Genomic DNA, 53310 nt, shown 5'->3' with positions numbered 1-53310 from the left:
CCCCCCCCCCCCCCCCCCCCCCCCCCCCCCCCCCCCCCCCCCCCCCCCCCCCCCCCCCCCGTTTGTGTCGCGCGTTATTTAGTCAAGCGGCGCGGAACGCAGGTCGCTCACCTGTTGCGGCGAGATCGGCGTACCGTTGTTGCCCCACGACATCCGGATATACGTGACGACTGCCGCGACTTCCTGGTTCGACAGCGACTGTGCGAACGGCGGCATCCCGTACGGACGCGGATTCTTGAACGTGCTCGGCGGATAGCCACCGTTCAGCACCATGCGGATCGGGTTGACTGCCGATTCCATCACGATCGAATGGTTGCCCGCGAGCGGCGGATACGCCGGCGGCTTGCCCGAGCCCGTTGCGGCGTGGCAGGTCGCGCAGTTGTCCGCGTAAATCTTCTTGCCTTGGTCGAACAGCGTGTTGCCGAACTGCTTCGACGGCTCGTACTGCATGTTCTTCGGCGCTTCAGCCTTCTGCGGGATCGACTTCAGGTACGTCGACATCGCGCGCGTATCTTCGTCGCTCATGTACTGGAGGCTGTTGTGCACGACGTCGGCCATCGGGCCGAATACCGCGCCCTGGTTCGACACCCCGGCCTGCAGCAGGTTGGACAGTTCCTCCACGTGCCAGTCGCCGAGGCCGAGTTCCTTGTCGTTCGTCAGCGACGGCGCATACCAGTTCTGCAGCGGGATCAGGCCGCCCGCGAAGGCTGCCGAGCTCACCGGGCCGCCCATCATGTTGATCGACGTGTGGCACATCGAGCAGTGGCCGAGGCCCTCGACGAGATACGCGCCGCGATTCCATTCGACCGACTTGGTCGGATCCGGCTTGTACTCGCCTTCCTTGAAGAACAGCGTGCGCCAGCCGATCAGCAGGTTGCGGTTGTTGAACGGGAACTTCAGTTCGTGCGGACGGCTCGGCACCGACACCGGCGCGACCGAACGCAGGTATGCGTAGATCGCGTCCGAGTCGCTGCGCGTGACCTTCGTGTAGCTCGCGAACGGGAAGCCCGGGTAGAGCAGGCTGCCGTCCTTCGAACGGCCGGTGTGCATCGCGCGGTAGAAGTCGTCCGACGTCCACTTGCCGATGCCATCCTTGTCGTCCGGCGTGATGTTCGGCGTGTACATCGTGCCGAACGGCGTCGCCATCGGCAGGCCGCCCGCGAACGACTTGCCGCCGCGCACGGTGTGGCACGCGATACAGTCGCCGACGCGCGCGAGGTACTCGCCCTTCTTGATCAGCGCGGCCTGGTCGGCCGGCGTGGCCGCGACGGCGGAAGCGCCGTGCAGCGTGTCGTTGCCCGGCCACAGGACCGGCACGAGAGCGGCGGCCGCGACGATCGCGACAGCCGAGAGTGCAAACAGGGACTTGCGTTTCATTGTGTCTGTCTCCCTTGCCTTATTGCGGTTCGCTGCCGCAGGCGAGCGGAGTCTTCATCGAACGCGCCGGTGCCGGCACGGGGTTGGCGGGCGCCGGTTGCGCGGCGAGCCACGCGGTCACGGCCGTCACGTCTTCATCCGACAGCTTCGACGCGATCTCGTGCATGCAGTCAGGTGCCTTCGCGTGGCGGTTGCCCGAGCGCCATGCGCCGAGCTGCGCGCTCAGGTAATCGGCGTGCAGGCCGACGAGGCCCGGGATCGCCGGCTGCATGCCGGTCAGCCCTGCGCCGTGGCAGGCCACGCAGGCCGGCAGCTTGCGGGACGGATCGCCTTGCGTGACGAGCTGCTTGCCGCGCGCGAGCGTCGAGCTCGGCAGCGTCGGCTTGGCCGGCGTCGGGTACGGCGGACGCTCGGCCGAGAAGTGCTCGGCGATTTCCTTCAGGTAATCGTCGTTCAGGTACGTCAGCAGATAGTTCATCGGCGGGTACTTGCGCCGGCCGTCACGGAAGTTGACGAGCTGGTTGTACAGGTACTCCGCCGGCTTGCCGGCAAGCCGCGGGAAATAGTCGTTGTCCGTGCCCTGGCCGTGAACGCCGTGACAGGCGGTACAGCCGCGCACACGCTCGGCCATGGTATCGGGTGCCTTGAGCGGCGCCTGCTGGGCGTGCGCTTGCTCCGTGGGCTTGGTCTGCGCTTGGGCAGCGCTCATAAGGCCCGCGCCACCGAACAACAGAACGGCGAGCAACGGACGGAAGAGGCGTCTTGAAGACACACGAGACTCCATGTTTATTCGTCGGGGACCTTGTCCGGGCTACGATCGGCTCGGCGCATGGACGGCAGGACAGCCGGGCTGCTGCGACGCGGCATTCTATCATCGATGGGTAATGACGGCTATTTGACGAAAGGGCATCGGTTCCTGTCTGTTTGCGACTTGCGACAATTTGACGCGCTTCGTCCCATCGTCGTGTGAACCGGCGTGCGCTTTGACCATCGAAGACCTACACTCGCGGGTCGCGCGGCGCCGCCTCCGCCGCAGATCCAGTCATTTCTCCCGTTTCCGGATTCATCGATGACGTTCCTTACCGTGCCATTGCCGTCTTCCCGCTGCCGTTCCACTTGCCGTCGCGCCGCTGGCCGGCCGTTCCCGGGAGGGCGCGCGCGATGAGGATCGACAGCTTGTGGATCGGGCAGGTCGCGCTCGCGGCGCTGATGGACGCGACCTTCGCGATGGCGGTCGGCTCGGCGCTCCTCAAGGCGTGGCTCGGCAAGGACGGCGCACGGCCGGTCGTCGCGCCGTCGCACCCCGCATGGCTGCGTGCGCAACATTCGCTGGTCGCGGCGGCGCTGGCGCTCGTGCTCGCCGACCTCGGCTGGCTGCTGTACGAAGCCGCCTCGATGAGCGGCACGGGGCTCGGCGGCGCGTTCGCCGCGATGCCGACGGTGCTGATGCAGACGCACACGGGCTTTGCGTGGGGCGTCGCGTTCGCCGGCGCCGTGGTGCTTGCGCTCGTCGCGCTGGCGAAGCCCGACGGCCCGCTCGCGCACGCGGTGCTGTGGCTTGCGGTGATCGTGGTCGCGGCCGGCAAGGCATCGCTCGGCCATGCGGCCGACACGGGCCCGCTGTCCGCGGCGGTCGGCGTGCAGACGCTGCACCTGCTTGCCACCGCGGTGTGGGGCGGCCTCGTGCTCGCGGGTGGGCTCGCGGTGCTGCCGGTGCTCGGCTCGTCGGTCGCGCGCGGCGCGCTGATCCGGATCGGCCAGCAACTGTCGCGTACGTCGATGATCGCGGTCGTCTTCGTGCTCGGCACCGGCGTGCTCAATGCGCTGCGCGGGCTCGGCGGCTCGCTCGCGCCGCTCGACGGCAGCACGTGGGGGCGCGTGCTGTTGCTCAAGCTGCTGCTCGTCGCACTCGCGCTCGTGCTGGGCGGGCTGAACCGCTTCTCGGCGCTGCCGCGCCTGGGCCGTACCGCGTCGACCGAGGATGCGCACACGTTCCGCAACATCCTGCATCTCGAGGCGCTGCTGATGATCGGCGTGTTCGTCGCGGCGGCCGTGCTGTCGTTCAGCGTGCCGGGGTTCGCGGCGCTCGGCTGACGGCCGGGGCGGCGCGAGTGCCCGCGCGCCACGCCACGCACCGCAGATGCAAGAACGGCCGCCTGTCCGGGCGGCCGTATCGACGCCGATGCGCGGCACACGCGCCGCGCGGCCCGGCTCATCTCATCTCGCTTCAGTTCACCCCTCGATCACCACTCGGCGACGCTGCCGTCCTCGTGGCGCCACACCGGATTGCGCCAGCGGTGGCCCGTCTTCGCCATCTCGCGCACCTTCTCCTCGTTGACGTCGATGCCGAGCCCCGGGCCCTGCGGGATCGCGACGAAGCCGTCTTCGTAGCGGAACACCTCGGGGTTGCGCAGGTAGTCGAGCAGATCGTTGCCCTGGTTGTAGTGGATGCCGAGGCTCTGTTCCTGGATGAACGCGTTGTAGCTGACCGCATCGAGCTGCAGGCACGCGGCCAGCGCGATGGGCCCAAGCGGGCAGTGCAGCGCGAGCGCGACGTCGTAGCTTTCCGCGAGCGTCGCGATCTTGCGGCACTCGGTGATGCCGCCCGCGTGCGACGCGTCCGGCTGGATGATGTCGACGTAGCCGCCCGCCAGGATGTGCTTGAAGTCCCAGCGCGAGTAGAGCCGCTCGCCGAGCGCGATCGGCGTGTTGGTCTGGTTGACGATGTCGCGCAGCGCCTCGGCATTCTCCGACAGCACCGGTTCCTCGATGAACATCAGCTTGTACGGATCGAGCTCCTTCGCGAGCACCTTCGCCATCGGCTTGTGCACACGGCCGTGGAAGTCGACGCCGATCCCGACGTGCGGGCCGACCGCATCGCGCACCGCCGCGACGTTCGCGATCACCTGCTCGACCTTGTCGTAGGTGTCGACGATCTGCAGCTCCTCGGAACCGTTCATCTTCACGGCCTTGAAGCCGCGCTCGACCACCGCGCGCGCGTTGTTCGCGACGTCGCTCGGCCGGTCGCCGCCGATCCACGAATACACCTTGATGCGCTCGCGCACCTGGCCGCCGAGCAGCGCGTGCACCGGCACACCGTGATGCTTGCCCTTGATGTCCCACAACGCCTGGTCGACGCCCGCGATCGCGCTCATCATGATCGGGCCGCCGCGGTAGAAGCCCGCGCGATACATCACCTGCCAGTGATCCTCGATCAGCAGCGGGTCGCGGCCGACCAGGTAGTCGGCGAGCTCCTGCACCGCGGCCTCGACCGTGTGCGCGCGGCCTTCGACGATCGGCTCGCCCCAGCCGACGATCCCTTCGTCGGTTTCGATCTTGAGGAACAGCCAGCGCGGCGGGACGACGAAGGTTTCGAGGCGGGTGATTTTCATGGGGCGTGTCTCCAGAATGGACCGGTGCGGACGTGCGGGTGCGGCGCCGGTCGAGTACGTGACGGTTATCCTAGCGTAGCCCGCTAAAAAATAGTATTAATAGCACTATTGTGCAGATAGTGGGCAGCCGCGGCGTGCCTGCTCAACGGAGAACGATCATTCAACGCGACCTGCATGGACAGACGGCCTTCCAGCTTGCGACCGCGATCCTGCGCGGCGACTATCCGCCCGAATCGCTGCTGCCGCGGGAGCCGGACCTCATGGCGATGTTCGGCGTGAGCCGCACGGTGCTGCGCGAGGCGCTGCGCACGCTGACGTCGAAAGGGCTCGTCGAATCGCGGCCGAAGGTCGGCACGCGCGTGCGGCCGCGCCGCGCGTGGAACCTGCTCGACGCCGACCTGCTCGACTGGTACGCGCGGGTCGCGCCGCCGCTCGCGTTCGCGCTGAAGCTGCAGGAGATGCGCGAGATGATCGAGCCGCACGCCGCCGCGCTGGCGGCGCGCGCACACGGGCCGGGCGCGTTCGATGCGATCGAGGACGCGGTGCGCGCGATGGCTGCCGCGCGCAACGTCGACGAATGGGTGCGCGCGGACCTGCGTTTTCACCTGAGCGTGCTGGAGGCCGGCGGCAACGAGCTGCTGGTGCCGCTCGGCGCGCTGATCGACCGCACGCTCGAAGCGCAGTTGCACCTGAACGCGCGGCGTGCGCACGTGTTCAACGCGTCCCTTGCCGAGCATGCGGCCGTGAGCGACGCGATCCGCGTGCGCGACGAGGACGGCGCGCGCCGCGCGATGGCATCGTTGCTCGCGGTGACGCGCGCGCGGATCGAGATGTCGTGATGGTCGTGATGGTTGTGACGGAAAGGGCCGCGTCACCCGGTCAGTGATTCGCGCCGCCGCCCGGCTTCAGCACGCGTTGCGTCGACGCCGGATACTTCGCGAGCAGGCTCGCCGGCCGGCGCGGCCGCACGACGAGATCGCCGCCGCAGTTCGGGCATTGCCCTTTCAGCACGTCGTCCGCGCAGCTCGCGCAGAAAGGCTCGCCGCCCGCGTACATTCAAATGTACAAATGCGTGCGTCCGCCGAATCGGGCGGCAGGTCCTTGTCGCAGCATTCGCAGCCGGGGCGCAGTTCGAGCATGACGGTGTTCCTCGTGATCGGGGTGGGGCGGGAAGGGCGCGGCCGGACATTGCGTGCGGCGCGCGTGCGCGCTACTGTACGCGCTTGAGCCGGCCCGGCCAACGGTGTCCCGCCGGGATGCCGTCGACGCGCACGGGCCGCCCCGGGAGACGACCATGCTCTATCGCGGAAGCTGTCACTGCGGCGACGTGAAGTTCGAGGCGGAAGGGGACCTGCAGGGCGTGACGGCCTGCAACTGTTCGATCTGCCGGCGCAAGGGGGCGCTGATGTGGTTCGTGCCGCGCGACCACATGACGCTCGTCACCTCCGACGACAATCTCGCCACCTACCTGTTCAACAAGCACGTGATCCGCCATCGCTTCTGCAAGCGCTGCGGCATTCACACGTTCGGCGAGGGCACGCATCCGAACGGCACCGAGATGGCCGCGATCAACGTGCGATGCCTCGAGGATGTCGATATCGATGCGCTGCCCGTCACGCACTTCGACGGCCGCTCGCTCTGAGCGGCGCATCGTCGCGCAAGCGCACGAGCCGCCGTCAGGACGGCTCGACCGGCGCGGCCTGCGGCGTCGGCGTTTCCGCCTGCGGCGCGGGGCCCGTCGTGCGCGTGCCGGCCGCGGCCGGGCGCTCGATCAGCGGCGCGAGCGCCGGGGCCATCGACTTGAGCAACTGCACGGCCATCGCGCTCGTGAAGTCGTAGCGCGCCGCGTACGGCTCGTGCGCGGTCGCCGTCAGCACGCCGAAGAAGCGGTCGCCGAGCACGAACACGAACGTCCCGCTGCGGTTGACCTTGCGCGACTCGATCAGCCGTGCGCCGCGTGCATAGACATTGAAGCGCTGGTCGCCCGTCCCGGTCTTGCCGTACACCTCGAGCGTCTTGCCGTCGGGCAGCGTGAAGCCGCCTGCGAGACGCCGCGCGGTGCCGTTCAGCACGACGTCGCGCAGCAGCGTGCGCGACACGTTGACGATCTCCGGCGACAGCGTCGGCTGCGGCTGCGCGGCCGCGCGCACGAAGCGTGTTTCGTACGGCGTGCCCTTCGCGAAGTCGAGGCGCGTGATCGTCTCGGTCGGTGCCTTCTGGCCGCCGGTCGCGATCAGGCCGATCAGTTTCGCGAGCGCGTCGGGCTGGTCGCCCGAGGCGCCGATCGCGGCCGCATACGACGGCGTGACTTCCGCGAACGGATAGCCGAGCGCACGCCACGCCTTCGTGATCTCCCCGTACGCGCGCAGCTCGACCATGCGGCGAATGCGGCGGTCCTGGGTCGCGTGATAGCGCGTCTTGTACAGCCACGAGTACGTGTAGAAGCGCGCGTCATGGCTGTCGCGCTGCACGTCGGCGAGCGACGCGTTCGGGTGGGCGCGCAGGTAGTTCAGCGTCCACAGCGCCAGCGGATGGACGCTCGCGATATAGCCGCGATCGTTGAGGTTGAAGCGGTCGATCGCGTACTTCGCGTAGAGCGCGGCGAGATCGTCGTCCGACAGCGTCGCGGCCGGCGTGCCCTTCAGCTGCGCGCGCATCTGCGCGCTGAACCACGCGAACGATTCGTTCGGCGCGACGCTGCGCAGCACCGTCGCGATCTTCGGCGGCGACTTGCGCACGTCCTGCAGCATCAGCGCGAGCGCATCGTCGGGCGCCTTGCCCGCATAGCGCGTGTAGTAGCGCTTCACGTAGACCTTGCTTTCGCCGTCGACGAACTGCTCGAGATAATGCTTGCGCTGCTCGGGATCGCCGAGCCACGACGACGACGGCCCGGCCGCCTTCAGCATTTCGTAATGGACGATGTCGCGCATCAGCCGCACGAACACGAGGTTCACCGAATGCTCGAACGCCGCGTGCAGCGTCATGATCCGGCCGTTGTCCGACTTGTCGAAGTTCGAGAACACCTGCGCGCCGCCGCCCGTGTAGAACACGTCGGGGCTCGCCGAGTACTTGCGTTCGACCGCCGCGTCGAGCATCGCCTGCAGCGAGCGGTCGCGCGTGTGCGACAGGTAGTCCAGCGCCCAGTGCGTGAGACCGTCGAGCGGATCGGGCTTCACCTGCGCGAGCTGGGCGTTCGACAGGCTGCCGTACCGCGCGTGCAGGTCGGACACGATCTGCAGGTAGGTGATCAGCGTGCGCAGCTTCGCGGTCGAGCCGAGGTTGATGCGGCCGCCGCGGTTCACGTCGAACGGCTCGTTCACGCTGTCGGTCTGCACGCGCAGCAGGTTTGCCCCGTTGCGATGCTCGTACAGCGTGAAGCTGTAGGTGAGGTGCGACGGGTCGTCCTTTGGCGCGAGCATCTCGAAGCCGTACAGGCCGGCGGTTTGCGCGCCGTTGCGGGTCGACGCCTGCGCGAGCCGTTCGGCGACCGCCTGCTGCACGCCGTTGTCGAGCGTGCTGGTGGCCTCCAGGTCGAGCTGATCGAGCTGGTACAGGTCGGTCATGCCGAGCGCCGCCAGCAGCGACGCGCGCGCCGACGTCACGGCCTTGCGCGACACGAACGACTGCACGCGCGTGGCGGCCGGCGGCGCGCTGCGCTCGATCTGCGCGGCCAGCGCCGCATCGCGCAGCGCCGGCGAAATCACGCCGCCGTTCGACAGCAGTCGAAGATAGCTGTCGGTCAGCTTCTGCAGCGCCGGATAGCCGCGATTCAGGAAGTACGACGGCGCGCGCTGCGCAATGATCAGCGACAGCACCTCGCGGAACGCCTTGCCCTGTTCGTCGACGTCGTCGCCGGTCGTCGGCGCCGACAGGATCCGGTTCACGTCGTTGAAGTCGCGGCCGTACCACGCGGCGAGACCGTCGCCGATGCCGGTGATTTCACCGACGTGCGGCCGTGCGGCGAGCGGCACCGAGTTCAGGTAGCGCACCAGGATCGAGCGGCGCGCGAGCATCGTCTGCGGGCCGTTCAGGTACGCGAGGACCGACGCGGACGCGATCTGCCGCAACTTTTCCGGCGGTGTCGCGGTGCGCCCGCCGGGTGAATGGCGGAACTTCTCGATCTGCGTCGCGAGCGTGCTGCCGCCCGGGCGGGCCTGGTGATGATTGACGACGTGCAGCGCCTGGTCGGCGAGCGCGCGGCTGAAGCGTCCCCAGTCGATCGCCGGATTGCGGTTCGGCTGGCTCGGGTCGAGCAGGTAGCGATCCTCGATGAACATCAGCGAATTGGCGACCACGGGCGGCACGGCGTCGAAGTCGGCGTAGACGCGCTGCGGGAAGACGGTCGCGAACAGCGGCGAGCCGGTCGAATCGAACAGCATCAGCCCGGTCTGGTCTTTCTCTTCGTAAGGCAGGAACAGGCCGCGATCGGCCAGCGACAGCATCCGCTCGGAGTCGCGCGCCTGCTTGCCGACGACGAAGCCGCGCGCGAGCAGGCGCTGCTGGAACGCGGGAATCATCGAATAGCCGAGGCGCTGGTCGTACGGCCCGTTGGCGGGGAAGCGGATGTGATCGCTCGCGCCAGACTCGACGGTGTAGCCGACGTCGCGCGTCAGCTCCGACAGATAGTGCGCCTGCAGGCGCGATGTCGCGAACTCGGTCATCACGAGTCGCGCAATGATCGCGATCGCGATCACCAGCGCGGCCAGCAAGGACCACTTGATCCACGTCCAGACCGAGGCACTACCGGTCACGCGCGGCAGGATGCGATTCAGCGGCCGATTCATGGCGGCGTCTCCCTGAAGGCACGGGCTCCGGCCGCGCCTCATTAAGGATTAGTGTAGTCCTCAAGCGCGCGCTGCCAAGAGCGGTTCACTACTGAGATGCACCGACGCAACAGCCGTGCCCATACCGTGTGCGGCGCCGCGGCGCGACTGCCCGAGCCGCGCATGGCGCGGCTTCCCGGCTGCTGGCGGGCTCGGCGGGGAGTTGGTCGCCGACGCCGGGAAAATGGTGCGCGATTGTTGCCTTCATTTACCTGACGAAATGATCGATCAGGTGATCGACGAAAAGTCGGGCCTTGCGTGGAAAATGGCGCCGGCTCGGGTACGCGACATTCATCTCGAGTTCCTCCAGCCGAAAGTCGGGGAGCAGTGTGCGCAGCCGGCCGCCGGCGAGATCGGCTTCGACGAGGAAGTCGGGCAGCACCGCGATGCCCATGCCCGCCAGCGCCCAGTTGCGGATCAGCCCGATGTTGTTCGACGACGCGGACTTGTTCGGGCGCACGGTGACGCGTGCCGCGCCCTGTTCGAACGTCAGGTGTTCGCCCGCGAAGTCGGCATGAAACGCAAGGCATGCGAGGGACGCGAGGTCGTGCGGATGGGTTGGCGCGCCATGCCGGTCGACATACGACGGTGCCGCACAGACGATCCGCTTGATACGCGTGAGCGGGCGTTTCACCAGGGTGTTGCTGCCGATGTGCTGCGACAGCAGCAATCCGATGTCGAAGCCTTCCGACACGAGATCGACGTGGCGGTCCACGATCGTGACTTCCGGCACGATGGCCGGATGCAGCGTCTTGAACGCATCGATCGCCGGGGCGAGCATGTGCATGCCGAACATCACGGGCGCGGCGATCTTCAGCGACCCGATCGGCTCGTGGTGCATCGACGCGATCGTTTCCTCGACGCGGTCGATTTCCTCGATCACATGACGGATCTGCGCGAGATAGAGATGACCGGCATCGGTCAGCGACAGGCTGCGCGTCGTGCGGTTCAGCAGGCGCGCGCCGAGCCGGTCCTCGATACCCATGACGAGGCGCGTGGCCGACGAATTGGAGATGTTCAGCTCGGTCGCCGCGCGTGCGAAGCTGCGCAGTTCGGCCACCTTCACAAATAACCGCATCGGGAGAAGTTCGTCCATTTTTTATCGATAAATAAAAATTGTTTATTGAATTATATCTATCGATTTATCCGGTTTTGAAGGCTTGTTCCGGTGAATGATTATTATGGAATCGCCTGTTGATCAGGATGGTGAACGGTTCCAGAATAACCGGCTGGACGGGCTTTGGGCTGGCCTTTTCGCGATCCGATCTTTCCCGGATATAAACCTGAGCGAGCGATTTGTATTTAGTAATTGTACGAAAATATTGGTGAATTTAATCATCAAGATATTTAATAACCGGCACGCAATTCGATTCGGGCGGGACGCGTCTCTATCGCCACGATCGGGATCGCTTCGTTCACGTCGATCATGACCTCGGCGGCGCGGTGATATCCTCGCGAAACGCCCGCGACCGACGGGCGGATACCGATTGCCCGTGCGCGGCCCGACGCCGTGCCGCGCGGCGTTTCCGAGGGAGAGCCGAACCATGAGCCGTAAATTCATTCTGAAGGGCGACACGACCGACCACGGCGGCGTCGTGCTCGAAGGGATCGCCAATTCGTCGTTCGACGGCCGCGAGCTTGCCTATCTCGGCGCGCCGGTTTTCTGCGCCGCGTGCAAGACCCAGGGCGTGATCGTGTCGGACGGCGGCGAGCGAACGATGACCGTGATGGGCAAGGTCGTCGCGCTCGAACACGACCTGTGCCAGTGCCTGTGCACGCCGCAGCCGAAGCTGATCCCGTCGCAGGGGACGGGGACCCTCTCGGGCTGACGTCCGTCGCATCCGGGCGATGCATGCGGCGGCCCGTCCACCGTCAGACGCTGCCTTCGGTCTCGATCACGAGAATGCGTGCTTCGCCGAGCGGATGCGCGACGTGCTCGGTACCGATCGTTGCGTGGAATACGTCTCCCGTTTCGAGCACCGTCGCGTGCTCGATGCCGGCTTCCCGGTAACGCATTTCGACCCGACCGTCGAGCACCGCGAACACTTCCTCGCCGTCGTTCACATGCCAGCGGTATGGCTGATCGGTCCAGTGCAGGCGGACCGTGATGCCGTTCAGTTTCGCGATGTCGAGCGCGCCCCACGGGCGCGGCGCGGTGAACCCGGTGCTGCGGATGATGTTCATCGATGATCCGTGAGTGCGAATGCCGCCGAGGGCGGCTGACCGCGTGCGGCTGCGCGGCGCGCAGCCTGTCTGCCTGCCGGATGCCTTCCGAGCGAAGTCAGCGCGAAGTCAGCGCGACATCGTGCGCAATGCTGCGTCGACGATCTGCGTGCGCTTCGCCAGCCCGGCCGCCGAACGCTCGGTCACGCGCTTCAGGACCGACGCCGGCGCGGTATCCGGCGAACCTGCGTCGAACGGCGGCGCGGGTGCGTACTCGAGTGCCAGCTGGATCGACTGCGCCTCTTCGTTGCCAGCCAGTTCGGCGGCGATCGTCAACGCGAAATCGATGCCGGCCGTCACGCCGCCGCCGGTGATCAGGTTGCCGTCGCGTACCACGCGCTCGCGCACGGGCACCGCGCCGAGCGGCTCGAGCAGCGCATGAAACGCCCAGTGCGTCGTCGCGCGGCGGCCGCGCAGCAGGCCGGCCACGCCGAGCAGCAGCGCGCCCGTGCAGACCGACGTCACGTAGCGCGCGGCGGCCGCACGCTGCCGCACGAACGCGATCGTTTCGGCATCGAGCAGCAGGTCGTTGATCCCGATTCCGCCGGGCACGCAGATCACGTCGAGCGGCGGACAGTCGTCGAACGTGCAGGTCGGCGCGAGCGCGAGGCCGCTGCTCGACGCGACGGGCTCGCGCGATTTCCAGACCAGATGAACCGCCGCGTCGGGCAGCGACGCGAGCACGTCGTGCGGGCCGGTGAGATCGAGTTGCTGAACGCCCGGAAACACGAGAAGGCCGATATGCAGGGTCATGCGAACACTCCGAAGGGAAGGGGCGGCGCCGCGGCCGGCGCACGATGGACAGATCGATTCTAGGCGCGTAGTGTTTGGCGAAATTGCCATATCGCCCACGTTTTCAGCCAATCGCCATGTTCGCCGCGCCGCGCTCGATCGTCATCCTCGCGTTCCCCCGTGCGCAGTTGCTCGACGTGACCGGGCCGCTGCAGGTGTTCGCCTCCGTCAACGAGCTCGCGCAGGCGCGCGGGCAGCCGGCGCCGTATGCGCCGCGCGTCGTGGCGCCCGAGGCCGGGCCGATCGAGACGTCGTCCGGTCTCGTCGTGATGGCCGATGCGCTGCGCTCGGCCGTGCGGCCGGATACGGTGATCGTCGCCGGCGGCAAGGGCGTGCACGCCGCGTCGCAGGATGCGCGGATGGTGCGCTGGGTCCGGCAGCAGGCGCGGCGCGCGCGACGTGTCGCGTCGGTCTGCACCGGGGCATTCCTGCTCGCCGAGGCCGGCCTGCTCGACGGGCGGCGCGCGGTCACGCACTGGGCACGCTGCGACGAATTCGCGGCGCGCTATCCGAACGTGCGCGTCGAACCCGATCCGATCTTCATCCGCGAAGGTGCGCTATGGACGTCGGCCGGCGTGACCGCCGGCATCGATCTCGCGCTCGCGCTCGTCGAGGAAGATCTCGGGCGGGCGATCGCGCTCGACGCCGCGCGCGAGCTCGTCGTGTTCCTGAAGCGGCCGGGCGGCCAGGCGCAGTTCAGCGCGATGCTGTCGATGCAGCGCACCGACGACCGCTTCGGCGAACTGCATGCATGGATCGCCGAGCACCTGAGCGCCGACCTGTCGGTGCCCGCGCTCGCCGAGCGCGTCAGCATGAGCGAGCGCAGCTTCGTGCGTCACTACCGCGCGGGAACCGGCCGCACGCCCGCGCGCGCGGTCGAACAGATGCGTGTGGAGGCCGCGCAGCGCCTGCTCGGCGAAACCGCGTGGCCCGTCAAGCGGATCGCCACGCGCTGCGGCTTCGGTTCGGAAGAAACGCTGCGGCGCAGTTTCGTGCGGGTGCTCGGCGTGTCGCCGCAGGGCTATCGCGAGCGGTTCGTGCGGTAACGCGTCGTTGGACGGCGGAGCCGCCCGCACGCGGCGATCGGGGGCGGAGCGATCGTCGTCCGGAACTGCACGAAAGCCGATCACTTTCGAGTCCGAAACGCCGTGACTATTCAGAAGCGGAGAACAATAGACAGGGGCTTGTGTCGTGCCCGTTGCGGGCTCTATTCTGTTTCGTTGGCGATTCGAAGGGGGGCAACATGGACCGCATTCAGGCAATGGAAGTTTTCACCCGCGTCGTCGACGCGAACAGCTTCACGCGCGCGGCCGACACGCTCGCGATGCCGCGCGCGTCGGTGACCACCATCATCCAGAATCTCGAGGCGCTGCTCGGCGTGCGCCTGATGCACCGGACGACGCGCCGGCTGTCGCTGACGCCCGAGGGCGCCGCGTACTACGAGCACTGCATGAAGATCATCTCGGAGATCGCGGAAGCCGACGCGAGCTTCCAGACCGGCAACCGCAAGCCGAGCGGCGTGCTGCGCGTCCACATGCCGAGCTCGCTCGGGCGCCGCATCGTGTTGCCGGCGCTGTCGCTCTTCCGGCAGCGCTATCCGGACATCACGCTCGATCTCGGCTTGTCGGACCGCTACGTGGATCCGGTCGAGGAGGGCATCGACTGCATGATCCGGGTCGGGCCGCTGGAGGATTCGTCGATGGTCGCGCGGCGGATCGGGATGCTCAAGCGCGTGACCTGCGCGTCGCCCGACTATCTGGCGCGTCACGGCGAGCCGCAGGAGATCGCCGACCTGGCCGATCATCATGCGGTGAATTTCCGCGCGAGCCACGGTGCGCGGGCGATTCCGTGGGTGTTCATGATCGAGGGCAAGCCGGTCGAGGTGCGGATGAACGGCAGCGTGACCGTCAACGATTCGGATGCGTACGTCACGTGCGGGCTCGAAGGGTTCGGGATGATCCAGCCGACGCTGTTCATGGTGCTGCCGAACCTGCGCGACGGTTCGCTGGTCGAGGTGTTGCCCGACTGCAATCCGAAGCCCAAGCCGATCTCGATCGTGTATCCGCACAACCGGCATCTGTCGCAGAAGGTGCGCGTGTTCGCGGACTGGATCGCGGAGCTGTTCGAGTCGACGCCGGCGCTGGAGGGTGGTGAGAACTGGCGGGGGAAGGTGCGAGCCGAGGTGCCCGACGCGCAGCGCGGGGCGGTGGTGGCGTAGCTGCGGGCAGCGCGTAGCCCGAAGGGTGGGCGACGCGCGCATCGCGTGCGCCGGATGAAGCAATGAAAAAAGCCGCTGATCCTTGCGGAACAGCGGCTTTTCGCATTTGGTGGCGAATCAGGGATTCGCGATTGGTACTCGGAACCGCCCGTCCAGCTTGCGTCCGCGGCTGCTACACGTTCCAAGGATAGCAGCCCGGGGTAGCAGTTTCCAGGCATGCAGGAGCTGCTCCGACCAGCTCAAAATTTCTCATTGCAACCTCGACAGTCAGAACTGGCGGCCGAATTGCCCGGTAACCGGCTTCCGTCAGCCGCTCAACTAGCTGTGACACCGCGAAGATGGACTTCATATTTTGCGAAAGCATCGTCCTGTCTCAGGTGCGCGTATTCGGCGAGCACTGTCTCCAATTTGTCATGCAGTAGTTGGCTAACGGTAAGGAAATCGTTCGAATGTTTCCTCAGGTAGTCGGTTGCAACAAGATGTCGCAAAGCGTGCGGTCCAAATCCCGGTGTCTGAGGAATAAGCCGTCGTGTCAGCCTGAAGAAGTGCTTATTCAAACTGGTCCACTTGCCCGAATCTTCGTTCGGGAAAAGCCAGTCTGCCTTGGGATTGGCGCGGAGAAGGCGGGGCCGGAACTCGTCAAGGTACTCCTCAATTCGGGCTGCGAGGGCTCGTGGTAACGGCGCGTCGTACGTTCCCTTGATTGCTTTGCGGTCGTTTTTGAAGTCTTGCGGACCGAAGCGAATTCGCCACTGGCCGTCTTCACGGCGATACAGAGAGCCCGTGTTGTTCGGGCGCCAGGTCATGGTTACCAAATTTCGAAGGCGAAGCGGGTTTGCAATCACAATCGACAACAGCAGCGCGTCGCGCTTGCGAGTCGCTTCTAGCCTGCTGCCTGGAGCTGCAAACGCTGCTTGTTGGTCAAGCAACTCGACAGCTCGGAGCAGGGGGGCCAATGGCTCTGACATATCGAGCAGTGCCTGGATAGGCTCTTCTGGCCGTCTCGACACATCGGTTGCGTCGTTCGACCATTCTTTGACGAGTTGTAAAGTTTCTCGGCACGCGTTTGCCCAGTTCAGGTTCAATGTCCCGGGCGGCAGGCGCTCAATGAGTTTAGGCTGCTGCGCGACGAAGCCCGTCTCGGAATTGACGAGACTCGCCGCGAGCGCCGCGAATGCCGCATGACCTCCATGAACCAAACCGCCGGCCTGTCCTCGCAGGAATTCAAGGTAAGCGTTGACGGCATCGCGAGAAGCAAACCATGCGAGGCTTTGCGCCGCGCCAGCAGAAACGCCGTACCCACCATTTTCCCGCGGGCGAACAAGAAAGCCGAAGAAGGAGCGGAACTTGTCTAACGTCTTCTGGGCAGTTGTGCAGTACAGGCCATTTCGCCAGGCGTGCGCCGCCGTTAATTTGGCCAGCTTGTCGCCGGGGAATAGTCGCCATGTTCCGCGGGGAGTTCGCGCTAGACTCGTCCGTTTGTCGGTTTTGTATGCGAAAAAGGCATTCCATTCCGCGAGGAAGTCAGTGGACAGCGCGTTCGGCTGAATGTAGTAAGTATCCTTGATATTACGCATTAGCCGGGCGCGATAGTCGATTTGAGCCGAAACTGTAGACAATGCAGCATCGTCGAGCGACTTCTTAACAGCCGGAATCAGAGACTCCAAGGCGCCCGCCTCTAGCTTCAGTTCTCGCTCAATCCGCCTAACAGATGGAAACGCCCGACGGTTCGGAAACGCGCCCTTCATCCATCTCTGGAGGGCAGTAGTCGATGCGCCTGCCCGCCTGGCGATGGTTTTAGGAGCTTCACCCGTCGATGCCAAGGCGGAACGTAGGGCGACGTGGAACGGCGACACTTCCGGACTCATTTTGCGCACCGGCTTGATGCGTCGGTGTTCATCGAGTAACGAGTCCGCTAACCTGCGCCATGCACGCAGATGACTCCTTCGGTCGCTCTTCGAGTGTGACCCTACACCAAGCGAGCACGAGTAATTATTCAAGCTGTCGTCGAATCCCGACAATAGTTCTTTGCCGACCGCGGATTCGACGGTTTTACCGTGAAACGCCAAGAAAGAGTGCAGGGTTGTCGGTTGGGTTCTGATGGCGAGAGATGTTGCGACGATTGGTTACGAAACAGTGCTTAAGTACAACCGGATTGCTCGACCTGAAGACAGGGTGTTGTGATGCAACGATACACTCGGGATGAGTTGGTGGCATTTATCCGGGAGGAGGCTTGCCTATCTCCCAAGAAGCCCGTCACCGATGACATGGATGTCGTCTATTCGCTAGGGCAACATGGCGATGACGCCGATGAATTCATGGAGAAGTACTTCGACACGTTCAAAGTGGACCGGGGGGACTATGACTTTTGTCGCTACTTTTTCATGGAGGGAGAGGGTTTTATCTCACATTTATTTCAAAAATTCATAATGAGAAGGCCCCATTCCCTAAAGAGAGAAACAATGACCGTGGGAATGCTATATAAAGCAATCCTCCACGGCAAATGGGTGGGATTGCGAAGCTCTGTCGGAGGGGAAGTACTACTAGCAAGCGACTCGCGACGAGGAGTGCAAGAGAGCCGCCAGGACCCTCATCCATGTCGGCGGCAACATTCATCCTCTCGGGCGTCGCAACAAATACCTATGGTCTTCGGGGCCGCAATGAATTCCACATCTTGCGAGTTCACGTAGGAGCCTTAGAACCGGCGCGGCGCCATACGGCAAAGTGACGAACCGTCACTTGGTCAGCTTTTCGTTGCGTTTCTCCTTGCGGCTTTGCCGAGCCTTCGCCGACGCTCGTGCCCGAGACTTCCCGAACGCGACAGCCGCTCGTACGTCCATTTCAAGCGTACCCTGGTCCCTTTTCTGGAGACGCCACAGTCCGGCGAGAGCGCCATCACGTCTTGTGAGCCATAAAGCCGTCGCGTAGAGGCCGATACCAACGCCCGGTTCGCCAGCCTCTATGCGCATCAGCGTCGGGACGGTTAGCTACTCCCGCGTTTCCTCTCAAGATATCGTTCGTATTTGTCGGCCAGCGTGTAAACGTACTCGAAGATTGCGACGGTGAAGTCAATGATGTCTTGCGCATCTTCGCGAGTCGTTTGGACATCTGATGCATGCGCGCCGATGTTCCTCTCTACGCGAAGAGCGTCGGCCCAGGTAGATACTCCACGCTCGACCTTGGGACATAGACATGGTAGTCCCGGACACGGCGGCGTTCCCAGGCGTCGTGTGGCAGGTCCCGTGATAGCATCCGAAAGTTTGATTTCACGCACCAGCCGCGTGCAAAATCAGTCCCCAAAGTCAGGAAAACGTCAGCATGCTTACCGGCGAAATTCGCAGTCAAATCAACGCCATCTGGGACTCGTTCTGGTCCGGCGGTATCTCCAATCCGCTTGAGGTGATGGAGCAAATCACCTACCTCCTCTTCATCCGTCGACTGGACGAGATGCATACGCTCGAGGAGCAGAAGGCCGTTATCACGGGTAAGCCTCAGGTTACCCGCATCTTCGCGATTGGGGCGGACGACAAGGGACGCGATTACAATGACCTGCGCTGGTCACGGTTCAAGAATTTCGCGCCGGCTGAGATGTTCACGGTGGTTGGCGAGCACGTCTTCCCGTTCCTGCGCGTTCTGGGTGGTCAGGACACGACCTATGCGCATCACATGAAGGATGCGCGCTTTACCATTCCGACGCCCGGCTTGCTGGCCAAGGTCGTCGACATGCTCGACCACGTCCCGATGGACGACCTGGATACCAAGGGCGATGTCTATGAGTACATGCTGGGCAAGATTGCGAGTGCCGGCCAGAACGGCCAGTTCCGTACGCCCCGCCACATCATCAAGCTGATGGTCGCGATGACGGAGCCGAATGCGGACGACGTCATCTGCGACCCGGCCAGCGGCACGTGCGGCTTCCTCGTAGCCGCCAGCGAGTACCTGCGCGAGACCTACCCGAAGCTTCTCAACCATGCCGCTCGGCGTGAGCATTTCCATAACGGGATGTTCCACGGATATGACTTCGACAACACCATGCTCCGCATTGGCAACATGAACATGGTGCTGCACGGCGTTGAGAATCCAGACATCCGTTATAAGGACTCATTGGCGCAGGACCACGCCGGCGACGAAGAAAAATACTCCCTCATCCTGGCCAATCCACCGTTCGCAGGCTCGCTCGACTACGAGAACACGGCCAAGGACCTGCTTTCCATCGTCAAGACGAAGAAAACTGAACTCCTGTTCCTTGCGCTTTTTCTTCGGTTGCTGAAGCCAGGTGGCCGAGCAGCGGTTATTGTGCCCGACGGTGTCCTGTTCGGTTCGTCGAATGCTCACAAGGAACTGCGTCGAACCATCGTCGAAGACCATAAACTCGACGGCGTGATTTCTCTGCCCACTGGAGCATTCAAGCCATACGCCGGCGTGTCGACGGCCATTCTCGTGTTCACCAAGACCAATTCGGGCGGGACGGACCATGTCTGGTTCTACGATATGGAAGCTGATGGCTGGAGCCTTGATGACAAGCGCCAGCCACAACTCGATGAAGAGAGGCTGGGTGTGACGCCGGCACAACCGCTCACCGACTCCGAACACGTCAAGAACAATCTGCCGGATGCGCTGGCTCGGTGGAAGCAACGGGGAGGGGCTGAACGCGACCGTCCTCGTACTGCACAAAGCTTCTGTGTTCCCAGGGCAGAAATTGCTGCGCAGGGTTACGACCTTTCTATCAATCGGTACAAGGAGGTTCTGCATGAGGAGGTCGAGCATCTGCCGCCAAAGGACATTCTCACGAAGCTCCGAGACCTTGACGCTGAAATTCAGGCCGGCATGGCTGAGCTTGAGGAGCTGTTGCCGCTATGAACAGTCGGAATCAATTTACACTCGGTGAACTATGCGAAATTCAACGCGGCGGGTCACCACGGCCCATTGACCAATACATCACAGATTCCGAAAACGGTGTCAACTGGATAAAAATTGGCGATGTTGCGGAGGGCGAAAAATATATCTATACGACGAAGGAAAAAATAAAACCGGAGGGAGCTAACCGCTCGCGCCACGTCGCCGCAGGAGACTTTTTGCTCACGAATTCAATGAGCTTTGGTCGCCCATATATTCTTCGAACATCTGGCTGCATTCACGACGGTTGGTTGGTTTTACGATATGACAAAGCGCGTTTGGACGAGGACTACCTTTATCGCGTCCTGTCATCAGACTTGGTGTACGCTCAGTTCGTGAAACTTGCGGCCGGAGCGGTCGTTAAAAACCTCAACAGCGATGTTGTTAAGCAGGTAACGATACCTGTTCCCTCAATCGAAGAGCAACGTCGCATTGCTGCCATTCTCGATAAAGCAGACGCGTTGCGCGCGAAGCGGAGAGAGGCACTGGCGTTGCTTGGTGGCATGGCACAGGCGATTTTTGTCGACATGTTTGGGTCCCCTGTTAGAAATCCGAAGAACTGGCCGACGGCCAAGCTAGGTGAGGTCGGTACTTTAGACAGGGGTGTGTCAAAGCACCGGCCGCGTAATGCCCCGAAGCTTCTTGGTGGTCCGTATCCGCTAGTACAGACTGGTGATGTCGCGAATTCTGGCGGATATGTTGAGTCATTTTCCGGCACGTATTCAGAAGAGGGGTTGCGCCAGTCTCGGCTATGGCGAGCCGGAACCTTATGCATCACAATTGCTGCCAATATTGCAAAAACTGGGATACTCACGTTTGATGCTTGCTTTCCAGACAGCGTCGTGGGATTCGTGGCAAATGATAGAGCCACGATTGAATACGTTCGAGTATGGTTGTCCTTTCTTCAGAAAACTCTCGAAGAAAATGCTCCCGAGGTGGCGCAAAAAAATATTAACCTCGCGATACTGCGAGACCTTGATATTCCGCTACCTCCAATCGAGCATCGCATGCGGTTCTTGGCGGCTCTAGATGTTGTCAATGCTATGTCTAGGCGTGGTCGGGAAGCATATGCTTATACGGATAAGCTCTTTAAATCGCTCCAATCTGACGTATTTCATGGGAAAAGAATAAGTGAGCAACTTCACCTTCCTTCAACCCGAGTGGTCCTTCCTGCATGAGGATGTCAGCAAGGCGGAAGGCGCGGTAAACAACGACCCTCGGGTCGCCTGTATCTATGCGCGCCGAACCTTGGAACTCGGCGTGGCATGGCTCTACACTCACGACAAGACGCTCAAACAGCCCTATCAGGACAACCTTAGCGCATATATTTACGAGCCCACCTTCCGGAACGGGGTTGGCCACGCTGTTTTTGCCAAGGCCCGTTTCATCAAGGATATGGGCAATGAGGCAGCTCACAGTACGCGCAAAATTTCCCAGTCCGACGCGCTGAACTCGGTCCGCGAGCTTTTTCACTTTTGCTACTGGCTTGCACGTACGTATGGCCGGACATCCCATCCGGCGCCCGGGATTTCGTTCTCGGCACAACTCATTCCGGGTGCGTCGGGCACGCCTCCCCAAACCCAGGCGCAACTGGAGAAGCTGGTCGCCGAACTCCAGGAGCGCGACGAGAAGCTTTCTTCGTTGCTTGCCGACAAGGCGCAAACTCAGGCTGAGCTGGAAAAGCTGCGAGCGGAGATTGCCACTGCCAAGGCAGTCAACACTGCTCAGCCGGATACTCACGATTACTCGGAAGCCGAGACCCGAAAGGCCTATATCGACCTGTTGCTTAAGGAGGCTGGCTGGGCTATGGACCCGGCCAAGAACTTTGAGGTTAAGGTCGAGGGCATGCCCAATGGCGAGGGCGTCGGCTATGCCGATTACGTGTTCTGGGGCAGTGACGGCAAACCGCTGATGGTTATTGAGGCCAAGCGGACGACGAAGAGTCCAACGGTGGGGCAGCAGCAGGCGAAGCTTTATGCTGATTGCCTCGAGAAGATGTACGAGCAGCGTCCCATCATCGTTTACTCGAACGGCTACGAGCATTGGATATGGGACGACAAGTTCTATGCACCACGCGAGATGCAGGGCTTCTACACGAAGAGCGAACTGGAGCTCCTCATCCAGCGCCGCGCCAGCCGCAAGAAGCTCGGCGAAACGTTGATTGACGGCAAGATTATCGAGCGTCATTACCAGAACCGCGCAGTTCGCCGCGTGGGCGAAACGTTCGAGAAGGACAACCAGCGCAAATCCTTGTTGGTGATGGCGACCGGTTCCGGCAAGACCCGTACCGTCATCGCCCTGGCTGACGTGCTGATGCGAGCCAACTGGGTTAAGCGCGTCTTATTCCTCGCCGACCGAGTGGCGCTGGTCAATCAGGCGGTCAATGCTTTCAAGGCACACCTGCCTTCATCATCGCCAGTCAATCTGGTGACGGAGAAGAATACCGACGGTCGTGTCTACGTCTCGACCTACCCGACGATGATGAAGCTCATCGACGAATCGTTCGACGGGCAACGTCGATTCGGTGTCGGCTACTTCGACCTGGTCATCATCGACGAGGCTCATCGGTCGGTGTACCAGAAATACCGGTCCATCTTCCGGTACTTTGATTCGTTGCTCGTCGGCCTGACCGCCACGCCCCGGGACGAAATCGACAAGAACACTTATGGCCTGTTTGACCTGGAGCCGGGCGTGCCAACCGATGCCTATAGTCTGGATGATGCTGTTGCCGAGGGCTATCTTGTTCCACCCGTGGCAGTTTCTGTTCCGCTCAAATTCCACCGTCAGGGTATCCGGTACGATGAGCTGTCCGAAGAAGAAAAGCAGGAGTGGGACGAGAAGGAATGGAATGATGAGGGAATAACGCCGAACGAAATCGACTCCGAGGATTTGAACAAGTGGCTGTTCAATGCCGACACGGTCGATAAGGCGCTTGAAGTCCTCATGCAGCTTGGTCACAAGGTCGCCGGCGGCGACCGGCTTGGCAAGACGATTATTTTCGCCAAGAACAACGACCATGCTGATTTCATCGCGAAGCGGTTCGATGTGAACTATCCGCACTACAAGGGACAGTTCGCACGCGTGGTGACCTACAAGACCGAATACGCGCAGTCGCTCATCGACGACTTCTCGGACAAGGAGAAGGCCCCGCACATTGCTATTTCGGTCGATATGCTGGATACCGGCATCGATGTCCCTGAGGTAGTCAACCTCGTCTTCTTCAAGGTTGTCCGGTCTAAGACCAAGTTCTGGCAGATGCTCGGGCGTGGTACCCGATTGTGCAAGGACCTGTTCGGGCCGGGGCAGGACAAGAAGGACTTTTTCGTCTTCGATTTCTGCGAGAACCTCGAGTTCTTCAGCCAGGACCCGAAGGTGACCGAGGGAGCAACGGCGGAGTCCCTCAGTACACGGCTATTCAAGGCTCGAGTCGAGATGTTGGTCGAACTCGACAAACGCCGCAAGGACAAGACTGCAGGTGTGCCTGATGAGGGGCTGACGTTCGAGCAATTGCGCGGTGATACGGTGACCCTGTTGCAGACCCGTGTGGCCGCCATGAACCTCGACAACTTTGTGGTTCGCCCTCACCGGCAGTTCGTGGAGCGGTACGCCACCAAGCAAGCCTGGGACACGCTCGGCGACGAACAAGTTCATGAACTGAATACGCGAGTTGCCGGGTTGCCGTCCGAACTACCGGACGAGGACGAAGAGGCCAAGCGGTTCGACATTCTCGTATTGCGGACCCAGCTGGCCATTCTGCAAGCCGCACCAGGATTTGTTGGCCTGAGAGAAAAAATCCAGGCCATTGCCAGCGCGCTCGAGGAGCAGTTTGCGATTCCTGCCATCAAGGCGGAAGCCGAGCTGATTCAGGCCGTCGCCAGTGACGAGTGGTGGCAGGACGTTACGGTCCCCATGCTGGAAACGGTCCGCCGCCGACTGCGGGCTCTGGTAAAGCTGATTCCAAAAGGGCAGAAGAAGATTGTTTACACCGACTTCGTGGACGAACTCGGGGATGTACAAATCATCGACCTGCCACAGGTCATGGCCGGACTCAATATGAGCAAGTTCAAGGAAAAGGCGCGCCAATTCTTGAAAGAGCACGAATCGCATCTTGCTCTGCAACGTCTGCGTCGCAATCAACCGCTCACGTCATCGGACCTTGAGGAACTTGAGCGCATGCTGGTCGAGGCTGGCGGCACGCAAGAGCTTATAAACGAGGCGGTGGGGAAGAGCCACGGTCTCGGCATCTTTATCCGTTCACTGGTCGGTCTGGACCGCGAGGCAGCTGCTGCAGCGTTTAGCGAGTTCCTTCAAGGAACGACCGCGACGCCTAACCAAATTGAGTTCATCGACCTGATTGTCCAAGAGCTGACGCAGAACGGGGTGATGGAGGCCGCGCGGTTATTCGAATCGCCGTTCACGGATATAAATGCTCAGGGGCCACTCGGAGTGTTCCCAGCGGCGACGGTGACGCAGATTGTGCAGGTCCTCGCGGAGATTCGGGAAAGGGCGGTGGCCTGATGACGGTAGTCGAGACTAACGTCAACTCCTAGGCCTGAAGGCAGCTTCCAAGGTTCGCTTCATAGACACCCCTTTCGCACAGACACAATCATGACTCGACACTGGTCTCAAGACCCCTACTGGACCGACGCCCTCGAAAAATTCGTGGCCATGCGAGAGAAGGGGGCAACGAAGCTGACTATTGACCTCAACGCCTTCGAGGAGACTCTCCACAACGGTGACGGCCCCGCATATCGGGCCCTGGAAGCCATGGTCTCGGTTCACGAACACGAGGGATATGAGGGTTTCCGCGGCGCGCCACGTATCGTGGCGGCGCTCCTTGTGATTCTCAGTGAGAGCACGACATGATTCCAATTCTGCCAGCGGATGCTTGGCGGGAGTTCCGGGGGGCGGCCGCCAACAAGGGGCAGAACCACACTACCCACCAGGCGGTCATCGCCGACGCAAACGGCCGTTTGCATAAATGCTTTGTCAAAGCGGCTCCGCTCGGCAACCCCATGGTGCTCACTGAGAGCATCGCATGGATGATAGCGGCTGCCCTCGACCTGCCTCGACCGGAGTTCGCAGCTGTTGTTCTCTTGCCTGTTAGCAGGCTTCGCCAGAGCATGCCGCTGGACCAGCATTGGCTGAAGTACAAAGAGGTACCAGCCTTTTGCACTTCAGCCGTTCCCGGCAAGCACATCACCGCGCGGTGGAAGTGGCTCCAAGCCGCTCGAAAGGCAAGTGCGTTCAAGCACCGCGACATCGCAAGAATCGCTGCATTCGACCACTGGGTCGAAAATCAGGACCGCCATACTGGGAATTTCCTGCGGACGTCGGGTGGAGACTATATCCCCATCGACAACGAGCTCATTCTCTACACGCTAATTTGGCTAGCAGGCGGTCTCCAATATGCGCACAACAGTTTGCGCAAGGAGGCCCGAAATCTGCTCAAGCAGGCCGGCTATACCAGGTTTGAAGCGTCGATGGCGGTGGCCTCCTTGCAGCATGAGCAGGCTCTCGTGCAGGTCGCACCATCGCTCGAGCAATTCATTTCGAAAGTGATTTCCGACTCGACTGAAGCTGCAACGCTGACCGCAAACGTTCTGCAGTTTCTGGGACATCGCGCTCAACGCGATTGGCTAGCCAATGAATTGGGGTGCATCGTATGAGAACCTTGTTCATGTCGACCGGCTCAGACCCTCTTGCTCATGTCAGGCGACATGCGCTCGCCGTGCCTGCCCCCGAATTTGAGGGCGTCTGGGCGACCATCGAATTGCAACCAGATGCTTTCGCGCCCCAACGCTACACCGTTGGAGTTATTGTCGGCACACGTGGTGGGCCGTTCAGCTTCCGTTTGCTCGATGACCTGTCGAAGTTTGAATGTATCTATGGCCGGGACGACCTTGGTCAGATTCGCGACCTCATGGAAGCGGCCGAGCAGGGCATGCTGCGTGCACAGAAGAATGGGGCGGGTCTCGAAGACGTGCCATTCGAGACGGACGCTATCTCAATCGGAAGTCAGTGGGCGACATCAGGCGTGTCCGTGGATGCTGTTTTGAGTCGGCTCTATCACGACGTCGTGCCTCTTGTGCCTCGCGAAGAACGGAAGACCCGTGAATTCATCACGCTCGACAACGCCGCTGTGCGCCGTCTTGTTGATGACGAGTTGAAGAAAATTGCCGGGTTATCGTTTGAGAGAATTAGTACCGAGCCGCAACGAGCGCTTCTCGATGAATCGACGGGGCAGTCTCACTGGCTCGAATTCAATCTCGCTCCCCCCGGCAAGGCTGGGAGCGTCATCTCGGCGGTGTACAAGACTCCGACTAGCGTTGAGCTGAATTTCTTGCGCGCATCGAGAGACCTGACGACCTATGCCCGGGTGAACCGTCTTCAGGACCGAGGCCTGGGGCTTTTCGTCATGACGCCGGCAACAGACAGCATGCCCGCGCTAGACCGAGAGAGGATTGAAAATATCCTTGGCGAGCAAAGTTGGAGCCTTGAGCAACAGGGCTTCGTAGTATCAGCTCATGATGACCCTGGCCCACTGGCACGCGACGTTTATGAGTGGGCGTCGGTCGATTGAGAAGGCTCTCTAACAGTTAGCACGCTCAATATATGCCGACCACCTCAAGGGGAGGTCGGCCCTGCGGTCGCGGGAATGTTTCGATGCGCACAGTGGAACGACCTCAGCCGGTCTTGCGCGGCGCGTCTATCTTTACTCAGGAATAAGGCACCCCAGATTTGCCAACCGGATACCCATGGCTTGTGGGCTGACTTCAAATTGGGCCGCAAGTGCAGTCGTCACTTCTTCGGCAGAACTGTCGGGCGACTGTTTCCGGTTCTCGGCCAATTTCTTATAAACCCAATCGGAAGGCATCAAGAGCGCGGCCGCAAACTGGTTGGCAGCAATTTCCTGTGGGTCTATTGCTCGGCCACTGTTCTCGTCCCTTCGAAGGACTGTCCCGTCAACGAACATCTCTCCTTTGTGCTGTAGGACGAGATGTCCGAGCTCGTGAGCAATGGTGAATCGTTGGCGAGTCTTACTCTGATGAGAGTTGACTCCAATCAGGCACTTTCCTGGCTGATTTACCAAGAGTCCCGACAGGTCTGATTTCAAGGTCTGAAACATGACCTTGCATCCCATTTGTTTGGCGACAAGTTCAACATCGACTGGTGCGTCAGTCACACCAGCGGTCTGAAGTGTCTGTCGTGCTTTATTTTCTGGGTTTGCCATGTTTTAGCGCTTTTCTTCGAGAGAAGCGAGAACCTCGGGCGAATCTAGGAAGTCTCTAGCCCATTGTCTTTCTGTCTCGTCACCAAGTTTGGCCAGTGAACTCTCCAGCTCAGCAGGAAGCTCCGACTTCTCCTTGGTCTCACTTCTTGGAGGTAGGAGAGACGAGGGTTCTGCGTCAACGGCATCAGCCAGTTGATAAAGCATGTGCAACGAGACCTGCTGTCGTCCCTTCTCGATATTTGTGACAGACGTGCGTCCAAGCCCGACCTTCGACGCCACGTCATCCTGCGTCAGGTTGGCTTTAATTCGGCGCTCCCGCAGCGCCCGCCCGAACTCTTCATAGAACTTGTCCATGTTCGGCAGTATAACTCGCGCCGCGTATATGTCAATATTGATGACATGTCAAGATGGCTGACATGCACCAGAAAAGTCATCATGGTTGACATGCCGGTTCCGCTGAAGGACAATCTGGCTAACATCGAATGGTTCGATGTCATTGATGCAAACTTTAGAGGTAACCATGCACAACCCTGAGCAAACCCCGGGCGAACACGCCCACGGCGACCATGGCGAGCAGCCGGGCCGCTCCCTGCCGCACCATGAAGGCCACGGCGAGCAGCACGCGCACCGTGAACCGAATCGCCACCACGAGCACCACGCCCATCACGGTCACCATGAACATCACGGCCATCACGAACACCACCCGGCGCCGCACCTCGTCACCGTCAGAATCGACAACCGTCCCGTCGAGATTGAGGCGGGCACGTATCTGGTTGCAGAGCTGAAGAAGAAGCTGGGTGTTCCGGCCGACAAGGTGCTCGAAAAGGTCCTCGGCCCCGGCGACTTTCCACCTCTCGACGATAACTCGCACATTCACGTCGTCGGCGGCGAAGAGTTTCTCAGCGCAGTCCGCACCGGAAGCTCGTCGTGATGGGGGGCCTCGACGACGAACGACTACGGCCGTTGCTGGCCGTAGTCCCTGGCGCCAAGGTCTTCATGGATGGACCGGAGGTATTCATTCATCTGCCCGCACTACGGCTCCAGGTCGGGGACAAGACCTACATCCTCGATGCACTGCTGGCACCGAATGGGGCCAACGGCTATACGAGCCGCCTCTACCTGTCGCAACGGATTGCAGAGCGCGAGCAAATTGTCGGCAAGCCTGCAAACTGGACCGAGCGCGTTATTGCTGGTCGCGTATGGCACGTCTGGTCCTGGCAAGGGGTTCCGTCGTCGTTGCCTTTGCTGGGCATGCTGGGTGCACACATGGTGGCGCTTAAATGACATCCATCACGATTAGCTCGACGCTGGTCGCAGAACTTCACCGCGACCTTGACCGGCCGCATGCCTTCGCCGCGGAACGGGTGGGGTTCCTCGTCTGCGAATCGACGATGGCAAACGGCGCGTGGACCATCACGGCTCAGCGATACATCGCGATTCCAGACGGTGAGTACGAGAACAATCCGAGAGTCGGGGCGTGCGTTTCTTCGAGCGCTTTTCGTCGCTTGCGCGCAACGGCGCACATGAGCCCCGTGAGCATCTTTCACGTGCACCGGCACGACCACCGCGGAACGCCCGGCTTCAGCGCCGTAGATGTCCACGAAAACAAGCGTTTCATCCCTGATTTTGTCAATGTTCGCCCTGAGCTACCTCATGGTGCGATTGTCGTCAGCCTCGATTCCGCGAGCGCGGTCTTCCTGGGGCTGGGACAGACGCAACTTGCAAGGGCCGGCGTATACCTGCAAAAACCTCATTCGCAAGCGGAATTGCATCATGGACAACCGACACAGTCGTCAAAGCTTCCTCGGGGAAACGTCGGCAGCGACAATCAAGAACACGACCGTAGCAGTCATTGGATTGTGCGGTGGTGGCTCGCATGTGTCGCAGCAATTGGCGCATATTGGCGTCGGTAAGCTCGTCCTTGTTGACAGTGACTTTGCGGAAGACTCCAACCGCAACCGCATGGTCGGGCTGACCCATGCCGAAGCGCAGGCAGAAGCGCGAAAGGTCGATGTCATCAGCGCGCGCGTAGCGGCGGTCAGCCCTGAAACGGAAATCGTCAAACACGATGGCCCGTGGAACCTCGCGCTCGACGACCTGAAAGAAGTCGACTACATCTTCGGATGTGTTGACACAATGGGAGCCCGCGACGAGCTCGAACGATTCGCGCGTCGCTATTGCATTCCGTACATCGACGTCGGAATGGACGTCCACGGCGAAGAAGGGCGCTACTTCATCAGCGGTCAGGTCATCGCTTCGCTGCCGGGCCAGCCCTGCATGCGGTGCATGGGGTTCATTACTGACGCTGCTCTGGCCGCAGAGAATGCGCGTTACGGCGCTGCCGGGGGACGCCCTCAAGTCGTCTGGCCGAACGGCGTTCTCGCCTCGACTGCTGTCGGAATTTTTATGGCGCTTCTGACCTCGTGGAACGACACGACGCCGCCGCCGATTTATGTCGAGTACGACGGCAACCGGTGCACGACCGGGCCGAGCCCTAAACTGGGCTACCTGTCGCCAGGCCTCTGTCGCCACATGGAGGGCACCGAAGGTGCGGGCGACATCTTCTAGAGGGGATTGCGTCGTTGTCTCGCGCCGACTGAAGCGTGCCTTATTCGAAGCCATCAGGATGAGGTACAAGGCGCTTGAGCAATCATACCCGCGCGGAGCGCATGCCTGTCTCTCCCGTACTGACGCGCCAACCGTCGCCTAGTTGGCTTGCAAGCGCACGCGGAAAGCCACTAGCCGACGCTTGGGGCGTCCGCTCCTCGATAACTCGATTTGTAGATTGAAAAACACCACATGAAGCTAAATGACGCGGAACTCTCTCTGAAACCAGAAACCGGCCGAATTGCATGGTGGAAGGTCTTGGCACCTGTGCTCGGCGCAGCGACATTGTATTTTGCGTATCTCGTCGGAGTGACCTTCCACCAGACATTTCTCGAGCGCTTCGGCATCAACCCGGGCGCTTTCCCCCAGGACCGGAGCGACTATCTCGTGCTTGCTGTCCTTGCCGTCATCAAGGACCTCGACATCATCCTCGGAGCTACGTTCAAGTCGAGGCCTGTTCTCGTAGTCATCGGCGCATTGCTCATTGCTGGAATTCTGGCCCTAGTACTGGGACAGGGCGCAGCCAAGCTTGGAAAACTTCATCGCGGACGGGCTCCCGTCAGTACGCGCATCAAGCTGCTCGCGACCTATCTGCTCGTGCTTCCTTTGGGAGGGGCATATCTCATGTTCGCAGTTCCTGCTTCCTTCGCCACCGTCCTGATTGTTCCGGTAGAGCTTGGCGTCGCCGCGGCAAACGCCCTTGCGAACGATGACATCGCAGACTACGTCAAAGGATGTTCTGCTCATGCGCATGGCCAGCACTGCTTCCGCCTGATGGATGGGACCAGTGTTATTGCGACCGGATTCATCATCGAACAGTCGAAAGAGACGGTCGCCGTCTGGGAGAACGGGAAGGTCAAGCTGCTACCTGTCACGAATCGGTCTCTGGAGTCTGTGGACGAATTCATTTCAACATCACACTGACACGGCGGCCTGGGTGCTGCAGTTGAATCACCGGCCTTCGTTCACTAGGTCGGAGATGGCGCGCATGTGTCTGCACAAGCAGATGACGGCAAAGAGATAAAGGCGGGGCCGCCTAAACAAAAATATGTTCAGAACCACTGAGTACACTATGAAAAGTACGGCTTACGAGGCCAGCGTCGAAATGGGGCGTGTCGTTATTTCGCGGGTCCTGCGCTTCTTCGGAAGGGAGCAACGCCCGCAGTTTGAGAACATCATGGACATGGCGCGCGAGATTGCTCAACGGAATCCGGCCGCGCTGCACGACCTTGTCAATCTGTTGCTGCGTCCCTACCAGGCTGAGGCAATGGTCGGCGTCGTTGAAAGCGCTGCGCACCAGGCACCTCCGAGTATCGTGTCATCGAGTTTCTTTTTCGATGACCGTCGCATAACCCCGTTGAGCTATGGAATCGGCGTAACGCTTGAGCCGGATGCGTTCAGGGTCAATCTGGCAAAAGACACGATACTTCCTTGGCCATGGAACAGGCAACGCATCGCAAGTGCGCTCGCCCATATCGGCCCTGGCAAATCGATGGGTAAATGGAGGCAGGACCCGAACCATCAGGTCATGTTGTGGTTGCCTTGGGGAATCAGCTTCGTTGGAGGCGGCAATCATTCCATCACCGCTGGAATCATCGCCGGAGACGGCGAAATCACTCCGGGCGAAGTGCGCGACATGTCGGAGTTGCTCGATTTGGTCGAGTGCGACGGCCGATATTATCGGGAGACCACGAGCCGGAAGACTATCGCCGCGGTCGAAGATGAACGCATCGCCGCCGTCTTCGAAATAGGGCGGCTAATGAGACAACTCAACGTGAAGCTCAACCGCAGTGGGAAGGCAAATCGCGTCTCGGAACCCGCCCGATAGTCACTCTTTCAGCGACTCCGCGGCTGCTTCCTGCTACCGACCGGCGTCAACGTGAGAGCTGTCCAAAGACCTTGAAGGTGTGACGGAAGCTGTGAAAATCGAGCCGTGGGTCGGGCAGGCCGACGTCTGCGTCCAGGTATTCGGCGAACCAGGTACTCCACATCGCACTCAGCTGCCCATACTTGTTGGGTTTGAGATGGGGGAAGAGCAGGCCGCCAGCATCCTGGGCCTGGACGTAGTCGAGCCATCCCAGGCGAAGGAGCGTCCGGTGAACGGGTACGTGGCGCATGATGTTCTCCTCGCCGGTCCGGTGCTCGCGTTTCGTGTCGTGCAGGTGCAGGCACCACACGCCGGCGCGCTGCACTGCGTCGCGGGTGCGCAGCCGGCACAGGTCCTCGAGGCGCGCGCCGGTGTACAAGCCGAGTAGCGGCACCCAGTAGGCGGCCTCGCGTCCGCCCTTGCCGGGACGGTGGCCATGCACGTAGACGCGGGACGCGTACAGCCGGTTCAGTTCGTCGACGGTGTAGGCGTCGCGCTGCGCCTCGGGGTCGGCGTCCCTGCGCACCGCCTTCCGGCTGTACTTCGCGCCTGCAAAAGGGTTGGTAACCAGCGTCGTCAGCTTCTTCTTAATCGCGACATTGATAACGGCCGAGAGCAGCGACACGATGGTATTCACGCGGCTCTTGCTCACCTTTTCCTGTTCGAGGCACGCCGCCTTGAACTGCTCGACATGTGTACCGGTGACGGCTGACAGCTGAAGGCAGCCGACCAGCCGCTCGAACCGGGCGACCTGCGTCCTGACCTCGTCGGCGGTCTTGGGTTGCGGGGCCGCTTCGGCGACCCAGCCCTGCACGGCGGCGGACCAAGTGTCGTTCTCGTCGACCAGCGGGACTAGTGCCGGGTCGGGCTGGCCTTTGCCCTCGTACCGGCGCAGTTCTTCGGCGAGCGCGTCGAGGCGTGCAGTGGCGAAGTCCACCAGCAGCCGCTGGTAACTGTCCGACGCTGCGGGTAGCCAGACGCGTTCGAACGTTAGCAGTTCCTCGAGTTGCTCGCGCAGGTCGGTGTAGTCCTCGCCGGCGCGCGCTCGTGTTAGCTGCTCCACTTCCTGTTGGAGCAGGGCGATGTGAGTCGCGGGGGTATAGCCCTCGTCCGCCAGACGCTGGCGGGCGGCGTCCCGGGCTTCTTCGTCGGGCTCGCCTTCGGCGCCTGGAACGTCGAGCTTGTGCAGGGCGATGCGGTACTCCCGTTCGCTCGCGAGGGCATGGGCGTGATACCGTTCGAGGAGCCGCGGCATGTGGACGTCGGCCAGCGGGGTCCAGCCGGCGGGGCAGGTGGTCGGATGGTACGGACGCGGTTCGTCCTCGCCTGCGGGCCGCAGGCCATGCGGCAGCCAGTGCTCTGCGGCCATGGCGGCCGCCGCCCGCGCCGGAGCGACGAGACGCTCATACTCGAGGGCGGCCATCGGCAGGCGGGTGATGGCCTCGGTCCGGCACGGCGTTTCCAGGCTCACCCAAATCTCGGTTTTCCGGAGCTGCGCGCGCAGCTCGAGCGGCACCTTGCGGCGGAAGTAGTAATGGGCCGAATCGGCGCGGGTGGTCAGGTAGGGATGTTTCACGGGGTGCTCTCCACGTTGAGGTAACAGTGGCGTGTAGCACCCGCTCCCGGAAAATTGCTCGTATCTAAAACGTTTGGTTGCTTTAGATGCGTAATGCGCCTGTTCGAGCGCATGACCGGCGTTCCAGAACAAAAAAGCCGCTGAACCTTGCGGAACAGCGGCTTTTTCTTGAAGCTGGTGGCGAATCAGGGATTCGAACCCCGGACCTGCGGATTATGATTCCACCGCAAAAATCAATTAAAACAAAGCGAAATTGATATTTCCTGCTCCTCAAATTTCTTGTTTGCAGGTGCCATTTGTACCGTATTTTTCGCGCCGTGGCGCGCAGTTGCGGTGCAATTTCAGTCTTCGTTTTCACCCGCATCGAGGATTGAGATTTCGCCTCGCGCATCGAATCTGACGTGTTCCCGCCTTCCATTCGGCCATATTTTTGTCACGAAACCTTGTGGCGTCGACGAGTCGTGGATGTAGACGGGGCGGCCGGCATCGAGGTGGGACTGGGCAACTGACCCATCATCGTGCGCGATAGCATTTTCCAAATCACTCCATGGAATTTGGTCTAGATCGTTCCGCTCGACGAGCAATTCGGGCAGGTTGCGGTGCATGGTGGGCTCAATGCGGGGCGGTTTACTCGTGGATTAGAGTACCACGGTTGCGGGCATGCAACACATCTAAAAAATAAATGTTGATGTTATGTTTGGGTGCGTGTAGGTGCTCTTGGTGTGTGTGGAAAAATCTCGTAATTTCAATGGGTTGGCGTCGTTGTAATTCGATTTGTCTATCCGGGTCTGTAAATCGATTCGTCTATCAAATTATTTGAATTTGTAATTCATTTCGTCTAGCTCTCGGGTCTGATGGCGAAAATTGTCTGATTGATGGTTTGCGGAGTGTCTTGTAACTTCCGTTTTGCGCAATGCGCAGAGACCAAGAATCAATTAACTATCAGTCGGTGAGCGAATATGGCAAAGCAAAAACTTACGATTTTGGCAATTGCATCGAATTCCGGAACTTCTAAGAAAACGGGCTTGCCGTTCGAGATTCGGACAGCCCATTGCGTCCTTACTCAAAACTCGGAGGCGGGTGGCGAGCAAGTCGTTGTAGGCACTATCAATTTGCCTCGCGAATTCAAGGATATTCAACCCGGCGATTACTTGGCTGAGTTCTCATTCGGTATGGGCTACGGACAAGATCAAGGCCGCTTGGTGCCGCAGATTGTCTCGTTGACGGCATTCGGTCCCGCGAAACCGCAGCCTAAGGCGGCATAAGCGATGGATAGCCTGTCGTCGTACGCGGTCGATCCGGTGTCAGCGCAACTGATGTTGTTGAACGTGCTGTTGGCGGTGTACCTGATTTGCAAGGCCGTGGACTACGTCACGCGCATCGTGTCGCGCCGTGATCCGCCTAAGAAGTCGATTCGTTCGAAAGTGGCCCATTCGGAAGAATCCTAATTAACGGGCCGTGAGGTAGACCTAAGAGGAAAGCAACATGAAGAATCTGAAAAAGCTGGCAGTTGTCGCTGTTGGTGCCGCTGTATCGTCGGGCGCGTTTGCGCAAGCGTCGGGTGTCGACGTTACTCCGGTCGTTTCATCCATCAACAATGTCGTTCCGTCGATCGTGTCGATCGGTGGCGCGGTGCTGGCGGTGGTCGTGGTCGCGTGGGGCTACAAAGTGGTGAAGGGCTTCTTGGGTCGCTAATCGCGGCCCGGACAGTCAGTGAAGGCGTCTGGGTAAACCGGACGCCTTTTTTGTGATCGGAGGGGCCATGGCGGTGACATCGATTGTGTGTGGGCCGGGCGGAGTGAGCGGAGTTACCTACGCCCAGGTGAATGGGCAGCAATTGAGCTGCGGTACGGATTCGGGTGGCAACACACTGTATCTGCAGGTCTCGACGCTGAGTGACGATCAGCCGGTGTTGGGCGGGGAAGTGGTTGGGCTGCAGATCGGCGGGGCGGTCCTTGCGTTGATGGCGGTCGCGTATGGCTTTCGGGTGATTCGCAATCACCTTAATTCTTCCGGCGAGTAAGGGGGCGTGATGACCTTCTATTACGAGTGCGTGGCCGCGGGGATTCTGGCGATGTGGTCGGTCGGGCTGATTTTGTTTTTGTGAATTTAGCGGCTAAATCTATGGGGGCGGCGATGCTGCGGTTCGTCGTGATGTTTCTGTTGTGCTTCGTGTCGATGATGCAGCCTGACGCATATGCCGGTGGCGGTCGCACGGTGCTGCTCTTCGACACTAACGGCAACATTACGGGCTCTTATGTGAAGGGCGTTGGTTCTGCTGTTGAGCGGGCGCAGGCGCAGCAGGCCGGCGTATTAGAAAAGAAGCTGATTTCGATGGGCTTCGAACCCAGTTCCGCGGTTGCGAATGCAACAGTGACTGGCGTGAGTAATGTAGTGACGGCCGTAGCGGGAACTGCTACGGCTATCGTGGTGGGAGCGACTGCCCCTGCTTGGGTGAGCATATTGGCCGGAGCGGCAGTGTCGGCAGTCGTCGGCACGGCGTTGCAAATGGCGGTAGGTGCGGCATGGAAGTGGTTGTTCAACAGCGATGGGTCATTGACCGTTTCCGGCGGCTCAAATAGCTCTGTATCGAGTGCGAATTGCGCCGGTTCATGTCCTGGTGTCGGTGCGCTCTCTTGGGGCGGGATCAAGAAGGGGCAACCCGTGTATCAGACGAGCCCGTTTCCTTCAGAGAACTCATATCAGGTTTCCTATGGTTCTCTCGCAAACCACCGAATAACCATAGGATCGATTGCCGAATTGGGTCTGGTTGTCCAACCTTATTCGTGTTCGCCCTACCCGATAGGTTCGATCTCGGGATGCAGCATGTCTGCATCGATGGACTCAGGTTCTGCCACGACGGCTACGTTTTACGAGACCAATAGTTACAGTGATGGCAGGCCGAATCCGACCTATACGTTTGCAACCGGATTGATTGCGATTTCTCAGTCGGTATGGTCGGGGAACGATTGCTCGACCTTCGCAATTGACGGCACGTGCGCATCGTCTTCGGTTTCGAATGGAACGATGTTGTTGGCCGATGCGGTAGCACAAAGCCATAGTTCGGACGCTGCTCCAGTGTCGTCAGAGGCCACTGCTGCTTTATTGAATGCATTGTGGAAACAGGCATCGCAGCAATCTGGCTACGACGGTGTGCCATGGAATCCGGCCAATCCAGTCACGTCGAGCGACGTGGATAACTGGAACTCGCAGAATCCGTCATGGGTGCCTGACTGGGCAGATTTCACGGCTCCCGGTGGTTCATCGGACGCCGCTTCATCAGGGGGCAATCCCGGAACCGGTGGATTCAATTTGCCGCAGCCACAAATTTCCTCACCCGGCACTGGTTCGGGAACTGGCACCGGGTCAGGTGGAACGACCGTGACAACGGGGGCCAGTGGTGTGACGGTCAACGTTACAAACAATGTAAACGTCAGCATGTGTGACAACGTCACTGGCGATGTTGCAGCTTGCCACGGGTTAGGAGACGCGAGCGGAGACAACGATTCGCTGTTCAGCTCGTCGTTCGACGCATCGTTGAAGCCATTTTCAGTGGGCGGCCCGGCTGGTCAGTGCCCGCAGCCAGTGTCGTTTGTTGTGTTCGATCACGCGCTCGAATTTTCATATGAACCGGTGTGCTCGCTGGCGTCGTCTCTTCGCCCGCTGGTTCTCGCTTTGTGTGCGCTTGGTGCGGGGTTCATCGTCGTCATGGGGATCAAATCATGACGTGGGCTGCTTGGTTGCTGAGTTTGATAGGGCCCTTGGCGCTTCGAGTTCTTGTGACGCTGGGCGTTGGAGTGCTCACGGTGACGGGGCTTAACGCTGCTGTAGGTACGGCCCTTGGATGGTTGACGAGCGCGGTTGGTGGGTTGCCAGCTGATCTTGGGAACGTGCTGGCGTTGGGCGGTGTTTTCACGGGCATGTCGTACATCGCTGGTGCGTTTGCGAGTCGCGTCGCGATGGCTGGGGTGTCCGGTGTCGTTAAGAGGTTCTTTCTCAAATGAGTATTACGTTGGTTACAGGGGTGCCGGGGAGTGGCAAGACGCTGTGGTCAGTGTGGTCTCTGCTGAAGGAGATCAAAGCCGGGCGGCGCATTGTTGTTAACGGCATTAAGAACCTTGCGATCGACCACGAGATGTGGGACGACGACATGGTTCGCGAGTGGTACAAGCACTGCAAACCAAATGACGTGATTGTGATCGATGAGGTGCAGCGCATTTGGCCTCCGGTTTCAGCGTCGGTGAAGGCGTCAGAGGATATCGAGAAGTTGCATGTACACCGGCATTTCGGTGTCGACATTCTCGTTATCACGCAGCATCCGAATCGCATGAACAAGACGATCCGTGATTTGGTGGGGCGCCATGTACATGTGCGGCGGCTGTTCGGTGGTCGGCGCGCGATGCTGTACGAATGGGATCACTCGCACAATCCGAATAGCGGTTTGCGTGATGCGGTTAAGACCGTGTGGGGATATCCGAAGAAGGTGTTCGAGCTGTACACGAGTGCGGAGCTTCACACGAAACCGAAGGCAGTGATTCCCAAAGCGCTGTTCATCATTCCGATCGGACTGTTGGCGTTTGGCGTTTTGGCGTACAGGGGATTTGGTGGCGTTACGAGTGGTTTCGGATCGGTGGGTGCGAAAGCCTCGGCGGCATCGAGTGGTGATTCTTCATTGCCGCAGGCGGCGGATTCGGTCGCCGTTGCCAAAGGTGCGGCATCTGATGCGTGGCGTGTGTCGGGGCGTTATGCGGTCGATGGTCGTGCTTTCGTCGTGCTGTCGAGTCGAGAAGGGCGGCTTCGAATTGAGGATGCTGCAGGTTTCCGGGGCGATTCCGAACAGACGCAGGGTGTTGTGGATGGGAAACGCGTGGCGATGTGGTCGGGTGCGCTGAGCGGCGCGGCGGTGGATACGGTCGGGGGAAAGCAGTGAACAAGATTGCGCGCATTGTCTCGGTCGCGTTGGTTGCGTGGACAGTACAGGCAGGGGCGACAAGTGCAGGCGATTTGCCGCCGTTGCCATCCGTGCTCCCTGTTGTGTCGGGGATGCAAACAGCGCCTCTTTTACCATTGCCGCGTCAGAAAAATGGCGCGTTTGATTTGCGGTTCGTGAACGTCGGGCAGGTGGTTGATCTTGTGTATGGCGACGCGCTAAAGGTCCCGCACGTGATCTCATCTGACGTTTTGCAGGATCAGCGGCTCGTGTCGTTCCAGTTCGACAGCACGAAGGGGAACCTTCATTCGTTCGTCAAGACGTTCCTGGATTCGCTCGGGTTTGAGGTCGTGAATCGTGATGGTGTCGATTTCGTCGGCAAGAAGGTGGACGCAGTTGTCGGGGAGGTGGCGCGAGCAATGTTGGTATATCGGCCGCGGTTTCGCAGTGCAGAGTATCTGTCGAACCTTGTTCGACCGCTGTTCGGTAATCGGCTGGTGCAGGAGGCGGGAGTTGTTCAGCGCATCGCCCAGCAGCCGGCGGGAGTTGATCAGCGCGCTCCTGGGCAGCGATCGGGAGTTCTTCAGCGCATGCCGGATGGTGATGGTGCGGCCGTCGGACCGGTTGGCGCGGGAGTTGTTCAGCGCACTCCCGCCGATACTCATTTCGCCGGGACTGCTGCTGGTCAGGCTTTGTCGGTGGCTGCTGCGGATGAGTTGGTGTTTCTCGGCGCGCCTCGTGATATTGCGGACCTTAAGCGACTATTGCCGCAGCTCGATTACCCAGCCGGTGAAGTCGTGGTGCGCGGGTGGGTCTACGAGGTAAGCAATACGGATCAGCACAACACCGCGTTCAGTATCGCAGCGAAGTTGTTGAACGGCACGTTGAGTGCGGCTAACGGTTCGACCGATAGTGATCCAACGCGGATCAGGTTCGATGCCGGGTTCTTGAGCGTGGCGATTTCAGCTTTGAATGCGGATACGAGGTTTCGGCAGGTGAGCGATCCACACGTGCGGGTCGTGTCGGGTCAGAGTGTTCGGCTGAATGTTGGATCTCAGGTGCCGACGCTTGGGAGCATCAGCTATCAGGGGGCCAGTGGAACACCCGTGCAGTCGGTCCAGTATCAGGATGCCGGGCTGATTTTTGATGTGCAGCCGACCGTGATGGCGGATTCGATTCAGGTCAAGTTGAACGAGGAAATGTCGAGCTTCGTTGCGACAAGTACCGGCGTGAACAACTCGCCGACTAAGAACACGCGGCAGATGGCGACGACGGTCAATTTGAAGGATGGCGAGGTGGTTGTGCTGGGTGGTCTCGTGCAAGACGTAGATACAAGATCGACCAACAGTCCGGGTTGGTTGCCGAAGTTCTTGGATGGACATTCGGCATCGAAGGGGCGCACGGAAGTGTTGCTGGTGTTGCAGGTTAGCAAGGTGTCGGATCTGTAACGAAGCGATAGAGGTCGCGCTGCGGTCAAGGCTCGCGTAGCGACCCGTAGGGCTTGGCCTTGACGGCAGCTACACCGTTGCACGCTCTGGCAATGGGTTGTGTCGGCCAAAGGACGGCGCAACCCATTGGCAAACAGGGCTGCGGTTGTAAGCGTGGCGTGGTGGCAATGGGAGGTGGGGGTAAGCGCTGCGGGCGGCTTGCCAGGCGCAGCAGAGCGCGCAAGGCGGGCCGCGCGCAGCGCGGTCCCTAAACTTGTATCAGGGACACTTAACGTATGAGGGCATCAATGTTGTGCGATATGACGGAAGGAGTACTGATATGAATGAATGTGCAGCGAACGCGAGATGGCATCGCTTCGGGACGGTCGATTTCGGAGAGGGTGTGAACCTTGTGGCAGTTTTGCCCAAATTGCTTGTTGCAGCTCCTGGTGGCCGGGCACCAGTGACGGTGGTGAGGCGAAAGGGTGGTTTGTACGTAATCGCGGGGACGCTGGTTTTGGCAAAGCTCGAGAGGGAACGGTCTCGCGCGCCTTCTTGGTGTCGAGTTGACCGGGTGAATTTCGGCGACGGTTGTGTTCGCCGTTTCGAGTCGATGGAGGCCGTACTGGAATGGGCCGATAGTGCGTTGGCCGGGTGCCTTGAGCGGGAGCTGTTTGAATCGATTGTTCTGTAGGCAAGCAAAGAAAAAGCCCTGACCGCGGCAACGGTTCAGGGCTCGTACAACAGCATTACAAGGGCTAGTTGCAATGCACGACGAGAGTATAGGGGATTTCTCGGCCTTTCGCCGGGAGTGGGTGGTTCGTGGTCGAAACTTTGGTGATGGTCAGGTGGAGGTGACTGCGACGCGGTTCGATCGATACATGGGCGCGTTGTCGCTGAATGCTAGACCAAAGGCGAAGCGCGGCGAGTCGGATAACAGCGAAGCCAATCTTATGGATGCGGCGAAGCGTGCCAAACAGCAAGTGCGGCTTCGTTGTAAGGCGATCGGTGCTGACCGCATGACCACGCTGACGTATCGCGAGAACATGGAAGACAAGGCCCGCTTGAAGCGGGATTTCGATGCATTTCGTCGCCGGGTGTCGAAGCTGTCCGATTTTCAGTATGTGGCGGTAGCTGAGCGTCAAGGACGTGGCGCGTGGCATCTGCATATTGCGGTGAAGGGGCGTCAGAACTATCGGGTGTTGCGTTCAATTTGGCAAAGCATCGTCGGCGCGGGGAACGGCAATATCCATGTGCGCAACCCGTTTCGTGAGAAGGGGCTAAGGCACAAGCTGGCGTCGTACCTCGCGAAGTACATCACGAAGGATTTTGCGGAACACACGCTGAACGAAAAGCGCTATTGGACAAGTCGCGGCGTGGCCGTGCCTGAAGTCATGCCAATCGATCACGTGTTGTCGGATAGTCCGGCCGACGCGTTGCGTATTGCGTTTGAGGCTGCGATGCGTGTAGGTGCGCCGCTTGATCGATGTCAGACCTATTGGAACCAAGAGCTAGGGTGCTTTTGGCTTTCGACTAGGGAGGCGTGATGACCGTCGAAACGTTTCTCTCAGTAGAAGAGTTGGCGGTTTTGACGGGGCGTAAGTTGAAGTCGAAGCAGATCGATGCGCTTCGTCGCATGGGGATAGCGTTTTATGTGAACGCTGCTGGTCGGCCGATTGTGGCTCGGTCGACGATCGAGGGTAAGCGCGAAAGCGCCCCTCGTACTGTGCGACGCGGTTGGGAGCCGCGTGTGATTGTTGGATGAAATGGGCCGACGAAGAACGAAGAATTTGAACCTTCCGCCTCGCATGAGGGCTAGGACGCAGAGGAGCGGTGTCGTTTATTACTATTACGACACGGGTGGCGTGCCACGGAAAGAGATCCCGCTTGGTTCGGACTTTGTTGAGGCCGTACGCAAGTGGTCAGAGCTGGAGCTCGAAAGCCGGTCGCGTCATACGGATCTGGTGACGTTCCGGTATGCAGCCGAACGATACATGCGTGATGTGTTGCCGCTGAAGTCACGGCGAACGCAACGCGACAATCTGGTCGAGCTGGAAAATCTCTTCAAGTTCTTCGATGAACCTCCGGCCTTGTTGAGCGATGTTCGACCGGTTCATATTCGGCAGTATCTGTCCTGGCGTATGGAGCAAGCGAAGGCATGGTATGTCGAGCGGAAGAAGCCAGTGCCTGAGAAGGCAGGGCACGTCCGCGCGAACCGTGAGATCGCGCTGTTTTCACACATCTTCAACTTCGCTCGCGAGCACGGTTTGACCGATGCGACGAATCCTAGCACCGGGGTTCGTCGTAACAAGGAGACTGGTCGGAACGTGTACGTCGAGGACGACGTATTTCAGAAAGTCTGGGAAGTTGCGGATCAACCGTTACGCGACGCGATGGACCTTGCGTATCTGACCGGGCAGCGGCCGGCTGATACGCTCAAGTTTGACGAACGCGATATCAAAGATGGTGAACTTTGGGTCGAGCAGGGTAAGCGCGGTAAGCGGCTGCGGATCTCGGTGACGGGGCAGCTGGCGGATGTGTTGGAGCGTATCCGTGCTCGCAAGAAAGGGTATAAGGTTGTCAGCACGGCGCTCGTTGTGAACGAAACAGGTGGTCGCTTGATGGCTGACGCGCTTCGTTTCCGTTTCGACCGTGCCCGCGAGTTGGCTGGTGTGCCAAAGGATGCGTTTCAGTTCCGCGATCTTCGGGCAAAGGCGGGAACTGACAAGACGGAGTCGGCTGGTGACATTCGGGCGGCGCAGCGTCAGCTGGGGCACAAGTCGATCGCGATGACAGAGCACTACGTCCGAGAGCGGAAGGGGGATAAGGTCGATCCGACCAAATAAGGATATGAGAGGGCGGGGTAGCGTGATTCGTTGGGAGTCACGCTGTTGCTACAATGGTCGATCGTCTTTGGCAAACAACTTACTGTGTCGACGCTAATTACAGATAGATTAAAGAGCGGGGTTTGGACGACGGTAGGGTCACTGGTTTTTGTTTGGTGGAATACAAGCCTTTCGCCGCCAGTAACCCGAAAGAGATCTAGTAAAGCCGATCTTGATTTTGTTATTTCCCAGGTGCGCGAAATACGTCATCAAACGAAATTCGCTGTGATGGGACTTGGTGAAGTATGCGTCGAAGATCTGGCTGCCATAGTTGCGGGTTTGGATGATCCGCATATTGGTTATCACGATGCGACCAATCACAGCGGTCGGCTGAAGTTTGACACGGCCGTAATCTACGACCGGAGCAAGGTGGCTTTGGGACACGTGCGCTCGGCGGTTGACAAGTATGCCGGGCGGTCGTTGAAAATCGGGGAGGTTGCTGAGTTTACGTCGACGCTGACGGAAGATGTATTCAAGGTGATCGTGTCTCATTGGCCTAGTCGTCTTACTCTCGCGGAAACGTCGCCAGAGCGGGTTGAGCTCGGATCGGGTTTGAAGTGGTTAGTGCAGCGAATGCAGGACGAGGCGCGGTCGTTTGTTGTTTTGATGGGCGACTATAACGACGATCCGTTTTCTCCGTCTCTGGCGAATCATCTGATTGCCACAAGGGATAGATCGCTGGCACGGAAGAAGGGGCTCTTGTACAACCCTTTCTGGAAATGGATCGGCGAGTCGCATCATCTGCAAGACGAGGCTGAGAAGCTCGGTATTTGTGGCACTCACTTTTATCCAGATGGGAACGTGTCACGGTGGTTTACGTATGACCAAATGATATTTTCGTCTGACTTTTTGCAAGATCGCTCTATGGTCTTGGATGAGGCGAGCAGTGGGGTTTTGGCGTTGGCCGACCTTAGGGCTAAAGTGCTCAATCGTCGCGAGATATTCGATCATCTTCCTGTACTGGGTACAGTCGAACTTAGGAGTAAGGTATGACCGATTTTGCCGATGCTTTCAAGCGCGGCCAAGAGGCTGCGGAGAATGCCGCGCGGGCTCGGGCGGAGGTGGATGCGGTATTTGAAGCCGCGAAGAGTGAATTGTTGACGGTTTCGGAGGGGCGTATTGAGCTGGATCGCCGGCTATTCGAAAAGCCGCGTCAGCGTACTCTCGCCGACATGTTTCTGACTGCGTCAGCTATTCGAGTTGGGGAGCCGAAGGAAACGGAGCCGTGGGTTGCTGCGCGTAATCCGAAAGCTGTCGACGCGGAGTGGGTGAAGTTGGCGAAGTGGGAGCGGCCCCATGAGGGGTATCCGTGTGTCCTGAGCTATAACAGTCGAGACGTGCGTTGCCACGACCGTGAGTCGTTGTCGGAGGCGATCGGTGAATTGTTGGCGAGCTCTTGGGGTGGCGAGAGACTGCATGGTCTGCTCGGTCGACCGCTTAAGCCGGAGCATGAAGGGGCGGACGCCGGTTAATTGGCAGGGGTGCTCGAAGGCGCACCTCTGTCCCTGCGGTTGGGGAAGGCTCGGAAATTGCGGAGCACTTCCTTGTTTGCGGAGCAAAGAAAGAGGTTTAGCTTGTGTAGGGCCCAAACTGAAAAAGCCCGGTAGATCAAAGATCTACCGGGCTCTCGCATTTGGTGGCGAATCAGGGATTCGAACCCCGGACCTGCGGATTATGATTCCGTCGCTCTAACCGACTGAGCTAATTCGCCGAAGACTTGAATTATGTAGATATGCCGCCGGCCTGTCAACACCTTTTTTCATCTTCCCTGAAAAAAGGTGCCGGCGGCCCGTTCCGGCCAGGGTAGCGGGGGGATGCCGCCCGCCACCGCGACCTCAATCCTGCGCGTAGATATCGGAGTCCTTCGTCTCCTTGACGAACAGCAGGCCGATCACGAAGGTGCCCAGCGCGATCACGATCGGATACCAGAGCCCCGAATAGATGTCGCCCCTCGCCGCGACGATCGCGAACGCGGTCGCCGGCAGGAAGCCGCCGAACCAGCCGTTGCCGATGTGATACGGCAGCGACATCGACGTATAGCGGATCCGCGTCGGGAACATCTCGACCAGCATCGCGGCGATCGGACCGTAGACCATCGTCACGTAGATCACGAGGATCGTCAGAATGACGATCGTCATCGGCCAGTTGAGCTGCGCCGGGTCGGCCTTCGCCGGGTAGCCGGCCGCCTTCAGCGTCGACGCGAGCGTCTTGTCGAACGCCGCGCCCTGCGCCTTCGCGTCGGCCGCCTTGCCGTCATAGGCCGGGATCGCCGTGTCGCCCACCTTGATCTCGGCGGTCGAGCCGGCCGGCGCCGCGACGTTCTCGTAGTTCAGGCCGGCCTTCGCCAGCGCGCTCTTCACGATGTCGCACGAACTCGTGAACTTCGACGTGCCCACCGGGTTGAACTGGAACGAGCAGGTGGCCGGATCGGCGACGACCGAGATCGGGGCCTTCTGCGTCGCGAGTTCGAGCTGCGGGTTCGCGTAGTGCGTGAGCGCCTTGAACAGCGGGAAGTAGGTGAGCGCCGCGATCAGGCAGCCGGCGAGGATGATCGGCTTGCGGCCGATCCGGTCCGACAGCGAACCGAAGAACAGGAAGAACGGCGTGCCGATCAGGAGCGCGATCGCGATCAGGATGTTCGCGCTGGCACCGTCGACCTTCAGCGTCTGCGTGAGGAAGAACAGCGCATAGAACTGGCCCGTGTACCACACGACGGCCTGGCCGGCGGTCAGGCCGACGAGCGCGAGGATCACGATCTTCAGGTTCTTCCACTGGCCGAACGCTTCGGTCAGCGGCGCCTTCGACGTCTTGCCTTCCGCCTTGATGCGCAGGAACACCGGCGATTCGTTCAGCTGCATCCGGATCCACACCGACACCGCGAGCAGCAGGATCGACGCGACGAACGGCACGCGCCAGCCCCAGCTGCCGAACGCCTCCTCGCCGATGAAGGTGCGCACGCCGAGGATCACGAGCAGCGACAGGAACAGGCCGAGCGTCGCGGTCGTCTGGATCCACGCGGTGTAGAAGCCGCGACGGTTCGCCGGCGCATGCTCGGCGACGTAGGTCGCCGCGCCGCCGTACTCGCCGCCGAGCGCGAGGCCCTGCAGCAGCCGCATCGCGATGAAGATCACGGGCGCGGCGATGCCGATCGACGCGTAGCCGGGCAGGAAGCCGACCACGAAGGTCGAGATGCCCATGATCACGATCGTCACGAGGAACGTGTGCTTGCGGCCGACGAGGTCACCGAGCCGGCCGAACACGATCGCGCCGAACGGCCGCACGGCGAACCCGGCTGCGAAACCGAGCAGCGTGAAGATGAAGGCGGCGGTCGGATTGACGCCGGAGAAGAAGCTCTTGCTGATGTAGGCCGCGAGTGACCCGGCCAGGTAAAAGTCGTACCACTCGAACACCGTGCCGAGCGACGACGCGAAGATCACCTTCTTCTCTTCGCCCGTCATCGGCGAGTGCGAAATTTGCCCACCTAAGGTTGCCATGAATCGTCTCCAAGTCCCTTGATATAGATATGCGGCCGCCTTTGGGTGGGCGGGCCTGTCGACGATTATTGGCACGGAAACTTACGGCGCACTGACTCGCGCGGACAAAACGACTGCGCGTTAACCCGCGAAGAATCGGTCGCTTCGCGCGCCGATCGTGTCACGAACGGGCGATAAAACGCGGCTTTCGATGCGATTGCGGCGCGCCAGGCGCCAGCGCCGCGGCGCGCGTCAGGCAGGATCCGGGGCGGCGTCCGACAGCGGCAGGCTGATGCGCACGAGCGTGCCGGCGAGACGCGGCGCGTGCTGATAGACATGATCGTCGAGCGTCAGCGTGCCGCCGTGCTGCGTGGCGATCTCGCGCACGATCGCGAGCCCGAGGCCGCTGCCGTCGCCTTCGCGGCCGAGGATCCGGTAGAAGCGCTCGACCACGCGGTCGCGTTCGCCGGCCGGGATGCCGGGGCCGGTGTCCTCGACTTCGAGATGCACGCGCTGCGCCGCGGGCTCGGCGCGCACGCGCACGGTGATGCGGCCGCCTTCGGGCGTGTAGCGGATCGCGTTGTCGACCAGGTTGCCGAGCATCTCGCGCAGCATTACGGGATTGCCGTCGACGTCGAGCGGTGCGTCGTCCTCCGGGCCTTCGTAGCCGAGATCCATCCGTTTCGCGAGCGCGGCCTGCACCCAGTCGCGCACCGCGCGGCGCGCCAGCGAGCCGATCTCGACCGGCTCGAACGTCAGCCCGCTCGCGCGGTTCTCGGCGCGGGCGAGCGCGAGCAGTTGCGTGACGAGCCGCGCCGCCTGCTCGGAGCTCGTCGCGATCTGCTCGAGCGAGCGCTGCACGTCGGGCGGCACGGGGTGGCGCAACGCGAATTCGGCCTGCGTGCGCAACCCCGCGAGCGGCGTTTTCATCTGGTGCGCGGCGTCGGCGATGAAGCGCTTTTGCAGCGCCATGTTCTGTTCGAGGCGCGCGAGCAGGTCGTTGAACGACGTGACGAGCGGCTCGATCTCCGGTGGCGCGCGCTGCGCCTCGACGGGCGACAGGTCGTCGGGCCGCCGCGCGCGGATGTGCGCCTGCAGCGCGTTGAGCGGCGCGAGCCCGCGCGACAGCCCGAACCAGACGAGCAGGATCGCGAGCGGCAGGATCACGAATTGCGGCAGGATCACGCCCTTGATGATGTCGTTCGCGAGCGCGTTGCGCTTGTCGAGCGTCTCGCCGACCTGCACGAGCACGGGCTGCGTGCTGCTCGACTCCGGCAGCGCGACAGTGGTATACGCGACGCGCACGTCGTTGCCGCGCAGCAGGTCGTCGCGAAACACGACGACGCCCGGCGGCGGGCGGTCTTCGTCGCGCGGCAGCGGCATGTCGGCCTCGCCCGCGACCAGCTCGCCGCGGGTGCCGAGCACCTGGAAGTAAACGCTGTCGATGTTGTCCGCGCGCAGGAAGTCGCGGGCCTGCTGCGGCAGCGTCAGCTCGGCGACGCCGTTGACCGGATGGATCTGGCGCGCGAGCACGTACGCGTTGGTCTCGAGCGCGCGGTCGAACGGCCCGTTCGCGATCGTCTTCGCGACGAGATAGGTGACGGCGATGCTCATCGGCCACAGCAGCAGGAGCGGCGCGAGCATCCAGTCGAGGATTTCGCCGAACAGCGAGCGCGGGCGCGCGGCTTCGGGCGTGTCGGTTTCGTCGGGCGGCGCGAACGGGTTCTCGTAGCGCGCATCGCGCGCGGCGTCGGCGGCGGACGGTTGCTCGCCGGTCGGATGGCGGGAATGGGCCGGCGTGGCCATCGCGGCGACGGCCGGCTTCAGCGCAGCGGCGTGCCGGCCGCCGCGGGCTGGGGCGCGGCCGTCTCGGCCGGCGCGGGCGCGACTTTCTCGAGGCAGTAGCCGAGGCCGCGCACGGTGGAAATCCGCACGCCGCTCGGCTCGATCTTCTTGCGCAGCCGGTGCACGTACACTTCGATCGCGTTGTTGCTGACTTCCTCGCCCCATTCGCACAGGTGATCGACGAGCTGCTCCTTCGACACGAGCCGGCCGATGCGCTGCAGCAGCACTTCGAGCAGCCCGAGCTCGCGCGCGGACAGGTCGAGCACGCGCTCGTTCGCATACGCGATGCGGCCGACCTGGTCGAATGCGAGCGAGCCGTGGCGCACGACGGTCGGGCCGCCGCCCGCGCCGCGCCGGGTCAGCGCGCGCACGCGTGCCTCGAGTTCGTTGAGCGCGAACGGCTTGGCCATGTAGTCGTCCGCGCCGAGGTCGAGCCCCTTCACGCGCTCGTCGACGCTGTCGGCGGCGGTCAGGATCAGCACGGGGAGATTGGAATTGCGCGCGCGCAGGCGCTTCAGCACGTCGAGCCCGGACATCTTGGGCAGCCCGAGATCGAGGATCAGCAGGTCGAAAGCCTGCATCGACAGCGCGGTATCGGCCTCGACGCCGCTCTTCACGTGGTCGACCGCATAGCCCGATTGGCGGAGTGACCGGGTGAGGCCGTCCGCGAGTATGCTGTCGTCTTCGGCGATGAGAATTCGCATGTTGCTGACCGGTGGCCGGCGGGGCGTTCGCGCCGGCGCGGCTGTCTCCGAAGTTATCCGTGTACAACGCAGCCTGCATTGCGGGCTTGCATAAAACACTGTTTTTTTATACAGTGTCTGCATTCGTGGGCAGCGCTTGAAAGCGGGCGCGCCTCTGACAGACGCTGCTCATCATAGCAAAGGACGATTCATGGAAGATAGCAAGAAGGGCTCCGGGATGACCGCCGAGAAGAGCAAGGCGCTGGCGGCCGCACTCGCGCAGATCGAGAAGCAGTTCGGCAAAGGGTCGATCATGCGGATGGGCGACGGCGAAGTGACCGAAGACATCCAGGTCGTCTCCACGGGCTCGCTGGGTCTCGATATCGCGCTCGGCGTCGGCGGCCTGCCGCGCGGCCGGGTGGTCGAGATCTACGGTCCGGAATCGTCGGGTAAAACCACGCTCACGCTGCAGGTCATCGCCGAACTGCAGAAGCTCGGCGGCACGGCAGCCTTCATCGACGCCGAGCACGCGCTCGACGTCCAATACGCGTCGAAGCTCGGCGTGAACGTGCCGGAACTGCTGATCTCGCAGCCGGACACCGGCGAGCAGGCGCTCGAAATCACCGATGCGCTGGTGCGCTCGGGCTCGATCGACATGATCGTCATCGACTCGGTCGCGGCGCTCGTGCCGAAGGCCGAAATCGAAGGCGAGATGGGCGATTCGCTGCCGGGCCTGCAGGCTCGCCTGATGTCGCAGGCGCTGCGCAAGCTGACGGGTACGATCAAGCGCACGAACTGCCTCGTGATCTTCATCAACCAGATCCGGATGAAGATCGGCGTGATGTTCGGCAACCCGGAAACCACGACGGGCGGCAACGCGCTGAAATTCTATGCGTCGGTGCGTCTCGATATCCGCCGGATCGGCTCGATCAAGAAGAACGACGAGGTGATCGGTAACGAGACCCGCGTGAAGGTCGTCAAGAACAAGGTGTCGCCGCCGTTTCGCGAAGCGATCTTCGACATCCTGTACGGCGAAGGCATTTCGCGTCAGGGCGAGATCATCGATCTCGGCGTGCAGGCGAAGATCGTCGACAAGGCCGGCGCCTGGTACAGCTACAACGGCGAGAAGATCGGCCAGGGCAAGGACAACGCGCGTGAATTCCTGCGCGAGAATCCGGAAATCGCCCGCGAGATCGAGAACCGCATCCGCGAATCGCTCGGCGTCGCCGCGATGCCCGATGGCGCAGTCGACGAAGCCGAGGCGATGGACGAAGAAGAGTGATGGTCGGGCGCCGAGGTCAGGCTGGCGAACCGGAGCCGAGCGACACGCCCGATACGGCGGGTCGCTCCGGCGGGCGAGCCGAATCCTCGGGTGCCAACCGGCGGGGCGCGGGCAGTCAGTCCGCGCATCGCACCGCGACGAGGGCATCCGACGATGCCCTCGTTTCGTTTGAGATTACCGCGCCGGACGATCCGTTCGATGACGACGAATCGTTCGATGCGCACGACCGGTCGCGCCGTCGCGTGTCCGGTGTCTGCTTCCCGGGCGCACGCGCGGCCGATGCCGCGGCGTCGATCAAGGAAGATGTCTATACGCGCAGCAGCCAGCATCCGCGGCGCACGCGCCGTGCGTCCGGCGGTTCCGCCGGTGCTGCTTCTGGCGACACGCCTGGCGCCCCCGAGCGCAAATCATCGAAACCGCCACGTTCGCTGAAGGGCCGCGCGCTCGGCTACCTGTCCCGGCGCGAGTACAGCCGCGCCGAACTCGCACGCAAGCTCGCACCGTACGTCGGCGAGGACGAATCCGTCGAACCGGTGCTCGATGCGCTGGAAAAGGACGGCTGGCTGTCCGATGCGCGCTTTGCCGAGAGTCTCGTGCATCGCCGCGCGTCACGCGTCGGCGTCGCGCGCATCGTCAGCGAACTGAAGCGCCACGCGGTTGGCGACAGTCTTGTCGAAGAGGTGAATGCACAATTGCGCGAGACCGAGTTGACACGCGCGCAGGCTGTCTGGCGCAAGAAATTCGGTGCACTGCCGCAAACGCCCGCCGAGCGCGCGAAGCAGGCGCGCTTCCTTGCTGCGCGCGGCTTCTCGAGCTCGATCATCGTGAAGTTGCTGAAGGTGGGCGACGATTTTCCGATCGACGACTGACCGGTTCGGGCGCGTGCGCTGCGCGCGATTTTGCTGCAATGCAACCGTTTCCGGACAGGCGGGAATACCCGTCGTTGCAGCGGGCTGCCTCAAATACCCAATATGCTAAAATCCACGGGTTTTCCTCTTCGGCCTCAACCTCCAGCATGCCGCTATCCGAGCCCGTGCCCCGTCAGTTGCGACATCGACGCGCAATCCGAGCGGAAGCCTACGAGCGCGGCGACGGCTTGTGGGACATCGAAGCCTGCCTGACCGACCACAAGCCGCGCGATGTCGCGCTTGCGTCGGGCATCCGGCCCCAGGGCCTGCCGATCCACGAACTCTGGCTGCGCGTGACTATCGATCGAGACCTCAATGTCGTCGACGCTGAAGCGTCTTCGGAATGGGTTCCTTATCCCGGTCACTGTCAATCCGCCCCTCCTGCCTATCGGGCCCTTATCGGGCTCAATCTCTTCCGCAATTTCCGCCGCAACGCGAACCGGCTGCTCGCCGGCGTCGCAGGCTGCTCCCATCTCACCGAACTGTGCGCCGTGCTGCCGACGGCAGCGATCCAGGCGTTCGCCGGTGACGTGTGGAACGTGCGCGAGGAGGGCGGCGAAGGGCCGGACCATGACGGCGTGCACGCCGAACCGCCGTTCCAGCTCGGCCGCTGCCGGGCGCTGCGGTTCGACGGCGAGGTCGTGCGGCAGTACTACCCGCGGTGGTATGGCCCGATCCGGCCGGATTTGCCCGGTGAAGGCAGCACGAAGGAATGAACGGAAATCATTCGAAGAAGCGTCTTAAGCGACATTTCATCCAACTCTCAGACTGAAGGGAATCACGCATGAAGATTCACGAGTACCAGGGTAAGGAAATCCTGCGGAAATTCGGCGTCGCGGTACCGCGCGGCAAGCCGGCGTTCTCGGTTGACGAGGCCGTCAAGGTGGCGGAAGAGCTCGGCGGCCCGGTTTGGGTCGTGAAGGCTCAGATTCACGCGGGTGGCCGTGGCAAGGGCGGCGGCGTGAAGGTGGCGAAGTCGATCGAGCAGGTGCGCGAATACGCGAACCAGATCCTCGGCATGCAGCTCGTCACGCACCAGACCGGTCCGGAAGGCCAGAAGGTCAACCGCCTGATGATCGAAGAAGGCGCCGACATCAAGCAGGAACTGTATGTCAGCCTCGTCGTCGATCGCATCTCGCAGAAGATCGTGCTGATGGGTTCGAGCGAAGGCGGCATGGACATCGAAGAAGTCGCCGAAAAGCACCCGGAACTGATCCACAAGGTCATCGTCGAGCCGTCGACGGGCCTGCTCGATGCGCAAGCCGACGATCTCGCCGCGAAGATCGGCGTGCCGGCTGCTTCGATTCCGCAAGCGCGCGCGATCCTGCAAGGCCTGTACAAGGCATTCTGGGAAACCGACGCATCGCTGGCTGAAATCAACCCGCTGAACGTTTCCGGCGACGGCAAGGTCACCGCGCTCGACGCGAAGTTCAACTTCGACTCGAACGCGCTGTTCCGCCACCCGGAAATCGTCGCGTACCGCGACCTGGACGAAGAAGATCCGGCTGAAATCGAAGCGTCGAAGTTCGACCTCGCGTACATCTCGCTCGACGGCAACATCGGCTGTCTCGTGAACGGCGCAGGCCTGGCAATGGCGACGATGGACACCATCAAGCTGTTCGGCGGCGAACCGGCGAACTTCCTGGACGTCGGCGGTGGTGCGACGACCGAGAAGGTCACGGAAGCGTTCAAGCTGATGCTGAAGAACCCGGATCTGAAGGCGATCCTCGTGAACATCTTCGGCGGCATCATGCGCTGCGACGTGATCGCGGAAGGCGTGATCGCCGGTTCGAAGGCCGTGAACCTGAACGTGCCGCTCGTCGTGCGCATGAAGGGCACGAACGAGGACCTCGGCAAGAAGATGCTGGCCGATTCGGGCCTGCCGATCATCTCGGCCGACAGCATGGAAGAAGCTGCGCAGAAGGTCGTCGCGGCTGCCGCAGGCAAGTAACGCTATCGAATACGCATGGCGGCGCGGCTTGCACGCGACGCCAATCGAACAGAGGTCAAAATACATGTCGATTCTGATCAACAAGGACACGAAGGTCATCACGCAGGGCATTACCGGCAAAACCGGTCAGTTCCATACGCGCGCCTGCCGTGAATACGCAAACGGCCGCGAAGCATTCGTCGCGGGCGTGAACCCGAAGAAGGCCGGCGAAGATTTCGAAGGCATTCCGATCTACGCGAGCGTCAAGGAAGCGAAGGCGGAAACCGGCGCGACCGTGTCGGTCATCTACGTTCCGCCGGCAGGCGCTGCCGCTGCGATCTGGGAAGCGGTCGAAGCCGACCTCGATCTCGCGATCTGCATCACGGAAGGCATCCCCGTGCGCGACATGATCGAAGTGAAGGACCGCATGCGTCGCGAAGGCCGCAAGACGCTGCTGCTCGGGCCGAACTGCCCGGGCACGATCACGCCGGACGAACTGAAGATCGGCATCATGCCGGGTCACATCCACCGCAAGGGCCGCATCGGCGTCGTGTCGCGTTCGGGCACGCTGACGTATGAAGCGGTTGCTCAGCTGACGGCACTCGGCCTCGGCCAGTCGTCGGCAGTCGGTATCGGCGGCGACCCGATCAACGGTCTGAAGCACATCGACGTGATGAAGATGTTCAACGACGATCCGGATACGGATGCGGTCGTGATGATCGGCGAAATCGGTGGTCCGGACGAAGCCAACGCGGCAGAGTGGATCAAGGACAACATGAAGAAGCCGGTCGTCGGCTTCATCGCGGGCGTCACGGCGCCTCCGGGCAAGCGCATGGGCCACGCCGGCGCGCTGATCTCGGGCGGTGCGGATACGGCCGAAGCGAAGCTGGAAATCATGGAAGCGTGCGGCATCACCGTCACGCGCAACCCGTCGGAAATGGG

Annotated in this window: 52 protein-coding genes, 1 tRNA gene and 2 pseudogenes; 37 read left to right on the top strand and 18 right to left on the bottom strand. The window is 61.5% G+C overall.

The genetic code is table 11. From position 1 onward, the window contains the following. Positions 1–78: 78 nt before the first annotated feature. Positions 79–1377: a c-type cytochrome gene (locus tag ACTJKF_RS13860; RefSeq protein WP_440624093.1), complete on the bottom strand. Its 1299-nt coding sequence runs from the start codon at positions 1375–1377 to the stop codon at positions 79–81. 19 nt (positions 1378–1396) lie between these two features. Beyond that, a complete protein-coding gene (locus tag ACTJKF_RS13855; RefSeq protein ID WP_440624092.1) occupies positions 1397–2161 on the bottom strand; it encodes a c-type cytochrome in 765 nt (254 codons plus the stop codon). A 377-nt stretch (positions 2162–2538) separates the two neighbouring features. On the opposite strand from ACTJKF_RS13855, the gene ACTJKF_RS13850 reads away from it, so the two are divergent. Continuing rightward, positions 2539–3471 carry a CopD family protein gene (locus ACTJKF_RS13850; protein ID WP_440624091.1) on the top strand — a complete coding sequence of 311 codons (933 nt, stop codon included), beginning with the start codon at positions 2539–2541 and terminating at the stop codon, positions 3469–3471. A gap of 149 nt (positions 3472–3620) precedes the next feature. Here the strand turns inward: ACTJKF_RS13850 and dgoD are convergent, their stop codons facing one another. After that, positions 3621–4769, bottom strand: a complete 1149-nt coding sequence (gene dgoD / locus ACTJKF_RS13845) for a galactonate dehydratase (protein ID WP_440624090.1) — start codon at positions 4767–4769, stop codon at positions 3621–3623. A 134-nt stretch (positions 4770–4903) separates the two neighbouring features. On the opposite strand from dgoD, the gene ACTJKF_RS13840 reads away from it, so the two are divergent. Next, positions 4904–5608 (top strand): FadR/GntR family transcriptional regulator, encoded by a 705-nt coding sequence (locus ACTJKF_RS13840; protein ID WP_440624089.1) that lies wholly within the window; start codon positions 4904–4906, stop codon positions 5606–5608. A gap of 40 nt (positions 5609–5648) precedes the next feature. Here the strand turns inward: ACTJKF_RS13840 and ACTJKF_RS13835 are convergent. Beyond that, positions 5649–5908 (bottom strand): annotated as a pseudogene (locus ACTJKF_RS13835) (DUF1272 domain-containing protein). Between the two features lie 155 nt (positions 5909–6063). Here ACTJKF_RS13835 and ACTJKF_RS13830 point away from each other — a divergent pair. Further along, positions 6064–6411 carry a GFA family protein gene (locus tag ACTJKF_RS13830; protein ID WP_440624088.1) on the top strand — a complete coding sequence of 116 codons (348 nt, stop codon included), beginning with the start codon at positions 6064–6066 and terminating at the stop codon, positions 6409–6411. A gap of 34 nt (positions 6412–6445) precedes the next feature. Here ACTJKF_RS13830 and ACTJKF_RS13825 read toward each other — a convergent pair whose 3' ends face one another. Together ACTJKF_RS13825 and ACTJKF_RS13820 are read right to left on the bottom strand one after the other, a co-directional pair. Continuing rightward, the gene (locus tag ACTJKF_RS13825; protein WP_440624087.1) at positions 6446–9553 is read right to left on the bottom strand and encodes a transglycosylase domain-containing protein; all 3108 of its coding nucleotides are present in this window, start codon (positions 9551–9553) and stop codon (positions 6446–6448) included. Between the two features lie 247 nt (positions 9554–9800). Beyond that, positions 9801–10688, bottom strand: a complete 888-nt coding sequence (locus ACTJKF_RS13820; protein WP_440624086.1) for a LysR family transcriptional regulator — start codon at positions 10686–10688, stop codon at positions 9801–9803. 448 nt (positions 10689–11136) lie between these two features. On the opposite strand from ACTJKF_RS13820, the gene ACTJKF_RS13815 reads away from it, so the two are divergent. Continuing rightward, complete coding sequence (locus ACTJKF_RS13815) at positions 11137–11421, top strand: PAAR domain-containing protein (protein WP_440624085.1); 285 nt, start codon at positions 11137–11139, stop codon at positions 11419–11421. Positions 11422–11464: 43 nt separating this feature from the next. On the opposite strand, the gene ACTJKF_RS13810 is transcribed toward ACTJKF_RS13815, so the two are convergent. Continuing rightward, the gene (locus tag ACTJKF_RS13810) at positions 11465–11776 is read right to left on the bottom strand and encodes a cupin domain-containing protein (protein WP_440624084.1); all 312 of its coding nucleotides are present in this window, start codon (positions 11774–11776) and stop codon (positions 11465–11467) included. A 108-nt stretch (positions 11777–11884) separates the two neighbouring features. Continuing rightward, a complete protein-coding gene (locus ACTJKF_RS13805; protein ID WP_440624083.1) occupies positions 11885–12568 on the bottom strand; it encodes a DJ-1/PfpI family protein in 684 nt (227 codons plus the stop codon). Positions 12569–12684: 116 nt separating this feature from the next. Between ACTJKF_RS13805 and ACTJKF_RS13800 the strand changes: the two genes are divergently transcribed. Next, positions 12685–13653 (top strand): GlxA family transcriptional regulator, encoded by a 969-nt coding sequence (locus ACTJKF_RS13800; protein ID WP_440624082.1) that lies wholly within the window; start codon positions 12685–12687, stop codon positions 13651–13653. 197 nt (positions 13654–13850) lie between these two features. After that, positions 13851–14825, top strand: coding sequence for a LysR family transcriptional regulator (locus ACTJKF_RS13795; protein WP_440624081.1), 975 nt, complete (start codon positions 13851–13853; stop codon positions 14823–14825). Positions 14826–15139: 314 nt separating this feature from the next. Here ACTJKF_RS13795 and ACTJKF_RS13790 read toward each other — a convergent pair whose 3' ends face one another. Next, positions 15140–16693 (bottom strand): tyrosine-type recombinase/integrase, encoded by a 1554-nt coding sequence (locus tag ACTJKF_RS13790; RefSeq protein ID WP_440624080.1) that lies wholly within the window; start codon positions 16691–16693, stop codon positions 15140–15142. 217 nt (positions 16694–16910) lie between these two features. Here ACTJKF_RS13790 and ACTJKF_RS13785 point away from each other — a divergent pair. Both ACTJKF_RS13785 and ACTJKF_RS13780 read left to right on the top strand, forming a co-directional pair. Beyond that, a pseudogene (locus ACTJKF_RS13785) lies at positions 16911–17009 on the top strand (STM2901 family protein); the annotation flags it as partial. Then, positions 17009–17515, top strand: a complete 507-nt coding sequence (locus tag ACTJKF_RS13780) for a DUF1493 family protein (RefSeq protein ID WP_440624079.1) — start codon at positions 17009–17011, stop codon at positions 17513–17515. The pseudogene ACTJKF_RS13785 and the gene ACTJKF_RS13780, both read left to right, overlap by 1 nt. 293 nt (positions 17516–17808) lie before the next feature. Here the strand turns inward: ACTJKF_RS13780 and ACTJKF_RS13775 are convergent, their stop codons facing one another. Then, entirely contained in the window at positions 17809–18099 is a 291-nt protein-coding gene (locus tag ACTJKF_RS13775) for a DUF4145 domain-containing protein (RefSeq protein ID WP_440624078.1), read from the bottom strand. A gap of 44 nt (positions 18100–18143) precedes the next feature. On the opposite strand from ACTJKF_RS13775, the gene ACTJKF_RS13770 reads away from it, so the two are divergent. The 6 genes from ACTJKF_RS13770 (at position 18144) to ACTJKF_RS13745 (ending at position 26304) form a co-directional block, all read left to right on the top strand. After that, positions 18144–19685, top strand: a complete 1542-nt coding sequence (locus ACTJKF_RS13770; RefSeq protein WP_440624077.1) for a type I restriction-modification system subunit M — start codon at positions 18144–18146, stop codon at positions 19683–19685. Then, positions 19682–20899 carry a restriction endonuclease subunit S gene (locus ACTJKF_RS13765; RefSeq protein WP_440624076.1) on the top strand — a complete coding sequence of 406 codons (1218 nt, stop codon included), beginning with the start codon at positions 19682–19684 and terminating at the stop codon, positions 20897–20899. Before ACTJKF_RS13770 ends, ACTJKF_RS13765 begins: the two co-directional genes overlap by 4 nt. Then, complete coding sequence (locus ACTJKF_RS13760; RefSeq protein WP_440624075.1) at positions 20853–24239, top strand: DEAD/DEAH box helicase family protein; 3387 nt, start codon at positions 20853–20855, stop codon at positions 24237–24239. The genes ACTJKF_RS13765 and ACTJKF_RS13760 overlap by 47 nt, the downstream gene beginning before the upstream one ends. Positions 24240–24329: 90 nt before the next feature. Continuing rightward, positions 24330–24587 carry a hypothetical protein gene (locus ACTJKF_RS13755; RefSeq protein WP_440624074.1) on the top strand — a complete coding sequence of 86 codons (258 nt, stop codon included), beginning with the start codon at positions 24330–24332 and terminating at the stop codon, positions 24585–24587. Beyond that, positions 24584–25390 carry a HipA family kinase gene (locus ACTJKF_RS13750; protein WP_440624073.1) on the top strand — a complete coding sequence of 269 codons (807 nt, stop codon included), beginning with the start codon at positions 24584–24586 and terminating at the stop codon, positions 25388–25390. Before ACTJKF_RS13755 ends, ACTJKF_RS13750 begins: the two co-directional genes overlap by 4 nt. Then, positions 25387–26304 (top strand): hypothetical protein, encoded by a 918-nt coding sequence (locus ACTJKF_RS13745; protein WP_440624072.1) that lies wholly within the window; start codon positions 25387–25389, stop codon positions 26302–26304. The genes ACTJKF_RS13750 and ACTJKF_RS13745 overlap by 4 nt, the downstream gene beginning before the upstream one ends. A gap of 132 nt (positions 26305–26436) precedes the next feature. Here ACTJKF_RS13745 and ACTJKF_RS13740 read toward each other — a convergent pair whose 3' ends face one another. Together ACTJKF_RS13740 and ACTJKF_RS13735 are read right to left on the bottom strand one after the other, a co-directional pair. Next, complete coding sequence (locus ACTJKF_RS13740) at positions 26437–26955, bottom strand: ImmA/IrrE family metallo-endopeptidase (protein ID WP_440624071.1); 519 nt, start codon at positions 26953–26955, stop codon at positions 26437–26439. A 3-nt stretch (positions 26956–26958) separates the two neighbouring features. Next, positions 26959–27309 carry a helix-turn-helix domain-containing protein gene (locus tag ACTJKF_RS13735; RefSeq protein ID WP_440624070.1) on the bottom strand — a complete coding sequence of 117 codons (351 nt, stop codon included), beginning with the start codon at positions 27307–27309 and terminating at the stop codon, positions 26959–26961. Positions 27310–27445: 136 nt separating this feature from the next. Between ACTJKF_RS13735 and ACTJKF_RS13730 the strand changes: the two genes are divergently transcribed. The 5 genes from ACTJKF_RS13730 to ACTJKF_RS13710 all read left to right on the top strand — a co-directional run bounded on the left by ACTJKF_RS13730 (position 27446) and on the right by ACTJKF_RS13710 (position 31390). After that, positions 27446–27886, top strand: coding sequence for a hypothetical protein (locus tag ACTJKF_RS13730; protein WP_440624068.1), 441 nt, complete (start codon positions 27446–27448; stop codon positions 27884–27886). Beyond that, the gene (locus tag ACTJKF_RS13725) at positions 27886–28239 is read left to right on the top strand and encodes a hypothetical protein (protein ID WP_440624067.1); all 354 of its coding nucleotides are present in this window, start codon (positions 27886–27888) and stop codon (positions 28237–28239) included. Before ACTJKF_RS13730 ends, ACTJKF_RS13725 begins: the two co-directional genes overlap by 1 nt. 489 nt (positions 28240–28728) lie before the next feature. Next, complete coding sequence (locus ACTJKF_RS13720; protein WP_440624066.1) at positions 28729–29523, top strand: HesA/MoeB/ThiF family protein; 795 nt, start codon at positions 28729–28731, stop codon at positions 29521–29523. 231 nt (positions 29524–29754) lie between these two features. Next, positions 29755–30486, top strand: coding sequence for a hypothetical protein (locus ACTJKF_RS13715; protein ID WP_440624065.1), 732 nt, complete (start codon positions 29755–29757; stop codon positions 30484–30486). Positions 30487–30634: 148 nt separating this feature from the next. Then, positions 30635–31390, top strand: a complete 756-nt coding sequence (locus ACTJKF_RS13710; protein WP_440624064.1) for a DUF6710 family protein — start codon at positions 30635–30637, stop codon at positions 31388–31390. 46 nt (positions 31391–31436) lie between these two features. Here the strand turns inward: ACTJKF_RS13710 and ACTJKF_RS13705 are convergent, their stop codons facing one another. Together ACTJKF_RS13705 and ACTJKF_RS13700 are read right to left on the bottom strand one after the other, a co-directional pair. Further along, positions 31437–33005, bottom strand: coding sequence for a DUF6538 domain-containing protein (locus ACTJKF_RS13705; protein WP_440624063.1), 1569 nt, complete (start codon positions 33003–33005; stop codon positions 31437–31439). Between the two features lie 341 nt (positions 33006–33346). Continuing rightward, on the bottom strand, positions 33347–33610 hold the full coding sequence (locus ACTJKF_RS13700) for a hypothetical protein (RefSeq protein WP_440624062.1): 264 nt from the start codon (positions 33608–33610) through the stop codon (positions 33347–33349). Positions 33611–33964: 354 nt separating this feature from the next. On the opposite strand from ACTJKF_RS13700, the gene ACTJKF_RS13695 reads away from it, so the two are divergent. From ACTJKF_RS13695 to ACTJKF_RS13635, 13 genes are all read left to right on the top strand, one after another. Continuing rightward, complete coding sequence (locus ACTJKF_RS13695) at positions 33965–34270, top strand: cellulose synthase (RefSeq protein WP_081059662.1); 306 nt, start codon at positions 33965–33967, stop codon at positions 34268–34270. Between the two features lie 3 nt (positions 34271–34273). Beyond that, the gene (locus tag ACTJKF_RS13690; RefSeq protein ID WP_059906601.1) at positions 34274–34453 is read left to right on the top strand and encodes a hypothetical protein; all 180 of its coding nucleotides are present in this window, start codon (positions 34274–34276) and stop codon (positions 34451–34453) included. 37 nt (positions 34454–34490) lie between these two features. Further along, positions 34491–34700, top strand: a complete 210-nt coding sequence (locus ACTJKF_RS13685; RefSeq protein WP_059906602.1) for a major capsid protein — start codon at positions 34491–34493, stop codon at positions 34698–34700. Between the two features lie 67 nt (positions 34701–34767). Continuing rightward, the gene (locus ACTJKF_RS13680) at positions 34768–35028 is read left to right on the top strand and encodes a hypothetical protein (RefSeq protein WP_155632884.1); all 261 of its coding nucleotides are present in this window, start codon (positions 34768–34770) and stop codon (positions 35026–35028) included. Between the two features lie 113 nt (positions 35029–35141). Next, positions 35142–36731 (top strand): virulence factor TspB C-terminal domain-related protein, encoded by a 1590-nt coding sequence (locus ACTJKF_RS13675; RefSeq protein ID WP_440624061.1) that lies wholly within the window; start codon positions 35142–35144, stop codon positions 36729–36731. Then, positions 36728–37009, top strand: a complete 282-nt coding sequence (locus ACTJKF_RS13670) for a DUF2523 family protein (protein ID WP_440624060.1) — start codon at positions 36728–36730, stop codon at positions 37007–37009. Before ACTJKF_RS13675 ends, ACTJKF_RS13670 begins: the two co-directional genes overlap by 4 nt. Further along, positions 37006–37935 carry a zonular occludens toxin domain-containing protein gene (locus tag ACTJKF_RS13665; RefSeq protein WP_059906605.1) on the top strand — a complete coding sequence of 310 codons (930 nt, stop codon included), beginning with the start codon at positions 37006–37008 and terminating at the stop codon, positions 37933–37935. The genes ACTJKF_RS13670 and ACTJKF_RS13665 overlap by 4 nt, the downstream gene beginning before the upstream one ends. After that, on the top strand, positions 37932–39383 hold the full coding sequence (locus ACTJKF_RS13660) for a type II secretion system protein GspD (RefSeq protein ID WP_440624059.1): 1452 nt from the start codon (positions 37932–37934) through the stop codon (positions 39381–39383). Before ACTJKF_RS13665 ends, ACTJKF_RS13660 begins: the two co-directional genes overlap by 4 nt. A 746-nt stretch (positions 39384–40129) precedes the next feature. Then, complete coding sequence (locus ACTJKF_RS13655) at positions 40130–40909, top strand: rolling circle replication-associated protein (RefSeq protein ID WP_440624058.1); 780 nt, start codon at positions 40130–40132, stop codon at positions 40907–40909. Further along, positions 40909–41127: a DUF4224 domain-containing protein gene (locus tag ACTJKF_RS13650; protein ID WP_175784074.1), complete on the top strand. Its 219-nt coding sequence runs from the start codon at positions 40909–40911 to the stop codon at positions 41125–41127. Before ACTJKF_RS13655 ends, ACTJKF_RS13650 begins: the two co-directional genes overlap by 1 nt. A 100-nt stretch (positions 41128–41227) precedes the next feature. Then, positions 41228–42208: a tyrosine-type recombinase/integrase gene (locus ACTJKF_RS13645; protein WP_440624056.1), complete on the top strand. Its 981-nt coding sequence runs from the start codon at positions 41228–41230 to the stop codon at positions 42206–42208. Between the two features lie 30 nt (positions 42209–42238). Continuing rightward, positions 42239–43240 carry an endonuclease/exonuclease/phosphatase family protein gene (locus tag ACTJKF_RS13640; protein WP_440624055.1) on the top strand — a complete coding sequence of 334 codons (1002 nt, stop codon included), beginning with the start codon at positions 42239–42241 and terminating at the stop codon, positions 43238–43240. Further along, complete coding sequence (locus ACTJKF_RS13635) at positions 43237–43719, top strand: hypothetical protein (protein WP_440624054.1); 483 nt, start codon at positions 43237–43239, stop codon at positions 43717–43719. Before ACTJKF_RS13640 ends, ACTJKF_RS13635 begins: the two co-directional genes overlap by 4 nt. A 162-nt stretch (positions 43720–43881) precedes the next feature. Here the strand turns inward: ACTJKF_RS13635 and ACTJKF_RS13630 are convergent. The 4 genes from ACTJKF_RS13630 to ACTJKF_RS13615 form a co-directional block, all read right to left on the bottom strand. Continuing rightward, positions 43882–43958: transfer RNA gene (locus ACTJKF_RS13630), tRNA-Met, on the bottom strand. A gap of 124 nt (positions 43959–44082) precedes the next feature. Further along, the gene (locus ACTJKF_RS13625) at positions 44083–45741 is read right to left on the bottom strand and encodes an MFS transporter (RefSeq protein WP_440624053.1); all 1659 of its coding nucleotides are present in this window, start codon (positions 45739–45741) and stop codon (positions 44083–44085) included. 231 nt (positions 45742–45972) lie between these two features. After that, a complete protein-coding gene (locus ACTJKF_RS13620) occupies positions 45973–47526 on the bottom strand; it encodes a sensor histidine kinase (protein WP_440624052.1) in 1554 nt (517 codons plus the stop codon). A gap of 17 nt (positions 47527–47543) precedes the next feature. Then, positions 47544–48269 carry a response regulator gene (locus tag ACTJKF_RS13615; RefSeq protein ID WP_440624051.1) on the bottom strand — a complete coding sequence of 242 codons (726 nt, stop codon included), beginning with the start codon at positions 48267–48269 and terminating at the stop codon, positions 47544–47546. A 190-nt stretch (positions 48270–48459) separates the two neighbouring features. Between ACTJKF_RS13615 and recA the strand changes: the two genes are divergently transcribed. The 5 genes from recA to sucD form a co-directional block, all read left to right on the top strand. Further along, positions 48460–49530, top strand: a complete 1071-nt coding sequence (gene recA, locus ACTJKF_RS13610; protein WP_440624050.1) for a recombinase RecA — start codon at positions 48460–48462, stop codon at positions 49528–49530. After that, on the top strand, positions 49530–50399 hold the full coding sequence (gene recX, locus ACTJKF_RS13605; RefSeq protein ID WP_440624049.1) for a recombination regulator RecX: 870 nt from the start codon (positions 49530–49532) through the stop codon (positions 50397–50399). Before recA ends, recX begins: the two co-directional genes overlap by 1 nt. A 146-nt stretch (positions 50400–50545) precedes the next feature. Next, the gene (locus ACTJKF_RS13600; protein ID WP_027785327.1) at positions 50546–51154 is read left to right on the top strand and encodes a DUF2889 domain-containing protein; all 609 of its coding nucleotides are present in this window, start codon (positions 50546–50548) and stop codon (positions 51152–51154) included. Between the two features lie 68 nt (positions 51155–51222). Continuing rightward, positions 51223–52389: an ADP-forming succinate--CoA ligase subunit beta gene (gene sucC / locus ACTJKF_RS13595; protein ID WP_006477915.1), complete on the top strand. Its 1167-nt coding sequence runs from the start codon at positions 51223–51225 to the stop codon at positions 52387–52389. A gap of 64 nt (positions 52390–52453) precedes the next feature. Next, a partial coding sequence (gene sucD, locus ACTJKF_RS13590; protein ID WP_440624048.1) for a succinate--CoA ligase subunit alpha occupies positions 52454–53310 on the top strand: 857 nt, incomplete at its 3' end.

The organism is Burkholderia sp. 22313 (assembly GCF_052045245.1).
Taxonomy (GTDB): Bacteria; Pseudomonadota; Gammaproteobacteria; order Burkholderiales; family Burkholderiaceae; genus Burkholderia.
The sequence above is the reverse complement of the archived record's forward strand: the minus strand, read 5'-3'. Positions and strand labels throughout refer to the sequence as shown.

Coding starts and splice junctions, on each gene's coding strand:
- ACTJKF_RS13860 (WP_440624093.1), bottom strand. CDS start 1,377: ATGAAACGCAAGTCCCTGTTTGCACTCTCGGCTGTCGCGATCGTCGCG.
- ACTJKF_RS13855 (WP_440624092.1), bottom strand. CDS start 2,161: ATGGAGTCTCGTGTGTCTTCAAGACGCCTCTTCCGTCCGTTGCTCGCC.
- ACTJKF_RS13850 (WP_440624091.1), top strand. CDS start 2,539: ATGAGGATCGACAGCTTGTGGATCGGGCAGGTCGCGCTCGCGGCGCTG.
- dgoD (WP_440624090.1), bottom strand. CDS start 4,769: ATGAAAATCACCCGCCTCGAAACCTTCGTCGTCCCGCCGCGCTGGCTG.
- ACTJKF_RS13830 (WP_440624088.1), top strand. CDS start 6,064: ATGCTCTATCGCGGAAGCTGTCACTGCGGCGACGTGAAGTTCGAGGCG.
- ACTJKF_RS13825 (WP_440624087.1), bottom strand. CDS start 9,553: ATGAATCGGCCGCTGAATCGCATCCTGCCGCGCGTGACCGGTAGTGCC.
- ACTJKF_RS13820 (WP_440624086.1), bottom strand. CDS start 10,688: ATGGACGAACTTCTCCCGATGCGGTTATTTGTGAAGGTGGCCGAACTG.
- ACTJKF_RS13815 (WP_440624085.1), top strand. CDS start 11,137: ATGAGCCGTAAATTCATTCTGAAGGGCGACACGACCGACCACGGCGGC.
- ACTJKF_RS13810 (WP_440624084.1), bottom strand. CDS start 11,776: ATGAACATCATCCGCAGCACCGGGTTCACCGCGCCGCGCCCGTGGGGC.
- ACTJKF_RS13805 (WP_440624083.1), bottom strand. CDS start 12,568: ATGACCCTGCATATCGGCCTTCTCGTGTTTCCGGGCGTTCAGCAACTC.
- ACTJKF_RS13800 (WP_440624082.1), top strand. CDS start 12,685: ATGTTCGCCGCGCCGCGCTCGATCGTCATCCTCGCGTTCCCCCGTGCG.
- ACTJKF_RS13795 (WP_440624081.1), top strand. CDS start 13,851: ATGGACCGCATTCAGGCAATGGAAGTTTTCACCCGCGTCGTCGACGCG.
- ACTJKF_RS13790 (WP_440624080.1), bottom strand. CDS start 16,693: ATGAGTCCGGAAGTGTCGCCGTTCCACGTCGCCCTACGTTCCGCCTTG.
- ACTJKF_RS13780 (WP_440624079.1), top strand. CDS start 17,009: ATGCAACGATACACTCGGGATGAGTTGGTGGCATTTATCCGGGAGGAG.
- ACTJKF_RS13770 (WP_440624077.1), top strand. CDS start 18,144: ATGCTTACCGGCGAAATTCGCAGTCAAATCAACGCCATCTGGGACTCG.
- ACTJKF_RS13765 (WP_440624076.1), top strand. CDS start 19,682: ATGAACAGTCGGAATCAATTTACACTCGGTGAACTATGCGAAATTCAA.
- ACTJKF_RS13755 (WP_440624074.1), top strand. CDS start 24,330: ATGACTCGACACTGGTCTCAAGACCCCTACTGGACCGACGCCCTCGAA.
- ACTJKF_RS13750 (WP_440624073.1), top strand. CDS start 24,584: ATGATTCCAATTCTGCCAGCGGATGCTTGGCGGGAGTTCCGGGGGGCG.
- ACTJKF_RS13745 (WP_440624072.1), top strand. CDS start 25,387: ATGAGAACCTTGTTCATGTCGACCGGCTCAGACCCTCTTGCTCATGTC.
- ACTJKF_RS13740 (WP_440624071.1), bottom strand. CDS start 26,955: ATGGCAAACCCAGAAAATAAAGCACGACAGACACTTCAGACCGCTGGT.
- ACTJKF_RS13735 (WP_440624070.1), bottom strand. CDS start 27,309: ATGGACAAGTTCTATGAAGAGTTCGGGCGGGCGCTGCGGGAGCGCCGA.
- ACTJKF_RS13730 (WP_440624068.1), top strand. CDS start 27,446: ATGTCATTGATGCAAACTTTAGAGGTAACCATGCACAACCCTGAGCAA.
- ACTJKF_RS13725 (WP_440624067.1), top strand. CDS start 27,886: ATGGGGGGCCTCGACGACGAACGACTACGGCCGTTGCTGGCCGTAGTC.
- ACTJKF_RS13720 (WP_440624066.1), top strand. CDS start 28,729: ATGGACAACCGACACAGTCGTCAAAGCTTCCTCGGGGAAACGTCGGCA.
- ACTJKF_RS13715 (WP_440624065.1), top strand. CDS start 29,755: ATGAAGCTAAATGACGCGGAACTCTCTCTGAAACCAGAAACCGGCCGA.
- ACTJKF_RS13710 (WP_440624064.1), top strand. CDS start 30,635: ATGAAAAGTACGGCTTACGAGGCCAGCGTCGAAATGGGGCGTGTCGTT.
- ACTJKF_RS13700 (WP_440624062.1), bottom strand. CDS start 33,610: ATGCACCGCAACCTGCCCGAATTGCTCGTCGAGCGGAACGATCTAGAC.
- ACTJKF_RS13695 (WP_081059662.1), top strand. CDS start 33,965: ATGGCAAAGCAAAAACTTACGATTTTGGCAATTGCATCGAATTCCGGA.
- ACTJKF_RS13690 (WP_059906601.1), top strand. CDS start 34,274: ATGGATAGCCTGTCGTCGTACGCGGTCGATCCGGTGTCAGCGCAACTG.
- ACTJKF_RS13685 (WP_059906602.1), top strand. CDS start 34,491: ATGAAGAATCTGAAAAAGCTGGCAGTTGTCGCTGTTGGTGCCGCTGTA.
- ACTJKF_RS13680 (WP_155632884.1), top strand. CDS start 34,768: ATGGCGGTGACATCGATTGTGTGTGGGCCGGGCGGAGTGAGCGGAGTT.
- ACTJKF_RS13675 (WP_440624061.1), top strand. CDS start 35,142: ATGCTGCGGTTCGTCGTGATGTTTCTGTTGTGCTTCGTGTCGATGATG.
- ACTJKF_RS13670 (WP_440624060.1), top strand. CDS start 36,728: ATGACGTGGGCTGCTTGGTTGCTGAGTTTGATAGGGCCCTTGGCGCTT.
- ACTJKF_RS13665 (WP_059906605.1), top strand. CDS start 37,006: ATGAGTATTACGTTGGTTACAGGGGTGCCGGGGAGTGGCAAGACGCTG.
- ACTJKF_RS13655 (WP_440624058.1), top strand. CDS start 40,130: ATGCACGACGAGAGTATAGGGGATTTCTCGGCCTTTCGCCGGGAGTGG.
- ACTJKF_RS13650 (WP_175784074.1), top strand. CDS start 40,909: ATGACCGTCGAAACGTTTCTCTCAGTAGAAGAGTTGGCGGTTTTGACG.
- ACTJKF_RS13635 (WP_440624054.1), top strand. CDS start 43,237: ATGACCGATTTTGCCGATGCTTTCAAGCGCGGCCAAGAGGCTGCGGAG.
- ACTJKF_RS13625 (WP_440624053.1), bottom strand. CDS start 45,741: ATGGCAACCTTAGGTGGGCAAATTTCGCACTCGCCGATGACGGGCGAA.
- ACTJKF_RS13620 (WP_440624052.1), bottom strand. CDS start 47,526: ATGGCCACGCCGGCCCATTCCCGCCATCCGACCGGCGAGCAACCGTCC.
- ACTJKF_RS13615 (WP_440624051.1), bottom strand. CDS start 48,269: ATGCGAATTCTCATCGCCGAAGACGACAGCATACTCGCGGACGGCCTC.
- recA (WP_440624050.1), top strand. CDS start 48,460: ATGGAAGATAGCAAGAAGGGCTCCGGGATGACCGCCGAGAAGAGCAAG.
- recX (WP_440624049.1), top strand. CDS start 49,530: ATGGTCGGGCGCCGAGGTCAGGCTGGCGAACCGGAGCCGAGCGACACG.
- ACTJKF_RS13600 (WP_027785327.1), top strand. CDS start 50,546: ATGCCGCTATCCGAGCCCGTGCCCCGTCAGTTGCGACATCGACGCGCA.
- sucC (WP_006477915.1), top strand. CDS start 51,223: ATGAAGATTCACGAGTACCAGGGTAAGGAAATCCTGCGGAAATTCGGC.